The organism is Flavobacterium lacustre, assembly GCF_027474525.2.
Lineage (GTDB): Bacteria > Bacteroidota > Bacteroidia > Flavobacteriales > Flavobacteriaceae > Flavobacterium > Flavobacterium lacustre.
Map to the genome: position 1 here is coordinate 748,836 of NZ_CP114882.2, position 57,671 is coordinate 806,506.

Annotated in this window: 43 protein-coding genes and 1 tRNA gene (2 of these 44 cut by a window edge); 13 read left to right on the top strand and 31 right to left on the bottom strand. The window is 33.8% G+C overall.

The window, feature by feature from the left end; translation table 11 throughout:
- The 6 genes from O6P34_RS03420 to O6P34_RS03445 all read right to left on the bottom strand — a co-directional run.
- Nucleotides 1-824: the 5' portion of a glycoside hydrolase family 32 protein gene (locus O6P34_RS03420; protein ID WP_269685927.1), read on the bottom strand. 775 nt of this gene lie to the left of the window's left edge; 824 of the gene's 1,599 nt are visible here — the first part of the coding sequence; its start codon is at nucleotides 822-824; its stop codon lies off the left edge, out of view.
- Between the two features lie 5 nt (nucleotides 825-829).
- Complete coding sequence (locus tag O6P34_RS03425; RefSeq protein WP_269685928.1) at nucleotides 830-2,149, bottom strand: sugar porter family MFS transporter; 1,320 nt, start codon at nucleotides 2,147-2,149, stop codon at nucleotides 830-832.
- A 665-nt stretch (nucleotides 2,150-2,814) separates the two neighbouring features.
- Entirely contained in the window at nucleotides 2,815-5,352 is a 2,538-nt protein-coding gene (locus tag O6P34_RS03430) for a GH32 C-terminal domain-containing protein (protein WP_269685929.1), read from the bottom strand.
- 197 nt (nucleotides 5,353-5,549) lie between these two features.
- Nucleotides 5,550-8,270, bottom strand: a complete 2,721-nt coding sequence (locus O6P34_RS03435; protein WP_269685930.1) for a hybrid sensor histidine kinase/response regulator transcription factor — start codon at nucleotides 8,268-8,270, stop codon at nucleotides 5,550-5,552.
- Between the two features lie 948 nt (nucleotides 8,271-9,218).
- On the bottom strand, nucleotides 9,219-9,959 hold the full coding sequence (gene mtgA, locus O6P34_RS03440; protein WP_269685931.1) for a monofunctional biosynthetic peptidoglycan transglycosylase: 741 nt from the start codon (nucleotides 9,957-9,959) through the stop codon (nucleotides 9,219-9,221).
- On the bottom strand, nucleotides 9,959-11,071 hold the full coding sequence (locus tag O6P34_RS03445) for an NAD(P)/FAD-dependent oxidoreductase (protein ID WP_269685932.1): 1,113 nt from the start codon (nucleotides 11,069-11,071) through the stop codon (nucleotides 9,959-9,961). Before O6P34_RS03445 ends, mtgA begins: the two co-directional genes overlap by 1 nt.
- A gap of 157 nt (nucleotides 11,072-11,228) precedes the next feature.
- Between O6P34_RS03445 and O6P34_RS03450 the strand changes: the two genes are divergently transcribed.
- A complete protein-coding gene (locus tag O6P34_RS03450; protein WP_269685933.1) occupies nucleotides 11,229-13,130 on the top strand; it encodes a S9 family peptidase in 1,902 nt (633 codons plus the stop codon).
- Between the two features lie 164 nt (nucleotides 13,131-13,294).
- On the opposite strand, the gene accC is transcribed toward O6P34_RS03450, so the two are convergent.
- From accC to pdxA, 6 genes are all read right to left on the bottom strand, one after another.
- Nucleotides 13,295-14,644, bottom strand: coding sequence for an acetyl-CoA carboxylase biotin carboxylase subunit (gene accC, locus O6P34_RS03455; protein ID WP_269685934.1), 1,350 nt, complete (start codon nucleotides 14,642-14,644; stop codon nucleotides 13,295-13,297).
- Between the two features lie 91 nt (nucleotides 14,645-14,735).
- Nucleotides 14,736-15,212: an acetyl-CoA carboxylase biotin carboxyl carrier protein gene (accB, locus tag O6P34_RS03460; RefSeq protein WP_269685935.1), complete on the bottom strand. Its 477-nt coding sequence runs from the start codon at nucleotides 15,210-15,212 to the stop codon at nucleotides 14,736-14,738.
- A 23-nt stretch (nucleotides 15,213-15,235) separates the two neighbouring features.
- Nucleotides 15,236-16,234 carry a beta-ketoacyl-ACP synthase III gene (locus tag O6P34_RS03465; protein ID WP_269685936.1) on the bottom strand — a complete coding sequence of 333 codons (999 nt, stop codon included), beginning with the start codon at nucleotides 16,232-16,234 and terminating at the stop codon, nucleotides 15,236-15,238.
- 173 nt (nucleotides 16,235-16,407) lie between these two features.
- Nucleotides 16,408-16,602, bottom strand: a complete 195-nt coding sequence (gene rpmF, locus O6P34_RS03470) for a 50S ribosomal protein L32 (protein WP_007137315.1) — start codon at nucleotides 16,600-16,602, stop codon at nucleotides 16,408-16,410.
- Between the two features lie 9 nt (nucleotides 16,603-16,611).
- Nucleotides 16,612-17,154, bottom strand: a complete 543-nt coding sequence (locus O6P34_RS03475) for a YceD family protein (RefSeq protein WP_269685937.1) — start codon at nucleotides 17,152-17,154, stop codon at nucleotides 16,612-16,614.
- Between the two features lie 94 nt (nucleotides 17,155-17,248).
- The gene (gene pdxA / locus O6P34_RS03480; protein ID WP_269685938.1) at nucleotides 17,249-18,298 is read right to left on the bottom strand and encodes a 4-hydroxythreonine-4-phosphate dehydrogenase PdxA; all 1,050 of its coding nucleotides are present in this window, start codon (nucleotides 18,296-18,298) and stop codon (nucleotides 17,249-17,251) included.
- Between the two features lie 57 nt (nucleotides 18,299-18,355).
- Between pdxA and O6P34_RS03485 the strand changes: the two genes are divergently transcribed.
- Complete coding sequence (locus O6P34_RS03485; protein WP_269685939.1) at nucleotides 18,356-18,943, top strand: riboflavin synthase; 588 nt, start codon at nucleotides 18,356-18,358, stop codon at nucleotides 18,941-18,943.
- 30 nt (nucleotides 18,944-18,973) lie between these two features.
- Here O6P34_RS03485 and O6P34_RS03490 read toward each other — a convergent pair whose 3' ends face one another.
- The 3 genes from O6P34_RS03490 to mce form a co-directional block, all read right to left on the bottom strand.
- Nucleotides 18,974-19,234, bottom strand: coding sequence for a hypothetical protein (locus O6P34_RS03490; RefSeq protein ID WP_269685940.1), 261 nt, complete (start codon nucleotides 19,232-19,234; stop codon nucleotides 18,974-18,976).
- Between the two features lie 224 nt (nucleotides 19,235-19,458).
- Nucleotides 19,459-19,532, bottom strand: a tRNA-Ile gene (locus O6P34_RS03495).
- Nucleotides 19,533-19,679: 147 nt separating this feature from the next.
- Nucleotides 19,680-20,081, bottom strand: coding sequence for a methylmalonyl-CoA epimerase (gene mce, locus O6P34_RS03500; RefSeq protein ID WP_269685941.1), 402 nt, complete (start codon nucleotides 20,079-20,081; stop codon nucleotides 19,680-19,682).
- Between the two features lie 189 nt (nucleotides 20,082-20,270).
- Here mce and O6P34_RS03505 point away from each other — a divergent pair, with 189 nt between their 5' ends.
- Nucleotides 20,271-21,929, top strand: a complete 1,659-nt coding sequence (locus tag O6P34_RS03505) for an Ig-like domain-containing domain (protein ID WP_269685942.1) — start codon at nucleotides 20,271-20,273, stop codon at nucleotides 21,927-21,929.
- Between the two features lies 1 nt (nucleotide 21,930).
- Here O6P34_RS03505 and O6P34_RS03510 read toward each other — a convergent pair whose 3' ends face one another.
- From O6P34_RS03510 to O6P34_RS03525, 4 genes are all read right to left on the bottom strand, one after another.
- Nucleotides 21,931-22,698, bottom strand: a complete 768-nt coding sequence (locus O6P34_RS03510) for a nitrilase family protein (protein ID WP_269685943.1) — start codon at nucleotides 22,696-22,698, stop codon at nucleotides 21,931-21,933.
- Nucleotides 22,699-22,802: 104 nt separating this feature from the next.
- Nucleotides 22,803-23,549, bottom strand: coding sequence for a succinate dehydrogenase/fumarate reductase iron-sulfur subunit (locus O6P34_RS03515; RefSeq protein WP_269685944.1), 747 nt, complete (start codon nucleotides 23,547-23,549; stop codon nucleotides 22,803-22,805).
- A gap of 76 nt (nucleotides 23,550-23,625) precedes the next feature.
- Nucleotides 23,626-25,626: a fumarate reductase/succinate dehydrogenase flavoprotein subunit gene (locus O6P34_RS03520; RefSeq protein WP_269685945.1), complete on the bottom strand. Its 2,001-nt coding sequence runs from the start codon at nucleotides 25,624-25,626 to the stop codon at nucleotides 23,626-23,628.
- A gap of 12 nt (nucleotides 25,627-25,638) precedes the next feature.
- Entirely contained in the window at nucleotides 25,639-26,307 is a 669-nt protein-coding gene (locus tag O6P34_RS03525; protein WP_269685946.1) for a succinate dehydrogenase cytochrome b subunit, read from the bottom strand.
- A gap of 370 nt (nucleotides 26,308-26,677) precedes the next feature.
- Here O6P34_RS03525 and O6P34_RS03530 point away from each other — a divergent pair, with 370 nt between their 5' ends.
- A complete protein-coding gene (locus O6P34_RS03530; protein ID WP_269685947.1) occupies nucleotides 26,678-28,039 on the top strand; it encodes a hydroxymethylglutaryl-CoA synthase family protein in 1,362 nt (453 codons plus the stop codon).
- A 78-nt stretch (nucleotides 28,040-28,117) separates the two neighbouring features.
- Here the strand turns inward: O6P34_RS03530 and O6P34_RS03535 are convergent, their stop codons facing one another.
- Nucleotides 28,118-29,599 (bottom strand): helix-turn-helix domain-containing protein, encoded by a 1,482-nt coding sequence (locus O6P34_RS03535; RefSeq protein ID WP_269685948.1) that lies wholly within the window; start codon nucleotides 29,597-29,599, stop codon nucleotides 28,118-28,120.
- Nucleotides 29,600-29,762: 163 nt separating this feature from the next.
- Between O6P34_RS03535 and aceB the strand changes: the two genes are divergently transcribed.
- From aceB to O6P34_RS03555, 4 genes are all read left to right on the top strand, one after another.
- Nucleotides 29,763-31,364, top strand: a complete 1,602-nt coding sequence (gene aceB, locus O6P34_RS03540; RefSeq protein WP_269685949.1) for a malate synthase A — start codon at nucleotides 29,763-29,765, stop codon at nucleotides 31,362-31,364.
- 24 nt (nucleotides 31,365-31,388) lie between these two features.
- A complete protein-coding gene (gene aceA, locus O6P34_RS03545; RefSeq protein WP_269685950.1) occupies nucleotides 31,389-32,669 on the top strand; it encodes an isocitrate lyase in 1,281 nt (426 codons plus the stop codon).
- Between the two features lie 198 nt (nucleotides 32,670-32,867).
- Nucleotides 32,868-34,160 carry an aminopeptidase P family protein gene (locus tag O6P34_RS03550; RefSeq protein ID WP_269685951.1) on the top strand — a complete coding sequence of 431 codons (1,293 nt, stop codon included), beginning with the start codon at nucleotides 32,868-32,870 and terminating at the stop codon, nucleotides 34,158-34,160.
- Between the two features lie 131 nt (nucleotides 34,161-34,291).
- Nucleotides 34,292-35,074, top strand: coding sequence for an alpha/beta fold hydrolase (locus O6P34_RS03555; protein ID WP_269685952.1), 783 nt, complete (start codon nucleotides 34,292-34,294; stop codon nucleotides 35,072-35,074).
- 1 nt (nucleotide 35,075) lies between these two features.
- Here the strand turns inward: O6P34_RS03555 and O6P34_RS03560 are convergent, their stop codons facing one another.
- From O6P34_RS03560 to O6P34_RS03575, 4 genes are all read right to left on the bottom strand, one after another.
- On the bottom strand, nucleotides 35,076-37,838 hold the full coding sequence (locus O6P34_RS03560) for a PD-(D/E)XK nuclease family protein (protein WP_269685953.1): 2,763 nt from the start codon (nucleotides 37,836-37,838) through the stop codon (nucleotides 35,076-35,078).
- Between the two features lie 63 nt (nucleotides 37,839-37,901).
- Nucleotides 37,902-39,338 (bottom strand): OmpA family protein, encoded by a 1,437-nt coding sequence (locus O6P34_RS03565; RefSeq protein WP_269685954.1) that lies wholly within the window; start codon nucleotides 39,336-39,338, stop codon nucleotides 37,902-37,904.
- Between the two features lie 112 nt (nucleotides 39,339-39,450).
- Nucleotides 39,451-40,641 (bottom strand): glycine C-acetyltransferase, encoded by a 1,191-nt coding sequence (gene kbl, locus O6P34_RS03570; RefSeq protein ID WP_269685955.1) that lies wholly within the window; start codon nucleotides 40,639-40,641, stop codon nucleotides 39,451-39,453.
- A 54-nt stretch (nucleotides 40,642-40,695) separates the two neighbouring features.
- Nucleotides 40,696-43,890, bottom strand: a complete 3,195-nt coding sequence (locus O6P34_RS03575; protein ID WP_269686723.1) for a UvrD-helicase domain-containing protein — start codon at nucleotides 43,888-43,890, stop codon at nucleotides 40,696-40,698.
- Nucleotides 43,891-44,125: 235 nt separating this feature from the next.
- On the opposite strand from O6P34_RS03575, the gene rbfA reads away from it, so the two are divergent.
- Nucleotides 44,126-44,518, top strand: coding sequence for a 30S ribosome-binding factor RbfA (gene rbfA / locus O6P34_RS03580; protein WP_269685956.1), 393 nt, complete (start codon nucleotides 44,126-44,128; stop codon nucleotides 44,516-44,518).
- A 3-nt stretch (nucleotides 44,519-44,521) separates the two neighbouring features.
- The gene (locus tag O6P34_RS03585) at nucleotides 44,522-45,721 is read left to right on the top strand and encodes an ABC transporter permease (RefSeq protein WP_269685957.1); all 1,200 of its coding nucleotides are present in this window, start codon (nucleotides 44,522-44,524) and stop codon (nucleotides 45,719-45,721) included.
- Nucleotides 45,722-45,758: 37 nt separating this feature from the next.
- Here O6P34_RS03585 and dusB read toward each other — a convergent pair whose 3' ends face one another.
- On the bottom strand, nucleotides 45,759-46,751 hold the full coding sequence (gene dusB, locus O6P34_RS03590) for a tRNA dihydrouridine synthase DusB (RefSeq protein WP_269685958.1): 993 nt from the start codon (nucleotides 46,749-46,751) through the stop codon (nucleotides 45,759-45,761).
- Between the two features lie 298 nt (nucleotides 46,752-47,049).
- On the opposite strand from dusB, the gene lepA reads away from it, so the two are divergent.
- Nucleotides 47,050-48,846 carry a translation elongation factor 4 gene (gene lepA / locus O6P34_RS03595; protein ID WP_269685959.1) on the top strand — a complete coding sequence of 599 codons (1,797 nt, stop codon included), beginning with the start codon at nucleotides 47,050-47,052 and terminating at the stop codon, nucleotides 48,844-48,846.
- A gap of 66 nt (nucleotides 48,847-48,912) precedes the next feature.
- Here lepA and O6P34_RS03600 read toward each other — a convergent pair whose 3' ends face one another.
- Nucleotides 48,913-49,845 carry a 1-phosphofructokinase family hexose kinase gene (locus O6P34_RS03600; protein ID WP_269685960.1) on the bottom strand — a complete coding sequence of 311 codons (933 nt, stop codon included), beginning with the start codon at nucleotides 49,843-49,845 and terminating at the stop codon, nucleotides 48,913-48,915.
- A 141-nt stretch (nucleotides 49,846-49,986) separates the two neighbouring features.
- Here O6P34_RS03600 and thiL point away from each other — a divergent pair, with 141 nt between their 5' ends.
- Nucleotides 49,987-51,033 (top strand): thiamine-phosphate kinase, encoded by a 1,047-nt coding sequence (gene thiL / locus O6P34_RS03605; RefSeq protein WP_269685961.1) that lies wholly within the window; start codon nucleotides 49,987-49,989, stop codon nucleotides 51,031-51,033.
- Between the two features lie 67 nt (nucleotides 51,034-51,100).
- Here the strand turns inward: thiL and O6P34_RS03610 are convergent, their stop codons facing one another.
- The 5 genes from O6P34_RS03610 to O6P34_RS03630 form a co-directional block, all read right to left on the bottom strand.
- Nucleotides 51,101-51,799, bottom strand: a complete 699-nt coding sequence (locus O6P34_RS03610; protein ID WP_269685962.1) for a response regulator — start codon at nucleotides 51,797-51,799, stop codon at nucleotides 51,101-51,103.
- 11 nt (nucleotides 51,800-51,810) lie between these two features.
- Nucleotides 51,811-53,850, bottom strand: a complete 2,040-nt coding sequence (locus O6P34_RS03615; RefSeq protein ID WP_269685963.1) for a tetratricopeptide repeat-containing sensor histidine kinase — start codon at nucleotides 53,848-53,850, stop codon at nucleotides 51,811-51,813.
- A gap of 109 nt (nucleotides 53,851-53,959) precedes the next feature.
- A complete protein-coding gene (locus O6P34_RS03620; protein ID WP_269685964.1) occupies nucleotides 53,960-54,244 on the bottom strand; it encodes a 3-oxoacyl-ACP reductase in 285 nt (94 codons plus the stop codon).
- A gap of 176 nt (nucleotides 54,245-54,420) precedes the next feature.
- Complete coding sequence (locus tag O6P34_RS03625; protein WP_269685965.1) at nucleotides 54,421-55,248, bottom strand: LytR/AlgR family response regulator transcription factor; 828 nt, start codon at nucleotides 55,246-55,248, stop codon at nucleotides 54,421-54,423.
- Between the two features lie 569 nt (nucleotides 55,249-55,817).
- Nucleotides 55,818-57,359: a glycine--tRNA ligase gene (locus O6P34_RS03630; RefSeq protein ID WP_269685966.1), complete on the bottom strand. Its 1,542-nt coding sequence runs from the start codon at nucleotides 57,357-57,359 to the stop codon at nucleotides 55,818-55,820.
- Nucleotides 57,360-57,456: 97 nt separating this feature from the next.
- Here O6P34_RS03630 and O6P34_RS03635 point away from each other — a divergent pair, with 97 nt between their 5' ends.
- On the top strand, nucleotides 57,457-57,671 hold the 5' portion of the coding sequence (locus tag O6P34_RS03635) for a ComF family protein (RefSeq protein ID WP_269685967.1). 469 nt of this gene lie beyond the right edge of the window; only the first 215 of its 684 coding nucleotides appear in the window; the start codon lies at nucleotides 57,457-57,459; its stop codon lies beyond the right edge, outside the window.

The following is a 57,671-nucleotide window of genomic DNA, read 5'->3' on the forward strand; positions in this document are numbered from 1 at the left end:
TATTGAGTAGCCGATCCTCCATTTGGACCTCCTGGATTAATACTTTGTAAAAGCACCCATTTCATTTCGGCCGAACCTTCAACTTTAACCGGAAAAAAATCTGGACATTCCCATGGGGCACCGTGAGCACCAAGATTTTTACCAAATCCAGAAGCTAATTCCCAATCAATTAAATTGGAGGAACGAAATATTTGTATTTCCACATCGGCAGCCAGAACCATTATCCATTGGTTATGAATCGCATCCCATGTCATTTTTGGATCTCTAAAATCTTTGAGATTTGGATTTTTAATTACCGGATTATTCTTGTATTTGATCCAAGTCATTCCTTCATCTAAAGAATAAGCAATAGCTTGCGATTGAAAATCTATTGCTCCAGTTTTTGCTTTTACTTCATCATGATACGTAAACATTGCGACTATTGGAGGATTCTTTAAACTCCCAAATCCAGAAGTATTATTGATGTCAACCACTGCGCTTCCTGAAAATATATATCCCTTCTCATCTGGATAAAGTGCAATTTTTTCTTCTTTCCAAGACATCATATCTTTACTTGTTGCGTGTCCCCAATGCATTGGTCCCCATACATTATCATCTGGATAATGCTGAAAATATAAATGATACAACCCTTTGTGAAAAAACATTCCATTGGGGTCATTCATCCAACCCTTTTTAGGTGTGAAATGAAAATTAGGTCTATATAATTCTTCATTGGTTACTACTTTTTCAATACTTGTTTTGGTAGAACTGCAACTATTCATTACAACCAACATTAACATAAAAGATATTCTTTTAAAAAATCCTATTTCTGATATATTCATCATAATTTTTATTTATTAATCAATCCCTTACTTACGTCTTCCAGAGAGATTCCTTTGGTTTCCGGCATCATAAAAAGGACAAACAACAATTGGAAAACCATCATAAAAGCAAAAAAGGCAAATACATTTCCAACACCAAAACTGGTAAAAAGAATAGGAACCATAGATGGGATAATAGCGGCTAATACCCAATGGACGGAACTACCAAAGGATTGTCCAGAAGCTCTCAAATGATTAGGGAATATTTCAGAAATAAATACCCAGATAACAGCTCCTTGTCCAATAGCGTGAGAAGCAATAAACAGAAATAAAAACCCAGGTACTGCCAACCCTGTCCAGTTTAAGTAAAAAGAGGTGGCTACCATCGAAAGGGAGAAAATATAACCAATAGATCCAAAAATCATTAATTTACGTCTTCCCAATCTATCTATAAGATACACTCCAATCAGTGTGAAAATTAAATTGATAAAACCAATACCAATACTACTCAACAAAGCCGTTTTTGCGCCTAAACCAGCTTCTTCAAATATTCTGGGTGCATAATATAAAAAAGCGTTAATTCCGGATAATTGATTAAAAGCAGCAATCAAGAAAACCAATAGCAGTTGAAAACGGTATTTCTTTATAAAAATATTTTCGTTCAAAGGAGTAGTACTACTATTACTACTGAGTTCATCCATAATACTTTGAACGTCTTCTTTGGAACCAATTTTATCAAAAATAAGTTTTGCTTCATCTGTTCTTAGCATAGAGTACAACCATCTTGGGCTTTCGGGAATACTAAATGCCATCAGCGTATAAATTATGGACGGAAAAACCTGAACACCCAGCATCCATCTCCAAGCGTTTACACCTACATCACTTAGAACATAATTGGATAAAAAAGCGCAAAGAATACCAAAAACAATATTAAATTGATACAATCCCACTAAACGACCCCTATCCTTGGCTGGCGCAATTTCTGATATATAAGCTGGTGCAGCAATCGTTGAAGCTCCAATTCCTAAACCTCCCAAAAACCTAAAAAAAGCAAAAACAAACGGATCATTTGAAAGGGCTGAACCTGCTGCTGAAATAGAAAACAAAATACCTATAATTAATAGTGTCTTTTTTCTGCCTAATGTATTAGTTGGAATTCCTCCAAAAATAGCACCTATAACGGTTCCCCAAAGTGCCATTGCCATTACTACAGAACCATGGAAAACATCACTTGAATTCCATAACAACTGAAGCGTTTTATCTGCTCCTGAAATCACTACTGTATCAAAGCCAAATAGAAATCCTGCAAAAGAAGCAATGAGTGACCATCTCAAAATTTTATTATTCATAAATCGTGTTTTTAATTATTACCAAACATATTATTAAACAGTAAGATAACGTTTTCGTAATGTATCCATTTACTTCAAATTTGTTACATAACGATTAAAAACCTGACTAACAAGTAATTAACAATAAATTATTCATGAGGTAGTATAGTATTGTAACATAAAATTATAATTTTGAAACAAAAAATAAATCCCAAAACAAACTTTGAATAATTTAACTGGTTTTAAATTATTGATACTGTTTTTTTATTGCAAAATATTTATACTTATAGCAATACTTCATTTTAAAAACAACACTATAGAGCTATAAAAAATAAAGAACGTTAATGCTATACTTTGCTAAAAAGTGTATTAAATGTTCATAAATACAAGCTCTTTAAAAATTAAAATAGTTAACGCTTTTTGTTCCTTTTTAAGGAGTAAGCTGAATCAATTATAACGTTCAAGAATACTCTTAAAAAAAAATAGACTACACAACAATATTAAAAATATCATCATGTAATCTATTCAAAATGGGAGATGGTATTCTCCATCCAGAAAACAACATCGTATTATTCCTTTTTTCTAATTTTTTCTAATAAGAATACAGAAATACAATCAATTACTATTCGTAGTATAGGGTTAATTTAAAACTAAGAAAAGCATCTGATATTCTTAATTTCTTAGTACTACTCAACAATTATTTTAGCATCAAACAATTCATTTTTCAAAAATCCTTTTATGATATAAACGCCTCTAATGGCATTATTTCCATTATCCATAATACCATCCCAATGAATTATTGTATTATCAGCATCTAGAATAGTCTCCATTTTTTTTACTGGAAATCCTGTTATGTCAAAAACATAAGCATAAACTGGAGTCGCCTTAGTTATATTACTAAACTTAATATTGAAATTTTCGCTTGACGGATTCGGAAAGACAACAGGATGAATTATTTCATTTTTTTTTTCAATTTGCTTTGAAGCAGATGCCGTGCCGCCTCCTTGTATATTGTATATTTTTAAGTCGGTTGCAGTTGCTGAACCGCCCTGAGCATATAAATCGATTAAATTATTGCTAGTTGAAGGAAAAGATCGTGTTGCAAAAGCTAATTCTTCATTAACAAATACTTCAATTACTGACGCATCGACAAAAATCCTCCATCTAATATTTCCCGCTGGTAATACATAATTGGTCGATTGATTAGACAGCGGAACTCCCGTTAAAACAGAAGATTTACTTCTGTCTACAACAAAACTACTTGTGGTATAATCATAATAAATTAAGGTTTGTTCTCCAGTTGACGTATTTTTATTTAGAGAAAAACCAACTTTTGTAGCAGTTCCTGGATTAATAGTAGCCACGATTTCGTATTGAGATCCAGTTGAATTATTTAATGAATTGGAACTGTTTTGATCAAAAACTACATTGGTAAAATTTTTTGAAGTTCCTCTTAGACTCAATACATTTGGATGTGGGACTTGTTTAATTTTACCATCAACTAATGTCCAAACTCTGGGTAAACTAAACAAGTGTGCCCAACCTTGCTCCTTATGTTTTGCAGAAGTAACACCGTCCGGAATAATTCCTATTGCCGTTAAATTCCCATTGGCATCGGGATGAATAGAAGGCGACAATAATTGATTGATTACATCTAATCGTTCCGGAACGGGATTATCCTTAACAAATTGCGACCCATTAAAATTCCCAGTCCAATACAACGCATTCGCGTTAGGAAGTTTGTTAATCAGCACAATTGATTTGGCACCAAAATTATAATAAATAGGCATTTCCCAAAATTCTCCTGTTCCATCAACTGAAGGATTTCCCTCTAACATTGTACCTTGAGGAGACCATTGTTTAAAATCGGATGAAGTTGATTTATACAAATACAACCCTCCTCTCGATGTTCCGCTTCTCAAACCCGAACCAATCATCATATACCAATCTGAATTGTGTTGAAATACAAAAGGGTCTCTAAAATCAGCATTGGCTGAAGTAGTTGGTGCATTTTGTATAACAGCAGAAGTATTTTTTGTCCAAGTATCGTAAGGCGCAGTTGAAGTGGCAAGTCCTATTGCGGCTCTGGCTTTATTTACACCAGTATAAAAAATATAAGGTTGACCATTACTAATTATAGCATGTCCAGACCAAATTCCCACTTCGTCAAATCCGGGTTGTGGCCATAAAATTTGTGGTTTTTCTTCCCAGCTTACTAAATCACTACTCACATAATGTCCCCAATTGATATGTTCTAAATAAGGTCCATTCAAATTTCTTTGACTAAAAATATGGTATTTATTGTCGATATATAGCAAACCATGCGATTCGTTAGTCCAACCGGCAGAGGGCATTAAATGGTATTTTGGTCGATGAATATCATTGGCAAATCGAGTTGCTGTCGGGATTTTAAGATCTGGATCTGATGGGGTATATTTATTGTACTGCGTTACTATCTCGGCTGCTGTCAAATCTTTGTTCCAAAGGGCTACTTGATCGATTGCTCCCGTTAAACCATTAGTATCAAATCCAGCGATTGTTTTAGATTTTGATTCTTTTCCAATATAAATGGTGGCGTTATTATCCCATAAAAGAGTACCAACATCAAACGTGGTGCTTTTGATTTGAACTCCATTCAAATACAACGAAGCCGTTCCAGTTGAAGCATTAATATTCAATGCAAGATAACTCCACTTTTTAAGTGCTACTTCTTGATCAGATAAAATTTGAATGACATTTGTACCAACTTTAAATTGGCCGATTATTCGTCCGTGGTGATTGATTCCCAAAGCGATTCCTGCACTAGTGGAGGTATTTACATTTGAAAAAATAGCGGCATTTGTATTTTCGGTAATTGGATCTAAATCTTTTCTCTGAACAGGGAACGCTGATGGCGCTATCCAGCCAGAGACGCATACTTTTGAAGTAGGATAAGCCACACTTGCACTTCCGGTAGCCCATCCATAAAAACCATTAACCCTTAGCGAATTACCCTCAACACCTGCTATTCTTTCTGCAGAACCAGAAGGACCACTGATATTAAAACTTGCTTTAGTATTAGTTTCAGAGAGGGTTTGCCCAGAAGTCTCATTAAAACTAAATGATAAAAGCGCTGTAGACCCAGTTGGGTTAGGATTTGGTTTTGGTGTCGGACTTGGGTCCTTTTGAGATTTACATCCAACAAGTAGAATGCTTAAAAGTAGAATTGCAGTAAACGTTTTCATTTTAGAATAATTTTATTTAAAACTACTTTAAAACTCCACGAAACTAATTAAGTATTGTTACAACAATTCTAACAGGTACAAAAAAAAAGTAACTCCAATAAAACAAGGAGTTACGAAATAAATTTATCTAAAAATCGATATTAAAATGTACTTAAAATTATAATATCTATAAAAATGTTACATAGTTTATGAGCAAATTAATTACTTCTGAAGTCTTTTGGAGTCAGTCCATATTTCGATTTAAAGGTAGTCGAGAAATAATTTGGAGAAGCAAAACCACAAGAATAGGCAATCTCTGATATATTCATTGAAGTTGAAATTAGTAATTCTTTTGCTTTCTCTAATCTAAAATTATTAATATAGTCACCAACACCTATACCTAAAACTGCTTTTACTTTTCTATAAAGTTGTACTCTGGATATGTTTAATTTACTGGCAAGTTCTTCCACAGAAAAAGAAGATTCGTCAAGATTATTCTCTAATATTAAATTGATTTTATTTAAAAACTCTCTTTCAATTAAACTAAGACCGTCGTTTTCAATTTTATTTGTGTTATTAGTATAATAATAGCGTAACTTTTCTCTGTTAAATAATAAGCCTTTTATAGATTGTTTTAAAACTTTAAGATTAAATGGTTTGGTCAAAAATAAATCAGCTCCAACCTCTAATGATTTTATATAGGTATTATTATCATCCATTGCGGTTAAAATGATTACTGGTATATGGGAAGTAATCATGTTCGTTTTCAAGGCTTCACAAATTTGAAAACCATCTTTTTCTGGCAAATTCAAATCACAAACAACAATGTCTGGAATCAATTCTAAGGCCTTTTCAATCGCTTTAATTCCATTAGATCTGATAACCGTGTAATCATCTTTTAGTTTTACAGCAATAAAATCTAATAAATCAGGATTATCTTCAATAATTAAAATCGAATGTTTATTTTCTGTAATTAGAGACGTCGCGCTAGGTGTTAATTCTGTATCCAAATACTCATATCCATTTTCACTATCTAATATATAATTACTTTCATCAATAATTTTAGATTCATCTAGATGGCTCTTACCAATTTTCAAATAAACCGAAAATTCAGCACCATTGATTGACTTAACTTCGATAAAACCTTGGTGTAAGTCAACAAAATTTTTAGATAAGTTTAATCCAATTCCGGAACCATTTTTAGAGTTGTTAGAACCTTGAAAAAAGGGATTAAAAATTTGATTTATTTCTTGTTCAGGAATACCAATCCCCGAATCTTTAAAATTAATTTTAACACTCTCTTTATCGTTCTCTGTACTTATTTTAATTTCAATTTTCCCTCCATCAGGTGTAAACTTGAAGCAATTAGACAATAAATTATAATACACCTTGTCCATTAGATTTGGATCAAAATAAACGTCTAATGCTTCATTATCTGTTACAATGGTATAATTAATGTTTCTTTTGTTAGCCTCTCCTTTGAACTCTTTAAACATATTTACTGAAAATTTCCAAAGATTATTCTTTGATAATTTTATAGTGAAATTTTTATCTTCAACTTTTCTAAAATCTAATAATTGGTTAATCAGTCGAAGTAGTCGCAAAGAATTATTATACATAATATCTAAATCCTTTTTGACAGAAATACTTTTATTATGAAATTCATCGTGCAAAGATTCTACCGAACTCAATATCAAGGTTAAAGGGGTTTTAAATTCGTGTGATATTCCAGTAAAAAAATTAATTTTGGATTCATTACTTTCTTTCAGTCTCTCCACAAATTTTTCAATTTCATTCCTTTGACTGGTAATTTTAACATTATTTACCTCTAACTCCTGTTTCTTCTTTTTAATGGAATAAATAGAATAAATACTAAAAATAGCCAAACAGAATATTACAACCAAAAGAAAAATTAATATCTTAATAAGATTATATAAGGTGAAATAATCTTTTTCCTGTTTTTCAATTACATTTTGTTGCGTTTCTATATTAGATTGCTGAACCGTAATTCTATCAAATTGATTACTCATTATATCAGCATTTAAGGAATCAATCAAAATAGTATTTAGTATATTATTCTTAGGTACTATTTCTTTGTTGGCAAGTTTAATGGCAAGTTTAATGGCTTCGCTACCTCCTGTTGGATATAATATGGTAGCCGTTAACCTTCCGTCTTTAACAGCTTGAATACCTCCATTTGGGTCATTCAATCCATCTATCCCAATAAATTTTATTTTATTTTCTCTGCCTTTTTGTTTGGCTACCTCCCATGCTTGAAGCGCAATATTATCATTAAAAGCAAAAACATAATCTATTTTTGGCATTCTATCCAGCAGCTTACTAAAATCGTTATTAAGGGATCCTAGATCCTTTGCGGTTATATTTACCGCATTAATATTGGGGTATTGATCTATAATTTGTTTGAAACCTAAACTTCTCTCTAAGCCTGGAGAAATATCTGTAGTCGCCTTAATTTCAACAATATTTGCATGAGCCTTAGACATCGAAACGATATATTTCCCAGCGATATGACCAACCTCTACGTTATCTGCTCCTAAAAATGAAGCATAATTGGTTGTATTAACCTTTCTGTCGACAATAATTACAGGAATACCTTTTTTATTTGCTTTTTCAATTACTGGTACAATTGAATCTGATCCATAGGGCGCTACAATGATAACATCCAATTGGTCATCAATCATTTTTTCAATATCTTCAATCTGCTTTTTAGTACTACTATTAGCATTATAAATAGTCAAGTCGATTTCTGGATGAAGAGAAGCTTCGACTTTGACGGTATTATCCATCGATTTCCTCCAGCTATCATCCTCAGATATACTTTGAGAAAATCCAATCGAAATAGTTTGTTGATCTTTAGTATTTGAATTACAGGAAAACAATGTAATTAGTACTAATATTAGATATATTCTTCTTGACATAAAATTTGAGGTATTCATAAAATTTATATTGAGTACGCTAAGAATTTAATTTCACTAAGTAAGTCTTACTTTTCATAAAATTTTTTAAAAATAATGCACTCTATAAAAGAGGTTAGTACTATTGAGCAATTATTTTTAATTAGGTGATTTAATAAGCTAAATCAAAAGTTAAACAAAAGTAATTATATTTATAATAAATTAAGAATTTTATATAAATTTCTTTAATTATCGTTAAGAATCCTAATTTAAAAATTATTTCTCTTATTCTTTATGATTTAATATATATAAAAAACCTAAAATTATTTTTGAAAAAACAACATTTATTTGCCAATAGTAACTATATAGCAACAGTATACTAAAGCTATGGATAGTGTATTAAAACGCATAAAATGAAACAAAACAAGTAAGAGCATGTGTGTATCCAAAAGATGTACAAAACATCACAGAAAAGACATATCGACAAGGAAGATTGTATTTTAACAAAATCAAAAAGGATCTTAACAAAGAACCCCATCAATTGATTTCAATTGAGGAGTTCTGCAAGTATTCAGGTCTTCAAATGGAGCATATTTTGAGATGCATTGTAGGATAGCAAGATTCATCAGCGATTAGTCTAATCAAGTATAACTATAAGTAACCAGTTCAATAAATAGTACGATTATCTTGAATTAAGTCTTTCAAATCAAAGTGAAATTTTGTATCTTAAATATATAAAAAGGGTATAAAACGAATTAAACTGACAGGGGTACAATTCAAGGCACTTTGAAGAAAATTACTAAAAAACTAGTGAAATCAAGCTATAAGGAGATTTTAGAGACGCCCATCTTCTCCACATTTGTAAACCACAATTACTTATTACAAAGTAATTTGCGGTTTTTTTATTTTAACCAAAAACACGTTTCAATCCGAAATCGTATAATTTCAAAGAATCTTTTCTACAAAAAATTATCAATACTTGATTTTACCAATATGTCGCATTACGCGAACAATTCTGGCTTTTCGATTATTGATGTAGGAAGAGGAACCTGTAGCTTTATATTTCCTTGGATTAGGCAAAATAGCCGCAATTCCGGCAGCTTGCATCGGCGTAAGACTGGAAGCATCTTTTCTGTACCAATATTGAGTTGCTGCTTGCGCTCCGTATATTCCGTCTCCCATTTCGATACTATTCAAATACACCTCCATGATACGCTCTTTACCCCAAATTAATTCTATTAAAACGGTAAAATAAGCTTCTAATCCTTTTCTGAAATAACTTCGGCCTTGCCAAAGAAATACATTTTTGGCGGTTTGCTGTGAAATAGTACTTCCTCCTTTTATTCTTCTCCCTCTTTCGTTGTTCTTGTAGGCTTTTTGAAGTGCATTAAAATCAAACCCGTTATGCGTAAGAAAAGTTCCGTCCTCACTGGCTATAACGGCTTTTTGCAAATTCATAGAAAGATTTTCAATAGGTTCCCAATCATGACTGTAATACACTTCTTTACCGGCTGCTTTATTTTCGATGGCACGAATTACCATTAAAGGAGTAAATGGCACTGGGACGAATTTAAAAAGCAGGACGAAAAAAAGTGATAATCCGAAGAACCATAAAAGTGCCTTAAACAAAAACCGCTTCACTTTATCCATAAGGCCTAGCGTTTCTTTTTTTTGAGGTTGTCTTGTTTTTTTTGGTGTTATTTTTGTTGCCATTATACTAATTCTGCTAATTCTGTTCCTATTAAACTTCCTATTGCCACTCCCATTCCTCCTAATCGTACCCCACAATATACGTTTTCTGATAATTGTGAAACGATTGGATTTTTACTGGTCCCAACTCCCATAATACCGCTCCAACGATGGGCGATTTCAACTTTTCGATTAGGCAAAATTACTTCTTTTAATAATTGTTCCAATTTATTTTGAATAATTTCTGTTTGTCCAAACGCTGTAGTTGTTTCCGTTTCAAAATCAAGATTTCGTCCTCCTCCCAGCAAAATTCTATCATCAATGTTCCTAAAATAATAATAACCTTTATCTAAATGAAAGGTTCCTTTTATATCTAAATTTGTTATTGGCTCTGTAATCAAGACTTGCGCTCTGGCAGGTTTCACAGCACCATTGGTCAAGGAATTTGCAAAACCATTAGTAGCAAATAACAGTTTTTTGGAAGTGAAACTAAAATTTCCCAGCGCCACTTCAACTCCTTTTTCTGATTCAAAATAAGAAGTTACTGTTTGTTGATTCAATATTAATATATTTTCGGAAACGGCTTGTTTTAGCAAAGCCTGCATCATATTTCCGGTATCTATTTGTGCTTCAAATGGGTTAAAAACTGAATATTCATGAATTCCTTTAAATTCAAAACGATCAACTTCTTTGGTAAAAACATCCGTTTTAAACAGTGGTCTCAGAATTTCATTTATTAATGGTAATCTAGCCAAACATTCGTGGTAGGTGCTTTCGTCTTCTTTTAAAAATAACTCATAACCGCCAAATGGTTTAAAATCAATTACAGTATCACTTAGTCTTTTTCGCAACAATTGCAGTCCCTGCCAACGTTTTTGAACGAGACGAAAAACATCCTCTTCCGAATGGTTTTTTAAATCATCTATAATTTCCGAAAGGCTTCCAAAACAGGCAAATCCAGCATTTTTTGTACTGGCTCCTTGTGGCAACATTCCTTTTTCTAACACTAAAATTTTACTGTCCGGAAATTTTTCGCGCAAGCGCAATGCAGCATGTAAACCCACGATTCCGCTTCCAACAATCGTATAATCTACCTGGGTAAACCAATTTTTTAATTCCCAATAGCTGAGTTGCATCTGACTAATTTTTTATAAAAATAATATTTTTAGTCCACTAATAGGCTTCCCTTTATATTTTTTCAATAATAATGTTAAAAACAGAAGTTGTCTTAAATTGCCATGCAGATTTTAGAATATAATGAGTAATTTTAAACTCGTAAAAATAATTCTAATTATGAAAAAAATACTGATTGTAACCTTAACACTGATGAGCTTGAATGCAATGGCGCAAAATGTAATGACTCCCGAACTGCTTTGGAAATTGGGAAGAGTAACTCCATTAGGAATTTCTAAAGACGGAAAAAATATTGTTTATCAAGTAGCAACTCCTTCGGTAGAAGAAAATAAATCGAATACAAAGTTCTACATTTTACCTGTGAATGGCGGAAACCCAACGGAAGTTGCCTCTACGAAAGAGCTTTTGAAGGATAAAAATACGTCTCCTGACGGAAAATATACCGTTTATAATGAAGCCGTAAAAATCGACAAAGTACATGGAAAAGATTTTTATCCTGAACTAGAAAAATCGAATGTTCAAATTTATAATGGTCTAGACTATCGCCATTGGGACACTTGGAATGAAGGGACATTCAATCATGTTTTTTATAAAGAAAATAAAGAAGGTGCTACTGGAATTGACATTTTGAAAGGAGAAAATTTTGATAGTCCACAAAAACCTTTTGGAGGAGATGAAGATTACATTTGGTCTCCGGACAGCAAAAGCATTCTTTATGTATGCAAGAAAAAAGCAGGAACACAATATGCCATTTCTACTAATACTAATATTTATGAATACAATTTAGAAACAGGAAAAACCAGCAATAGAACCGAAGAAAACCTAGGTTACGACATTGCTCCACAGTTTTCACCAAGCGGGAATTTAACTTGGTTACAAATGAAACGTGACGGTTATGAAGCCGATAAAAATGATTTGATTGTTAGCTTCAAAGGGATGAAAATCAACTTAACAGCTAATTGGGATGGTAGTGTTGATAATTATATGTGGAGTGCTGATGGTAAAAAAATCTATTTTGTAGCTCCAATCGACGGAACAAAACAGTTATTTGAAGTTAATTTTCCGGGCTTGACCAAAATAGCCATAAATGTACACCAGATTACCAATGGTGATTTTGACGTGAATGATTTAGTAGGTTTTTCAGGTGATAACCTAATTGTTACTCGAACAGATATGAATCATGCAGCGGAAATTTTTTCTTATAATTTAAAGAAAAACAGTTGGAAACAATTGTCAAATGTAAATACGGCAACATATAATTCATTGACATTAAGCAAAACCAAAAAACGTTATGTTACCACTACTGATGGTAAAAAAATGTTGGTTTGGGTGATTCTTCCGCCAAATTTTGATGCCACAAAAAAATATCCTACGCTTTTATTCTGTCAAGGCGGCCCACAGTCCCCTCTGACACAAAGCTATTCATTTCGTTGGAATTTCTCTTTAATGGCAGCAAATGGTTATGTTATTATTGCACCAAACCGTCGTGGAATGCAAGGACACGGCGTAGCCTGGAACGAGCAAATAAGCACAGATTGGGGCGGACAAGTAATGGATGATTATTTATCGGCTATTGATGATGTGTCCAAAGAAAATTATGTAGACAAAGCAAGATTAGGCTGTGTAGGCGCAAGCTACGGAGGCTATTCTGTGTTTTATTTAGCCGGAATTCACAACAACAGATTCAAAACGTTTATTGCTCATGATGGCGTTTTTAATACTCAAAGTATGTTTGGGACAACCGAAGAAGTTTTCTTTAATAACTGGGATTTTGGCGGAGCTTATTGGGAAAAAGAAAATGCAGTGGCTCAAAAAAGCTACACTATATTCAACCCAATTACTTTGGTTGATAAATGGAATACTCCTATTTTGATTATTCAGGGAGGAAATGATTTTCGGGTTCCTATCGGACAATCGCAAGAGGCGTTTCAAGCAGCACAATTGCGAGGAATAAAAAGTAGATTTTTGTACTTTCCTGAGGAAAACCATTGGGTTTTGAAACCTCAAAATGCACAAGTTTGGCAAAAGGAATTTTACAAATGGCTAAAAGAGACCTTATAAAATACCTCCTTATACTAAATAAAAAACCTCCCCAATTTGGCGAGGTTTTTTTTATTCTACGCAAAAACATTCTGAAAAACTTAACTTTAAACGCTTTTGTAATCTTTATAAATAACAAAAAACCTTACATCGCTGTAAGGTTTTTTAATAATTCATGGTATTTTCTATAGCTCCGGATCATTCATTTTGAACGTATCCATAAATGCTGTAGTATATTCTCCTGCTATATAACGAGGATCATCCATTAATTGTCTGTGAAAAGGAATAGTAGTTTTTACACCTTCAATCACAAATTCATCTAAAGCTCTTCTCATCTTACTGATTGCTTCTTCACGAGTTTGTGCAGTAGTAATCAACTTCGCAATCATTGAATCATAATTAGGTGGAATCGTGTAACCTGAATACACGTGTGTATCTAAACGTACTCCATGACCTCCCGGCATATGCAATGTCGTGATTTTTCCTGGTGATGGACGGAAATCATTATAAGGATCTTCTGCATTGATACGACATTCGATAGCATGCATTTGAGGCAAATAGTTTTTACCTGAAATTGGCACACCTGCTGCAACCAAAATTTGTTCGCGAATTAAATCGTAATCAATAACTTGTTCTGTAATTGGATGCTCTACTTGGATACGAGTATTCATTTCCATGAAATAGAAATTACGGTGTTTATCTACCAAAAATTCTACTGTTCCTGCACCTTCATATTTAATGTATTCAGCTGCTTTTACTGCTGCTTCACCCATTTTTTGACGTAATTCGTCAGTCATAAAAGGAGAAGGAGTTTCTTCTGTCAGCTTTTGATGACGGCGTTGTACCGAACAATCTCTTTCTGATAGATGACATGCTTTTCCATAAGAATCCCCTACAATTTGAATTTCAATATGGCGTGGCTCCTCGATTAATTTCTCCAAATACATTCCGTCATTTCCAAAGGCTGCTGCCGATTCTTGACGGGCACTTTCCCAAGCTTTCAACAATTCATCTTCTTTCCAAACGGCACGCATTCCTTTTCCTCCACCTCCAGCAGTCGCTTTTAGCATTACAGGATAACCGAATTGTTTGGCTAATGATTCTGCTTGTTCGAAAGATTCTAAAATCCCTACAGAACCCGGAACACAAGGAACACCTGCTTCAATCATAGTAGATTTAGCAGAAGCTTTATCTCCCATTCTATCAATCATTTCCGGAGAAGCTCCGATGAATTTGATACCGTGTTCTTGACATATTTTAGAAAATTTAGCATTTTCAGAAAGAAATCCATAACCCGGGTGTATTGCATCTGCATTAGTAATCTCGGCAGCGGCAATAATATTTGACATCTTTAAATAAGACAGATTACTTGGCGGTGGACCAATACAAACTGCTTCATCAGCAAACTTTACGTGAAGACTTTCCGCATCGGCAGTAGAATAAACAGCAACTGTTTTGATTCCCATTTCCTTGCAGGTTCTAATTACACGAAGTGCAATTTCTCCTCTATTTGCAATTAATATTTTTTTAAACATCTTTTTGAAATTATAAATTATAAATTATAAATTTTAAATTAGGTGAATGACAATACTAATTAATCATCCAAAATTCATCATTCAAAATTTCTTATGATGGATCTACTAAGAATAAAGGTTGGTCAAATTCAACTGGCGACATATCGTCTACCAATATTTTTACAATTTTACCTGATACTTCAGATTCAATCTCATTAAATAATTTCATTGCTTCAATAACACAAAGTACATCTCCTTTAGCAATAGTTTTACCTACTTCTACAAACATTGGTTTGTCTGGTGATGGTTTTCTGTAAAATGTTCCAATAATTGGAGATTTTATAGTAATTAGGTTAGAAACTTCGGCAACTGGTGCTTCTGGAGTTGGAGCAACTGGAGCGATTTGTTGAGGGGCTGCTTGCTGCAAAGTGTTTTGAGCTGGCATTTGCTGAACATACGTGGTTTCTGTTACATTCCCTTCTAAAGTTGTTCTAATGGTGATTTTAACATCATCCATCTCTAATTTAACTTCTGCAACTCCCGAATTTGCTACAAACTTGATTAGATTTTGAATTTCTTTTAAATCCATAATTATTTGTTTTTAGTTTAAATTTATTTTTTATCGTATGCCCATTTAAGGTAAATAGATCCCCAAGTGAATCCTCCACCAAAAGCAGCCAAAATAATGGTATCCCCTTTTTTGAATAAATGTTCAAAATCGTAAAGTACTAATGGTAAGGTTGCTGATGTTGTATTTCCGTATCTTTCTATATTCATTAAGACTTTTGAATCTTCTAGATTCATTCTACCGGCAGTTGCATCAATGATACGTTTGTTCGCTTGATGTGGAACTAACCAATTTACATCATCATTCGTTAAATTATTTCTTTTCAGAATTAATTCACTTGCATCAGCCATGTTGGTTACAGCATATTTAAAAACTGTTTTACCATCTTGAATAATATTGTGTCTATTGTCTTTAACTGTTTCTAAACTTGTTGGAATCAAGGAACCTCCTGCAGGAATTTTAAGAAAATCACGACCTACACCGTCACTTCTTAAATATTCATCTTGCAATCCTAAACCTTCATAATTAGGTTCAAACAAAGCTGCTCCGGCTCCGTCACCAAAAATAATACAAGTAGAACGGTCTGTATAATCTACAATAGAGGACATTTTATCGGCCCCTATCAGTAACACTTTTTTATATCTACCGGATTGTATGTAAGCTGCTGCAGTTGACATTCCGTATAAAAAACTGGAACAAGCAGCTTGTAAATCGTATGCAAATGCATTTAAGGCACCTATTTCTGTGGCGACATAAACTCCTGTTGATGCTACTGGCATATCAGGTGTTGCGGTTGCCATTATTAATAAATCTATTTCTAAAGGATCAATATTTGCTTTAGCTAATAAATCTTGTGCGGCTTTTATAGCAAGATAAGACGTGCCTTTGTCTTCATCTTTTAGAATTCTTCTTTCTTTAATTCCAGTACGAGAGGTAATCCACTCGTCATTGGTATCTACCATAGTTTCAAGAACTTTGTTTGAAAGTACAAAGTCTGGAACGTATCCTCCAACAGCGGTAATTGCGGCTGTAATTGTATTCATTTTATCCGATTATTTCTTATCAAATGCCAGCATTTGAAAAATTTTTAAAAGACTTGAAAATTACAAAAAAAATTCTAAATCTATTGTTTTAGAACTTCTTATTTGACGGAAATTATAAACAACAAAAAAAACTCTCACATGGTGAGAGTTCTAATATCATTTACAAAAATGCATTAAGCAACAGCTACAGATTTATCTATAACAACTTGCCCTCTGTAATACATTTTACCTTCATGCCAGTAAGCTCTGTGGTATAAATGCGCTTCTCCTGTAATAGGACAAGTAGCGATTTGTGCTACAGTTGCTTTGTAATGTGTTCTTCTCTTATCTCTTCTTGTTTTCGAGATTTTTCTCTTAGGATGTGCCATTTTACTATATTATTTATCCGTTAATAGTTGCTTTAATTTGTCCCAACGCGGGTCAATATTCTCTTCTTTTTTAATCTCTTTTTTTTGTTCTTTTATGGTTAGCTCATTCAACTTTGCCAAAGCTTCTGTTTTTAAACTTCCGTCTTTGATTCCTGGATGAACTCTTCTCAGAGGGACAGAAAGCACAATCATTTCATAGATATATTGTGCAATATCTACTTCAAATTCGCCATGAGGCAAAATAAGCAATTCTTCATTATCATTATTATAAGTCTCTCCAAATCTAACAATTAATTTCATTTTGCTTTTTATTGGCAAATCAAAATCTTCACTTGTAAGATCACAAGGCACATTTACAGTTCCTTTGTGTTTGAAACTCAATTCTAACATCGTGCTTTTTTTCTCTAAAACCACATTTACTTTGATGTCAGAATTTTGAAATTCGTGATAATCAAAGATTTCAAAGAACGCGTTACTTACTTGATATTCAAAATGATGTTTTCCTAGCTTTAATCCTACGAATGGAATTAAATATTCTTTTGTCTTATTCATTTCAACAACATTTTTCCCTATTTCGAATTATCGTAACGGGGTGCAAAGATATAAAATTATTATAAATCTAATAATGTTATTATCCTTTTTTTGTTCATAACTGTTTTTCTTTTGTTTTCAAGGGTTTTTGACTGATTTCTGCGTACTGATTTCTGGAATGATAGATATCTATTGCCAAATAAACTGCTTCTTTGAACGAATTATAATCTGCAATACCTTTTCCCGCTATATCATAAGCCGTTCCGTGATCAGGCGAAGTTCTGATTTTGCTCAAACCTGCTGTATAATTCACTCCTTTTCCAAAGGACAATGTTTTAAACGGAATCAATCCTTGGTCGTGATATGTGGCAATAATTGCATCGTATTTCTCATATTGATTGCTTCCAAAAAAACCATCTGCCGCAAAAGGACCAAAAACCAACGTTCCTTTTTCAAATATTTTTTTTAATGCCGGTTTTAATATCACATCATCTTCAGTTCCTATTACTCCTCCGTCTCCACAATGTGGATTTAATCCTAAAACAGCAATTTTTGGCTTATTAATGCTAAAATCCTGAATTAAACACTGTTTAACCGTTTCAATTTTTTGCTTAATCAAATCTTCTGTAAGATGAGACGCAACTTCATTTAAGGGTATATGATCTGTCAACAATCCTACTCTTAAATTGTCCTGAACCATTAACATCAGCGCATTACCTTCTAATTCTTGATCTAAATAATCCGTATGACCAGGAAATTTAAAAGAATCCGACTGAATATTATATTTATTTATAGGCGCTGTTACAAGTACATCTACAATACCTTCTTTAAGCGCCTTGGTAGCTGCAACAAAAGATTTCACCGCATACTCCCCTACTTTATCATTATTCTCTCCCGGATTTAAATCAACTCCTTCTTTCCAAAGATTGAAAACATTTATTTTTCCCGGCAAAATCTGATCTAATTTATCAATACCATGCAAAACCGAAGTCGACTCAAAACTTTTTTTTATGAAAGACATTATTTTCACATTTGCAAAAATAACTGGAGTACATAATTCTAACATACGAGAATCCTCGAATGTTTTTAGTACTACTTCGCTTCCAATACCGTTTAAATCTCCTATCGAAATTCCAACTATTATATTTTCTGCCTTTTTCATCATGTCCTCACGTTATTTATTGCTAATTTTGAATGCAAATTTAGTAAAATAAAATAAGAAATGTTTACAGGAATCATAGAAACACTTGGTACAGTCCAAGAAATAAAGAAAGACAAAGATAATATTCATCTTACGATTGATTCATCAATTACAGACGAGCTTCAAATTGACCAAAGCGTAGCCCATAACGGTATTTGCTTAACCGTTGTAGCCATAAATGATTCTTCATATACTGTAACCGCAATTGGTGAAACGATAAAAAAAACAAATATTTCCTACTGGAAAACCGGCGATCAAATCAACCTTGAAAGAGCAATGAAATTAGGTGACCGTCTTGATGGTCATATTGTACAGGGACATGTAGATCAAATTGGGACTTGTATCGCGACTGATGAAGCAAACGGAAGTTGGCATTATACTTTTGAATACGACGAATCACTCCATAATATAACTATCGAAAAAGGCTCTATAACCGTAAATGGAGTTAGCTTAACAGTAGTAAACTCTAAGAAAAATGAATTTAGCGTAGCTATCATTCCTTATACTTTTGAGCACACTAATTTTAAAAATTTCGAAGTAGGAACAAAAGTAAATCTGGAATTTGATGTAATCGGCAAATACGTTTCTCGCTTATACAACAACAAATAGCATTTTATTGATTAAAACAAAAAACTCCAATTAAATTGGAGTTTTTTGTTTTAATTTATTTTTACATATAATATATATACCAAATGACACTGATATTACTATAGCCAACAATAAAGAATCATCTATTGGAACAGCAGGAATTGTATTACCGGGCGGAGGCGGAGGTGGTTCTTCTTGAGCTTTTGCAGAATACACAAAGCCAAAAAGAAAAAGAATCAAAATGAAAATTTTTACTTTTTTCAGAACCAATAAATAAAATTCTTTTTTCAAACTATGCATAGCTGTTTTCAAAATAACGGTATAAAATTAATATTTATATCTAATAAAAACAACAAACATTGTTGCAAAACATACATTTCGGACGAAATACACTTTTTATACGACGTAAAACTTATTCTTATCTTTTTTTTAGAATACTAAATCTAACTTATTAAGCAAAAAAAACTAATATTTAGTCTACAAAATAAAAAAGCCTTACAAACGCATTGTTTATAAGGCTTTTTAAACTTAAAATGTGGTCCCACCTGGGCTCGAACCAGGGACCACCTGATTATGAGTCAGGTGCTCTAACCAGCTGAGCTATAGGACCGGTTAAGAGTTTGCAATATTACTACTATTTTTTATTTACTACAACTATTTTTGAAACAGATTTTATCATAATAGCACTTATCTGGTTTCTAAAAAAAGAAACAGCCTGATTATTAAGATGCTATTTAAACCAAGTGATCAAAAAAAATTATTTTATTTCCTGACACAATTCAATTAAAACTCCATTCGTGCTTTTTGGATGCAAAAAAGCCACCAACTTATTATCTGCTCCTATTTTAGGCTCTTCATTTAAAACAATAAACCCTTCATTTTTTAATCGTTTTATTTCCGATACTATATCCTCTACTGCAAAAGCAATATGATGAATTCCTTCTCCTTTTTTCTCTATAAATTTGGCAATTGGACTTTCGGGATTTGTAGCTGCCAAAAGCTCTATTTTATTTGGTCCGTTATGAAAAAAAGAAGTAATGACCCCTTCACTTTGAACTTCTTCAAATTTATATGCCGGTGCTCCAAAAAGCTTTTCAAACAACTCATTTGAAACATCCAAGTCTTTTACGGCTATTCCTATATGTTCTATTTTTTTCATTTTTTATACATTTACATTATCCGACACTATTCTTTATCTATTTATTTCCGAAATCAAATACCAAACTTATTTATCAAAGGTAAAATATTTAGAAATCCAAGCCCCTAAATAGCTCACAATATTTCGATAAAAAGTTTCGATTACAGTAAATATAATTGTTATTTTGTGAAAACTAATTTCTGATTTGTTATGTTGAAAAACAATTTTAAATATATTACTTTAATGCTGCTTTTAGTTGTGATTGGTTGTGCCAAAAGAGGAAGCATCACAGGGGGTTTAAAAGACACTATTGCTCCGGTTTTGAAAACGAGTTTCCCTAAAAATTTCAACACTAACTTTAAAGGAAGTGAAATCAAATTAACTTTTGACGAATACATTAAGTTGAAAGACCTGAAAAAACAGCTTATCATTTCACCTCCAATGAAAAATGAGCCTTTGATTACCCCAACAACATCAAGTAAGTACATCGATATAAAAATCAACGACACGTTACAACCTAACACAACGTATAGTTTTAATTTTGGACAAAGTATAACGGATAATAATGAAGGAAATCCGTATAACCAATTCAAATATATTTTCTCAACTGGTGATTATATCGATTCACTTGCCATTGGGGGCAGAGTAAAAGACGCTTACAACAAAGAAGTCGAATCTTTTGTTTCGGTTATGCTTTATGAAGTAAACAACGCTTTTAAAGATTCTGTAGTGTACACCGATATGCCTCGGTATGTAACCAACACCTTAGACAGTTTAAAAACCTTTCGATTAGAGAATCTAAAAGCTGGAAAATATCTGCTTGTAGCGATGAAAGACCGCAACAATAATAATAAATTTAATCCTAAAACAGATAAAATTGGGTTTAATAAACAGTTCATAAACGTACCAAATGATACCGTTTTTGAATTAGAATTATTCCAAGAAGTACTTCCGTTTAAAACATACAAACCAAGTCAAGTCTCTGGAAATCGATTACTAATGGGATACGACGGTAATTTAAAACATCCAAACGCAAAACCAAAGATCACTTTAAAAAACAATGGCGAAATCTTGTCGACAATTGTTACTCAATTACAGAAAAAAGATTCTTTACAAATATGGTATAAGCCACTAAAAGTTGATTCTTTAGCCATTGCTGTAGATGCTGATAAATACCACCAAGACTTCAATTTAAAGATTAAAGATCAGAAAAAAGACAGTTTAAAAATAACCGCTGTTCAAAGTGGAACTTTAAATTTCAGAGAGCGTTTTACTTTAGAAACCGCCACACCATTAGTTCGTTTTGATAATTCTAAAATTAAGCTGACTAATACTGTCGAAGCCATCGTACCTTTTACAACAGAATACGATGAATTTAATCAATTGTTGTATTTTGATTTCAAAAAAGAACCTTCTCAAAAGTACACGTTTACAATTTTACCCGAAGCACTGACTGATTTCTATGAAAAATCTAACGACACCTTGGTTTTTAAAACAAATACGAAAAGCGAATCTGATTATGGGAATCTCGTTGTCAATTTAGAGAAAGTAAAACATTTTCCGGTTATTATTGAGCTCACAAACGCCAAAGGAGAGGTTTTAGCTTCAGAATACTCCGAAAGTAACTCTAAAGTTGATTTTAAATACCTAACACCCGCCTTATTTACTTTACGCGCTATATATGACGAAAATAAAAACAAAGTCTACGATTCCGGTAATTATTTAGAGAAAAAATATTCAGAAGAAGTCATTTATTTTTCTAAAGAAATTGATGTCAGAGCAAATTGGGAAGTCGAACAACCTTTTGATTTGAGCATTCCTTATACTCCGGAACCAAAAAAGAAAGTGACTGAAAAAAAGAAAAAGTAAATTAAATTTTTATTTCAAAAGAATCTCTGTCATTAAGAAAACCAAGTTTATTTCTGGCGTTATTCATCTTTTCTTTGTCGAATTCTACAATAAAAACACCATCGATTTCCTGAGGCTCAAGGATATAATTACCCAAAAAATCAACTGCTTGCGAATGACCAACATATTCTAGGTTAGCATTATCAACACCATTTCTATTGACACCAATGGTGTAACACATGTTTTCTACCGACCTTGCTTTTATCAAAATATCCCAAGCATTAATTCTCGGCTTTGGCCAATTGGCAACGTAAAGCAGTAAGTCGTAATTTTCGATATTTCGGGCAAAAACAGGAAAGCGCAAATCGTAACACACTAAAGGACAGATTTTCCAGCCCAAATAATCAACAATCAGTTTTTGAGTTCCGCTCGTGTAAACTTTATCTTCTCCGGCCAAAGTAAATAGGTGTCTTTTATCGTAAAACTGAATCTCTCCCGATGGAAAAACGAAAACTAATCTGTTGTAAAAATTATTATTTTCAGCTATAATTAAACTCCCAATAATTGCTGTTTTTTTGGCTTTAGCCAAAGATTGAAGCCAACCCATAGTTTTACCATCCATTGCCTCAGCAACAGTTTCAGGATTCATCGTAAAACCTGTAGTAAACATTTCCGGAAGCACAATTAAATCTATGCTTTCTGAAATAGCATTTATTTTCTGTTCAAAATAATTTCTATTTGCCTCCGGATTTTCCCAGATTATTTCGGATTGGATTAATGCTGTTTTCATAAACTAAAATTACAAATTTATTGGTACTTAACCTTGTTTTGAAAAACAAAAAACGCATTCAAATAAATGAATGCGTTTTATTATAATGGATTCTATTTTTGAATCTATCCTTTCAAACTTGCCGATAAATATTCTCTGTTCATACGAGCAATGTTTTCAAGAGAAATTCCTTTAGGACATTCTACTTCGCAAGCACCAGTATTGGTACAGTTTCCGAAACCTTCAGCATCCATTTGGTTTACCATATTCAAAACGCGGTCAGTAGCTTCAATTTTACCTTGAGGCAATAACGCGAATTGAGACACTTTGGCTGCTACGAATAACATAGCCGAAGAGTTTTTACATGTAGCAACACATGCACCACAACCAATACAAGTAGCCGCATCAAAAGCTCTGTCAGCATCATGTTTTGGAATTGGAATTGTATTAGCATCAACTGGATTTCCAGATGTATTTACAGATATAAATCCTCCTGCATGTTGTATTCTGTCAAAAGAACTTCTGTCAACCACTAAATCTTTGATTACAGGGAAAGCTTTAGCTCTAAATGGCTCGATAAAGATAACATCTCCGTCTTTGAACATACGCATGTGCAATTGACAAGTTGGTATCCCTCTATCCGGTCCGTGTGCTTCTCCGTTGATAAATAAAGAACAAGTTCCGCAAATTCCTTCACGACAATCGTGATCAAAAGATACCGGCTCTTCTCCTTTGTTGATTAATCCTTCGTTAAGAACATCAAGCATCTCTAAGAAAGACATATCTCCTTCAATTCCATCTAATGGGTATTCAACAATTTTCCCCTCTGCTTTGGCATTTTTTTGACGCCATATTTTTAATGTAAGTTTCATATTTTTTAGTTTGAAAGTCTTAAAGTCGAAAGTCGAAAGTCATTTGACTTTAAGACATTTGACCTTTGACTAATTTCTATTTATAACTACGAGTTACTAATTTAATGTTTTCAAATACCAATGGTTCTTTATGTAAAACCGCATCGCTAGGTTTTCCTTTATACTCCCATGCAGCAACATAAGCGAAATTCTCATCGTCACGTTGTGCCTCTCCTTCTTCTGATTGGTATTCTTCACGGAAGTGTCCTCCACAAGATTCATTACGGTGTAAAGCATCTTTGGCAAACAATTCTCCTAATTCAAGGAAATCAGCAACACGTCCTGCTTTCTCTAATTCCTGATTGAAACTATCAGCAGTTCCAGGAACTTTTACATCTTTATAAAACTCTTCACGTAAGGCAGCAATTTCTTCGATAGCCTCAGTTAATCCTTTAGCATTACGAGCCATCCCTACTTTATTCCACATGATTTTTCCTAATTTTTTATGGAAATAATCAACAGAATGTGTACCGTTGTTGTTGATGAATTTATCAATTTGGTCTTTTACTTTTTTCTCTGCTTCAACAAATTCAGGTAAATCCGTAGAAATTGTTCCTGTTTTAATATCTGGAGCTAAATAATCACCAATAGTGTATGGCAATACAAAATATCCATCGGCTAAACCTTGCATCAATGCAGATGCACCTAATCTGTTGGCACCGTGATCCGAGAAGTTTGATTCTCCAATTGAGAAACAACCCGGAATTGTAGTTTGTAAGTTATAATCAACCCAAGTTCCTCCCATTGTGTAGTGAACCGCTGGATAAATCATCATTGGAGTTGTATATGGATCTTCATCAACGATTTTCTCATACATTTGGAACAAGTTACCATATTTATTCGCTACTACAGCAGCTCCTAATTTGATGATCAATTCCGCATCATTTGCATCTAATCCTTTGATATAAGCTTGTTCTTTACCGTAACGTTGTATCGCTGCAGCAAAATCCAAATAAACTGCTTCACCTGTTTTGTTTACTCCAAAACCGGCATCACATCTTTCTTTAGCAGCACGAGATGCTACATCACGAGGCACTAAATTTCCAAAAGATGGATATCTTCTTTCCAAGTAATAATCTCTTTCTGCTTCAGATAAATCAGCAGGTTTTTTCTTTCCTTCACGAATTGCTTTCGCATCTTCTAATTTTGCAGGAACCCAAATACGACCATCATTTCGCAAAGATTCCGACATCAACGTTAATTTTGATTGGTGATCTCCCGAAACAGGAATACAAGTTGGGTGAATTTGTGTATAACAAGGATTGGCGAAAAAAGCACCTTTTTTATGAATTTTCCAAGCTGCAGTAGCATTACTTCCCATGGCGTAAGTAGAAAGGAAAAATACATTTCCGTAACCTCCAGAAGCGATAACTACAGCATGAGCAGAATGTCTTTCGATTTCACCAGTAACTAAGTTACGAGCAATAATACCTCTTGCTTTTCCGTCTACTAATACTAAATCCAGCATTTCGTGACGCGTATGTGATTTTATTTTTCCACGACCAATTTGACGGTTCATCGCAGAATAAGCACCTAATAATAATTGTTGTCCTGTTTGACCTTTTGCGTAGAATGTTCTCGCCACCAAAGTTCCTCCAAAAGAACGATTATCTAATAATCCACCATATTCACGTGCCAAAGGAACACCTTGCATCACGCATTGGTCAATGATATTAGTAGAAACTTCAGCCAAACGGTGAACGTTAGCTTCACGGGAACGATAATCTCCCCCTTTTATAGTATCATAAAACAAACGGAAAGTAGAATCCCCGTCGCCTTGATAATTTTTTGCCGCATTAATTCCCCCTTGAGCTGCAATAGAGTGTGCACGACGTGGAGAATCTTGAAAACAAAATGTTTTTACGTTATATCCTAATTCTGCTAAAGTTGCCGCAGCAGAACCTCCAGCAAGTCCAGTCCCAACAACGATAATATCAATATTACGTTTGTTAGCAGGATTTACTAAATTAATATGATCTTTATAATTTGTCCATTTGTCCGAAATTGGACCACTAGGAATTTTTGAATCTAATGCCATTATAATTGAATATTAAATTTGATTAAAATGATGAAATAATGCAATAAAAATAAAACCAAAAGGAACTACTATTGCAAAAGTATATCCTAATTTATGCAATGCTTTCGCATATTTGTTATCAAATCCTATTGATTGAAAAGAGGAATTGAAACCATGCCACAAGTGAACTGCCAACAACAAAAAGGCAACACAGTATAATCCTGTACGAACCGGACTTTCAAATTTGTGATTCAATTCATGGAAATATCTTGTTTCTTCAACGGCATTTACATTCACATATTTATACATCATTTCAGCAAGCCAAAAATCATAAAAATGAAGCACCAAAAATGCCAAAACAACTAATCCTGAAACAATCATGTTTCTAGATGCCCAAGAAGCATTTGCAGCTCCATTATACTTTGCATAGCCAATTGGCCTTGCGCTTCTGTTTTTTAACTCTAAAACAAAACCCATAATAAAGTGAAAAATAACACCCGCGACCAAAATTGGCTGCATTATGAATTGAACCAGAAGATTGTACCCCATAAAATGGGACATCACATTGAAAGTGTCAGCGCTGAACACCGAAGTCATGTTAATAAAAAAATGTAATGATAGAAACATAATCAAAAAAAGTCCCGAAAGTGCCATCGCAACTTTTCTTGCAATGGATGACTTTAATAACGTAGATTTTGCCATAATAATTTGAATAAAATTTATAAAAGTTACGCAAAAATAATTGAATTACAGACAAACTACAACCTTTTCGGAGCTATTTATAATCATTTTAAAGTGTTTCAAAAAACAGATAAATAATCACTTTAAAATCAATAACTAACATATTAATTGCCTGCTAATCAGTTAAACAAAATTAAAAAAAACCTTATTTTATACATTACGAATTCAGACAATTAGACAGCAATTTTTAACTTAAAATTATTGAATCTATAATTTTAAGTTAAAAATCAATTATAATCCATAAAAATAAAAAAAATACAGTTTTTCCACATCGAAAAAAATTGTAATTAGGAAGCGGTATTTTAACTTTACAAGTTAAAAAAATTAAAAAATGAAAACTGGAATTGACGCCATAACTTTTGATGTTGCCAAAATACATTTACCTATAAAAACTTTAGCAATTGCTAGAAATATTGAACCCGAAAAATTAGAAAAAGGACTAGGGTTAATCAAAATGACTTTACCGGATACACATCAAGACACTGTTGTTTTTGGTGCAAATGCCTTAACCAAATTAATTCAGGACAACAACATCAATTTAAATGAAATTGCAAGAATTTATGTTGGAACCGAAAGTGCCATTGACAATTCAAAACCAATCAGTTCGTTCTTAGTAGCATTGATGGAACAAAAATTTGGTGAAAATATTTTATCAGAATGCGACGTAGTTGATTTCACATTTGCCTGTATCGGAGGCGTTGACGCCTTGCAGAACTGCATTGATTTTATCACACTCAATCCAACAAAAAAAGCAATTGTTGTCACTACGGATTTTGCTAAATACGATTTAAATTCAACCGGAGAATACACTCAAGGAGCCGGAGCAGTTGCCATGCTGATAACTTCAAATCCTCAAATTATAGCTTTCGAAAACCATTGGGCCACAAGTACCAAAGGCGTTTTTGACTTCTTTAAACCCTACAGAACCATTTTAAAACAACAAATTACAGGAAGTACTACCAACGAATCTTGGTTTGAAAATTTAGAAAGCGAAGTTGAAATCCATAAAGACCAACCTGTTTTTGACGGTCAATACTCCAACCAATGTTACATGGACAGAACCAGAGATGCTTATTTTTCATTCAAAAAAATAAAAAATACAGCCGAAACCGTTTATGAGACTTGGGAAAGTATTGTGATGCATCTACCATATGCATTTCAAGGACGCCGAATGTTATCCGAAATTTATGCTTTAGACGCTTCCAATAAAATTATATCCGGAGATGAAAACGCAACAGAATATCAGAATAAATTAAAAGAAGTTAGCAAATCTGAGATCTATAGAGATTTTGTCACTCAAAAATTACAACCCGCCGAAATCGCTTCTTCCTTAATTGGAAACCTATACACAGGTTCAATTTTCATGGGATTACTTTCGACCTTAGCTCATTTTTATGAAAATAAAATTGAAGTTTTCGATAAGAAATTTGGATTCCTAGCCTACGGAAGCGGTTCTAAATCTAAAGTCTTTGAAGGAACAATTCAATCCGATTGGAAATCAGCCATTGCGAACGTAAATCTATTTGAGACTTTGGAAAAAAGTAACGAAATTGATTTTGAAACTTACGAAAAACTACACAAAAAAGAACAAAAAGAATCCATTAAGGAACCGAAAAACGAATGGATTTTAGACCGAATTGAAACCGAAATTCCAAACTTATTGGGTGCGCGATATTATAAATGGATTGATTAAATCTATTTTTTGTTTAACGTTAAATTATTTTCTAGCCCTGAATTACAAAATCAAAATGATGTAAGTCAGGGCTAAAATTCAACTAAATTTCGCCATGTATTGTTGAACGATTAAATCCGTATTCTCATTTCTGGCTTTTTGTTCTAATTGAGTTGGCGCAGAAGCTCTTTCTTGACAATTTTTTACCGCACACGTTTCACAAGTCACACCTACAACTTGTTTTTGCAACGCAGGTGTGTCAATAAACTTAAATTTCTTCTTCATACTTGGCGTAATCAAAATACCAACAGACATACTCCTTAGATGATCCTTTTTGAACGGATCCGGAGTTGCCGATGAAAAAACTAAATACTCGTTACTGCTATTTTCATAACGAGATATTTGCGCGTCAAAAAAATGAGGTTTCTTTTGCGCTATCGATTCTACAATTGTTTTTACAGAAACCCATCTTCGACAATAATGCTCATTCATTTCATTGGCGTGCGGCTCTTGCTGATTAGTGATGTGCAATTCTTTTTTTATTTGATAGGTATCCGCACCAATTTTATGGGACAAGCGAAGAAAAAAGAGGTTTTTCAATTGAAAATCTTTCGGCAAAATATTAGTTAATCGCTGGTAAAATGATTCCGGTGAAACATTAAATTTACCCATTAATTGAATCATTTCTTGTGGCTTTGGATCTGTTTTCAATAAAAATAAATTCAGCTCATCAATCAATTGCTGCCTAGGAATAAGTAACGCTCCCGCAAAATATGATGCGTAAAAATTATTGAGGACTTGATCAAAATTATCGAATTTTATCCAACTAAAAGTATACAAACGTTCCGTTATTTCGAGATAATTATACGCAATTTCTTTGGCCAAGATAAATGCTTTTTGAGGCGCATCAATTTCCGTTGACAGCAATAATGTTTTACTCTTCGGCACAAATATCGATCTCAAGTCACCTAATTGTTCTTGCTCCGAAAAAACAATTTCTTTGATCGTATATCCGTACTCTTCTATTAAAATCGCACTCAACTCCTCTAAAGAAATTTTAGATTCGATATCTACATGAAAAGCTTTCGAAAACTGCAATACTTTTTCTTCTAAATCTTCAAAATAATTATTATGCGCTTCTTGATACGAACGCAATGCCGCTAAGAAAAAACTTTCCCGGGTCAAATTATAATGCTGAGCAATTTCGATTATGGTACTAATAAACGCATTGACTTTGGCAGGTGCGTTTGCAATAATATCAATCAAGTCATTTTCTTGAATCCCGAAAATATCCAAAGGAATCTCTTTTAAAATACCTGATTTCAAAATTTCACCTATTGGAGCCAGATTATTATCTAGTTTCAAAGAGACCATGTGATCGTAAGAAACCTCTAATTTTTCGGCCAAAAGAATAATTTTATCTGTTTTTGGATATTTTTTTCCTTTTTCAATTTCGTTTAAATACGATTTTGATAGATCCGTTATTTTGGCTAAGCCAAATAGAGACAAATTCTTGTTTGTCCTGGCCTGCTTGAGTTTGAGGCCGAAAATTAACTTGATATAATCCTTTTCTATGTTCATGTCATCAAATATAAGAATAAAAAATAAAATCCACAAAAAATATTTTTTTAACTTTTAGCGTACGTTCGCTTGTTTTGTAAAAAACTTTTTGTACTATTGCAGTGTTAAACAATCACATATCGTTAACAAAAATCATTTATTGTTAAATTAAATACGTTGTAAAATGGATTTTAAAGAATTATACTCGACAAAATTGTTAAATTTTTTAGAAGAAACTACTGAACAGTATCCTGAAATCTTAACTGATGAAGCCATGACTTTTTTGTCTTTACTTCATGAAAATTTCAACGAAAAAAGGCTTGCCCTTTTAGAAGAGCGAAAAAAACAACAAGCCTTATTTGACGATGGTGCATTACCTTCATTTCCAACTGAAACTAAAAGTATCAGAGAAAGCAATTGGATGGCATCATCAACTCCAAAAGACCTACAAGACCGAAGAGTTGAAATAACAGGACCCGTCGACAGAAAAATGGTAATCAACGCCTTAAATTCTGGTGCCAAAACATTTATGGCTGATTTTGAAGACAGCACATCGCCAACATGGAGCAATCTAATGGAAGGCCAACAAAATCTAAAAGACGCAGTCAACAAAACCATCACCTTAGATGATCCATTAAAAAATAACAAATACGCACTCAATAAAGACACAGCAGTTTTAATTGTCAGACCCCGAGGATTGCATCTTAATGAAAAACATCTGTTGATGGACAATCAGGAAGCATCAGGATCGCTAGTTGATTTCGGGCTGTACGCTTTTCATAATTACAAAAAACTGATTCATGACGGCACGGCTCCCTATTTCTATATTCCAAAATTAGAACACTATTTAGAAGCCCGATGGTGGAACGAAGTGTTTGAATTTTCACAGGAATATTTAGGGATAACCAATGGCACTTTTAAAGCAACCGTTTTAATAGAAACGATAACTGCCAGTTTTCAATTGGATGAAATCATCTTTGAGTTAAAAGAACATATTGTTGGTTTGAACTGCGGAAGATGGGACTATATTTTCTCGTACATCAAAAAATTACGAAAAAACCCAGATTTTATAGTCCCAAATAGAGATCAGGTAACAATGACTTCTCCATTTATGAGCGCTTATTCACAACTGGTTATTCAACGGTGTCACAAACGAAATATTCATGCGATTGGAGGAATGGCAGCACAAATTCCGATAAAAAACAATGATGAGGCCAACACAATAGCATTCAACAAAGTAATAGCTGACAAAGAAAGAGAGGCAAAAAACGGACATGACGGAACCTGGGTTGCACATCCGGATTTAGTCCCAATTGCAATGAAAGTATTTGACAAATACATGCCTTCTAAAAATCAGATTTATCTAAAAAGAGAAGATGTACAAGTAACCGAAGCCGATTTACTTGAAGTTCCTGAAGGCACAATTACCGTAGAAGGCATTAGAAAAAATATAAACGTTTCTATACTGTATCTCGCTTCATGGTTAAACGGACAGGGCGCAGCAGCAATTCATCATTTGATGGAAGACGCAGCAACAGCCGAAATCTCAAGATCACAATTGTGGCAATGGTTACAAAACAAAGTAACATTAGACAACGGAAAAGTGCTAACCGAAAAATACTATCATCGCTTAACTATTGAAGAATTCGAGAAAATAAGAAATTTAGTTGGCGACAAAAACCATGAGAAAGGAAAATACAAATTGGCCGAACAACTACTGGATATTTTAGTCGTAAATCAAAATTTCATAGAATTTCTAACCATACCGGGATACAAATACATTTAAAAAAACCACAAAAAAAAATAGATTATGAAAACTACAGAAACAAGAATTCAAGAATTAGTTACCGACTGGATTACAAACCCAAGATGGAAAGGCATCGAACGTCCTTATACAGCGGAAGAAGTGGTAAAACTTCAAGGTTCTTATCAAATAGAACATAGCATAGCAAAAATTGGCGCTAATAAATTGTGGAACAAACTGAATGCACAGGATTTTGTAGCCGGACTTGGCGCACTTACCGGAAACCAAGCTATTCAGGAAGTAGAAGCAGGTTTAGAAGCCATTTATTTAAGTGGATGGCAAGTTGCTGCAGACGCCAATGTTGCCGGAGAAATGTATCCTGACCAATCATTATATCCTGCAAACAGCGTTCCATTGGTTGTAAAACGAATTAATAATGCGCTTTTGAGAGCAGATCAAATTCAAATTGTAAACGGAACAGCTGACAAAAAAGATTATTTAGTTCCAATTGTAGCAGATGCCGAAGCTGGTTTTGGCGGTAATCTGAATGCATTTGAATTAATGAAATCAATGATTGAAGCCGGTGCGGCAGGAGTACACTTTGAAGACCAATTAAGTTCTGCAAAAAAATGTGGACACTTGGGAGGAAAAGTATTAGTTCCTACGCAAGAAGCCATCAACAAACTAATTGCTGCAAGATTAGCTGCTGATGTTATGGGAACTCCAACACTTGTTGTTGCTCGTACAGATGCAGATGCAGCCAACCTATTAACTAGTGATATTGATCCAAGAGATGCTAAATTCATCACAGGAGAAAAAACAGGAGAAGGATTCTTCTATGTAAATTGCGGAGTAGAGCAAGGAATTGACCGAGGATTGAGTTACGCTCCTTATGCCGATTTGATTTGGATGGAAACCAGTAATCCGGATTTAGAATATGCAAAACGTTTTGCCGAAGGAATACACGCCAAATTTCCAGGAAAAATGTTAGCTTATAACTGTTCTCCTTCTTTCAACTGGGCTGCAAAATTATCAGTTGCGCAAATGGAAACATTCAGAGAAGATCTTGCCGCTATGGGATATAAATTTCAATTCATCACCTTGGCTGGATTCCATGCCTTAAACACAAGCATGTTTGAGCTATCTATGGCTTACAAAGAAAGAGGAATGGCAGGCTACTCTGAATTACAAGAAAGAGAATTCGCTTTGCAAAAACACGGATTCAAAGCAGTAAAACATCAAGGTTTTGTAGGAACATCCTATTTTGATGCTGTACAAAATACAGTTACAACAGGAAAAAATTCTACAACAGCCATGAAAGATTCAACAGAAACAGCACAGTTTTAAGAAACCTGTTGCTTCATAAAAGCATCCTTTACAGAAATTCAATTGCCATTAATTTGAATTTCTGTAAAGGGTACTTTTTTATTAAAATAAAGTCAGTCTTTTCTTTTAATGACGAAATTGCAGATATAAGTTAAATTCATAACAAAAACGATTTAAACTTCTTATTTTTGAATATTCAAAGTATAAAAACGAATTGTTATGAAATATCATCAAATAGACAGCGCCCTTTTTATAAAAAATCGCGCAAAATTTACGGCTCAGATGAAGCCAAAAAGTGTTGCCATTTTTAATTCAAATGATATTTATCCCGTTTCTGCCGACAGTACGTTACCGTTTGCACAACACCGGGATATTTTTTATTTATCAGGAGTAGATCAGGAAGAAAGTATTTTATTGCTTTTTCCAGATGCTCCTTACGAAAACCAAAGGGAAATTTTATTTTTGAAAGAAACCAGCGAACATATTGCGATTTGGGAAGGCGAAAAACTAACCAAAAATCGCGCATTTGAAGTATCAGGAATCAAAACAGTGTGTTGGTTACAGGATTTTGAGAAAATACTAAATGAAATGATGACTTATTCTGACATCATGTACATTAACACCAATGAACATTATCGCGCAACTGTTGAAACGGAAACTCGTGAAGCCCGTTTTGTAAAATGGTGGAAAGAGAAATATCCAGCGCACCAAGTGGCAAAAAGCAATCCAATTTTACAACGTATTCGATCTGTAAAAGAAAGCGAAGAATTGGATTTAATCCAAAAGGCCTGCGACATTACCGAAAAAGGATTTCGAAGATTATTGTCATTTGTAAAACCAAATGTAACCGAATACGAAATTGAAGCCGAATTAATTCATGAGTTTATCCGAAACCGCTCCAAAGGTTTTGCTTACACGCCTATTATCGCTTCGGGAAACAATGCAAATGTGTTGCACTACATCGAAAACAACAAACAATGCAAAGCTGGTGACTTAATTTTACTTGACGTTGCAGCCGAATACGCTAATTATTCTAGCGATTTAACTCGAACAATTCCAGTTTCAGGACGTTATTCGGATAGACAAAAAGCAGTTTACAATGCTGTTTTACGAGTAAAAAATGAAGCTACCAAAATGCTGACTCCAGGAACACTTTGGAAACAATATCATCTAGAAGTTGGCAAATTAATGACTTCGGAACTACTTGGACTTGGATTAATTGACAAAGCCGATGTGCAAAACGAAAACCCGGATTGGCCCGCTTACAAAAAATATTTTATGCACGGAACGTCACATCACATGGGATTAGACACACACGATTACGGATTGTTACACGAACCGATGCAAGCCAATATGGTTTTCACGGTAGAGCCGGGAATCTATATTCCTGCCGAAAGTTTCGGAATTCGATTAGAAGATAATGTGGTGGTTCAGGAAACGGGTGAACCATTCAACTTGATGCGAAATATTCCAATTGAAATTGAGGAAATTGAACATTTAATGAACCTCTAAAAAAATAATTGTCCTATTTCTAAACGGCTTTCAGTAATGAGAGCCGTTTTTTGTTTTTCGCATCAAGGAATATTCATTTGTCATATGTTTCAAAATTTAAAATACTATTTTTGTTCAAATAAAAATCCATTTTGAAAGACATCCTATACAAGAACACCAAAATCTCTTATTCCGATACCGGAAAAGGAACTGCAATTGTATTGCTTCACGGTTTTCTGGAAAACAAAACCATGTGGCAGGATTTTATTCCTGAATTAAGTCTTAAAAACCGAATTATCACAATCGATTTATTAGGACATGGCGAAACGGAATGTTTGGGTTATGTGCATTCTATGGAAGATAATGCCGATGTAGTTCATGAAGTTTTATCTAGTTTACGCATCCGAAAAGCCATTTTAGTAGGGCATTCGATGGGCGGTTATGTGGCTTTGGCTTTCGCCGAATTATTTCCCGAAAGCATTAAAGGATTAGTGCTGCTAAACTCCACTTCAAGAGCAGACAGCGATGAACGAAAAGCAAATCGCGACAGAGCTATTGTAGCGGTAAAACAAAATTACGCCAGTTTCATCCGCATGTCTATTGCCAATTTATTCAGCGAAGACAATCGCGAAAAACTAATCGACGAAATTGAAAAAGTAAAAACAGAGGCGCTTAAAACACCTTTACAAGGCATAGTTGCTTCGCTTGAAGGAATGAAAATAAGAAAAGACCGCGAAGTGCTCTTGCATCTTACACCATATCCTAAACTATTGATTCTTGGCGAAAAAGATCCTGTTTTAAATCTCGTTGAAACAAAAGAACAAATAGAGAACACAACCGTTCAATTGGTAACATTTCCAGACGGCCACATGAGTACAATAGAAAACAAAAAAGAATTATTAAAGGTGCTTTCCCGTTTTTTTAAAAATATTTAAATTATACTTTTTCTTTAAACGGAATAGTTTCATCTAAAATTTCATTCAGCAGCAAGATCATTTGCACCAGATAATTATCTAAAATTTCTGTGTTGATAACTGTATTTTCGTTTTTCTCTTCTTTAAAATTAAAAGGCAAAAAACCACCTCTTAAGTTTTTGAAAGAGATAATTCCAGCTTCAATTGGCTTATTATTTGCTTCTTTTTCGAACATATAGGCATACGCCAAAACCTGAATAATTTTATCGTTTTTTATATCTTCCGTCAAGCCTTTCCATGATTTTAACGTAACACCTGCCTTTTCTACCTTACCCGTTTTATAATCAATAATTCGAATAATTCCGTTGCGCTCTTCAATTCTGTCCACATTTCCTTTTATCAATACCGGAAATGGCAGACTGGGATGATTTAAAATACGCTCAAATGTTTGTTCCAAAGCCAGAATTTTAATAGCATCCCCATTTTTGATACTTTCCAATTCTACTTTTAGAAAATTAGAAACATTGCGTTTGGCCACTTCAAACGCTAATAAATTTCGACCTTTTTTGATTTCGCCTTCTTTGTAAACCAATTTAAATTGCTTCAGAACCTCGTCATCAATTTTTTTGAAACCGTTTAAGATATCATTTTCCGAAATAAATTTTCCAATGAATGGTTCATACAAAACTTTCAATGTTTCGTGAATAATGGTCCCTAAAGTATTCAACGCAATATTTTCCTCCACTTCTTCTACTTCTCGGATGCGTAGAATCTTTTGGAAATAAAACTGAATCGGATTCCGAATATAACTGGTCAAGGCTGATGGAGAAAAACCGTTTTCGGCAATTTCTTTTAAACGCAACAGCACCGCTTCCGATTTTGGAATTACCATCGGCTGATATGCCGTTTCAGGTAAAACTGCATTATAAATCTCATGTGTCAAGGTATGGTTTGGTTGCTTTTCGACTTCCAATTGCGTTATGAAACGACTTTTTTCACCTGCATCCAATCCTTCACTTTCGGTATTATACAACAAATAAATGTTTTTGGCGCGTTGCAATAAATGATAAAAATGATAGGTATAAATGGCATCTTTTTCTTTGAATGTTGGCAAACCCAATTCTTTTTTTACATCATAAGGAATAAAGGAATTCTGCGATTTACCCGCTGGAAATTTCCCTTCATTCATCGATGTCACAATCACAGTTTCGAAATCTAAAACACGACTTTCAAGAACTCCCATAATTTGCAGACCATTCAAAGGTTCTCCTTCAAAAGACACTTCGGCTAAATCTATTACTTGCTTATAAATAGCATAAAGCGTTTCAATTTTGTCGATATGTTCATGCTTCGAATAGTAATTTATAAGTTTATTAATGACTTTGAAAATAGCAAAAACAAATGCTTTGGTAATTTTTTCTTCTTCGTTATCGTTACTTAAATTTGACTTAATGGTTTGCAACAATTCAGAAATAGTTTGTAATACCGGAATTGACCCCTTTTCCCATTTTTGGAAGAGTAACAGAAATAATTTACTGGAGTTTTCACTCAACTCTAACAATTTATTATGTGCGATAAAAGTATAATTGTTTTGATTAATGATTTTTACTAAATTATTTGTCAATGCATATGGCTCAACTAATGGATGAGTCAATACATCTAGAACATCTTTATAATAAAAAACGTAACTGCTGTTTTTTCTTGACAATGCATTGGTGTGCATTTTAAATAATTTGGCTATCAAAATCTGTGCTGGATTGTTCTTTCCTGAATATCCCATGGTAATATTCAACGCACCTACAGTTGCCGGAAGTGCATACAAAAGCGGAACCAGTAAATTCTCTTCTCCAAGCACTACAGCTACTTTATCTAATGTTGCAGTTGGGTCGTCAAGAATAATTTTTTCAATAATACTACCCGTAATTTTGGCTTGACCAATAGTTTTTGGTGTTCCAATAACTTGAATATTTTTAGTTTTTGAAAAATCATCCACAATCCATTCAAAAGGATTGGATTTATAATGTTTCCAACTGGATTTAAAACGTCTTACAAACAATCCTGCGTCATGATAAGGATCGTTCAAAAATGTTTGATCAACATCCCAATAAATCTTAGCTTGGTCTGATGCGATTAATTGCTGAACTATTTTTTCTTCGGCAGCATTTAATGCATTAAAACCCGCGAATATAAATTGTTGTTTTTGAAGAGCACTCGAAAAATGATTCAAATTGTTTACAGCTTCGCGATATATTAAACCTTGATAACCGATTCCTTTTTTTAATAGATGAGCATAAAGTGACTGGTAATAATTAGGTAATAATTTCCAAAAATCAATGTAGTTTTCGAGTAATTGGGTTTTATTTTCGACTTCTATTCCCCATTTTTTTATGTCTTCAATATCTTTTAAATAAGAAAGAACATAAGACGGATCTAACAAATACCTATCAATTTCATTAAAATCTTGCAAAAGCGTTTTGGCCCAATTAGCAAAAAGTTCAAATGTTTGTTGCTTTGATTTTTCGGTTACTGATAAATAAACCTCATAGAATTCAAATAATAATTCAATTGGATCAACTGTACGAACAGCGGCTATATCCTGAATAAAATCTTGTATGCTAATAATCTTTGGAGAAAGAATATTGTTTGAGACTTGTTTTTTAAGTGCTTCTATCAAGAACACTTTAGCTCGTTTATTAGGCAGCACTACTATCGTTTCGGATAGTTTGTCTGAATAATTTTGGATTAAAACTGTTGCTATTTTGTCTAAAAAAGAAGTATTTGTCATTTTATAAAAATAAAAAAAACGCCTCGATAAATCGAGGCGTTTTCAATAAATATTTAAAGGAAATTATTTTTGTAATTTCACTTCAGTTCTTCTATTTTGAGCTTTTCCTTTAGCCGTTTTGTTAGTTGCTACTGGAGCAGACTCACCAAAACCTACAGCGTTTAAGTTACTCTCTTTAATACCTCTTTCGATTAAAGCGTTTTTCACAACACTTGCTCTAGCCTCAGAAAGTTTTTGATTGAAAGCATCTGAACCATCGCTATCAGTGTGTCCTTCAATACTGAATTTAGCATTTGGATAATTTTTAAGGATATCAGACATTGCATCTAATCTTGCAGGAATATCTCCAGTTTTGAAAGTAGATTTTCCTGAGTTGAAATAAACCGCTCTTGCTTGAATTTTAAGATTGTCTAAAGCTTCAGTAGTTACTTCTGGACATCCTTTGTTGCTAGCAGGACCAGCTACAGTAGGACATTCGTCATCTTTATCAACTACTCCATCTCCGTCAGTGTCTGGCCAAGGACATCCAGCGTTTTCTTTAGGACCAGCTACAGTAGGACATTTATCATCTTTATCAGCAACTCCATCTCCATCAGTATCAGGACAACCGTTTAATGATTTAGGACCTGCAACTTCTGGACAAGCATCATCTTTATCAGCAATACCATCTCCGTCAGTATCAGGACATCCATTCAAAGCAGCTAAACCAGCAACTTCTGGACAAGCATCACTTGCATCAACGATTCCGTCTCCATCAGTATCAGGACATCCGTTGAATTGTTTCAATCCAGCAACTTCTGGACAAGCATCTTCTTTGTCATAAATTCCATCACCATCTGTATCTTTTCCTCCAAATTTGAAGATAAGACCAGCTGTGTGTTGAAAATGAGATGGTGCATCTGGAGTAGTGTTATTTCCAACAGTTCTATCACCAAATGATTTTTTGTATCTAGTAGCAAATTCTAATCCGATACCTTCAGTTAACCACAAAGTCAAACCTGCTCCTGGATTAACTGTTCCGTAACTACTATCTCCAAAGAAAGTATAACCTCCACCAACAGATAAAGATGGATCAATCACTTTAGATTTAATCAAGCTCATGAAACTGTATTTAACAGTAGCATCAATACCATAATACATCAAATCACCAGGATTTGTTACGATATATCCACGAGAATCATGACCAGTTGCAGTTGGATCAAAAGTTACAAATTTTGTAATTTTATTTACAGATCCAGAAATTCCAAAAGAGAAATTATCACCAACATATTTAGATACGCTAAGATAAGATACAGAAGGAAGAATATTCCAGTTGTCTTTTACAGCAAATGGTTGAGAAAAATGACGATCTAGCCAATTATTTCCTCCACCGGCACTAGTTTTAGTGTCAACGGCATTAACTCCAAATGAGATAGCCCATGGATTGTTACTGTCTTGTGCATGAGAAGTTAAACCCATCACCATCATCACAGCAACTAAAAGTTTGTTAAGATGTTTCATACTTAATTTTTTTAATTACGATTTAGTTAATTGTAGACAAAAGTAGTGCGTAATTTTTTAAATACAAAATCAAACGTTGAAAAAAACCTACAAAACACAGTAAAAGTGGGAATTACACAACTTTTAATGCCTGTCCAACTTCAGCGAAGGCTTTAATTGCCTTGTCTAAGTGCTCTTTTGTGTGTGCCGCTGACAATTGTACTCTAATTCTTGCTTTACCCTTTGGAACTACCGGAAAAAAGAAACCAATCACATAAATTCCTTTTTTCAAAAGCTCATCTGCCATAGTTTGAGACAATTTTGCATCATATAACATAACTGGAACAATTGCCGAATCTCCATCAATGATATCAAAACCGGCTTTTTTCATCCCTGCTTTGAAATAATCAGTATTCCACTCCAATTTATCTCTTAAAACCGTATCTCTTTCTAATATTTCAAAAACTTTTATGGATGCTCCAACTATTGCAGGCGCTAAAGAATTAGAAAATAAATAAGGTCTGGAACGTTGACGCAATATTTCAATAATTTCTTTTTTAGCTGTTGTATAACCGCCCATGGCTCCGCCAAGTGCTTTCCCTAGTGTACCGGTAATAATGTCAACTCTTCCCATTACCCCTTTTGCTTCAAGCGTCCCTTTTCCGGTTGCACCAATAAATCCGGCAGCATGACATTCATCTACCATAACCATCGCATCATATTTATCGGCCAAATCACAAATTTTATCCAAAGGAGCCACAACACCATCCATAGAGAAAACACCATCTGTGACAATTAATTTGAAACGAGTTCCAGCTTCAGTAGCTTTGATTAATTGTTGTTCCAAATCTTCCATATTGCTATTTTCATAACGATAACGAGCCGCCTTACACAAACGAACACCATCTATAATAGAAGCATGATTCAAACTATCTGAAATTATTGCATCGTTTTCTCCTAATAAAGGTTCGAAAACTCCACCATTAGCATCAAAAGCTGCAGCGTAAAGAATGGTATCTTCGGTACCATAAAATTCAGAAATTTTTCTTTCCAATGTTTTGTGAATATCCTGAGTTCCGCATATAAAACGCACCGATGACATTCCGAAACCATGTGTATCCAATGCATCTTTAGCAGCCTGAATCACTTCCGGATGCGATGATAATCCCAAATAATTATTGGCACAAAAATTCAAAACCGTTTCTCCATTAACTGTAATTTCTGCACCCTGCGGCGAAGTAATAATTCTTTCTTTTTTGAAAATTCCATTATCAGTAATGGTCTGCAATTCGGACTGTAAGTATTCTTTAATTTTTCCGTACATAACTTAATTTCTTAGATTTAAAATTTCACAACAAACACCTGAAAGCGAATTTTTTTACAAATTTACTACAACGATTTCTTTCCCTACATACACCAATGCCTTTTTAACTACTTTGTAGCCCATTTTCTCAATAGCATCCCGATAATCCTCCAATTGCTGCTGATATTTAACATTATGTGTTCCTGTTTTATAATCCAATAACAATACTTCTTTGTTTTTCGTTAAAACCATTCGGTCTGGTTTTACTGTTTTTCCCTCTTTTTGAATGATTGTTTGCTCATTCAACACTTCATTTCCTTCGGCAAAACAAATTTCTAATTCACTGTGATTGACAATTTCCCGAATCGTATTGAAAACTGTTTCTTTTTGGCCAAAAGTTATCAATCCGTTTTCAATAGACTTTGTAATTGCAATATCAACATCGTTTTTAGTTTTTACAAAAGATAAAATTTCGTGAATGAGATTTCCGTACTCAATCGCTTCCTGCTGTAATGTTCCCCACATTAATGCTTCTCGTTGCGCAATTTTTATATTCTTTGGATTCAGAATTTCCGTTACCAAAGGAATCGTTTTTGAAGTATCGACGTGTTCTTTACCAGCAGACAATTTCATCGAATTACCAAATTCATATTCCAATTTATTTTCATCGAATTCGCTTTTGTTATCCAAATAATTAATGAAAAACGAACACATATTATTCTTTGGCAATTCCCCTTTACTGGATAAATTCATGTTTGAAATAACATATAACTGTTCTTCTGCTCTTGTCAAAGCCACATACAAAACATTGATGTTATCCAATAATTCTTCCTGCTTTTTTTGATTGTAAACCTCAGCAGCTTCTTCTCCAAATCCTTCAACCGCACTGCTGTTGTCAATCAATACTTTTGGCAAACCAAAATCCTGTTCTTCCGCATTCAACCATAATTTATCTTTTGGTTTTCTGGTATAATCTTCCTCCGCAAAAGGAAAAATAACAACCGGGAATTCTAATCCTTTCGATTTATGAATCGTCATAATCCGAACCGCATTTGTCCCTTCCGGAGATGGAATACTAAATTTCTCCGCATTTTTATCCCAGAAATTCAAGAAATCTGAAATTCCTGCTTGGTTGCGAATATCTCGTTCCAGAACAATGTCCAGAAAATATTGAACGTAAGCATTACTAACTTTTGGGTTCAGGAACTTTGTTATTATAGTCTCCACAGCTTCATACAATGATTTTTTTCGAATGTTTTGAAACGAAAGCGAAACATCGAAACTCATTAACCACTCTTCAAAATCAGTTTCCTGAAATAAGGCCATTCCTTGAGCGATAAAATCATGAATCGGTAATTTATCCTGACTGTTTTGCGCTAAATATTGAAGAAAATTTGCTTTGGATTCCAAATCAGAATTGTTTTTCAAATATTTCAATAAATGAATAATCAATCGAACTTCGGTTGCATTTTGAATCATCAAAGTTTCCGATGACAAAAGCGGAATTCCTTGTTCTGTCAAATAATTCGCAATCGCAATTCCTTGACTTCGTTTTCGAGTCAGAATCACAATGTCTTTGTATTCAAACCCTTCTTTTAAAGTTTTTTGAATCGTATTTAAGGTTGCCAAAACATACAAATCGGTTTTATCCAACGTTTCTTCGTCATCCTCCGAAGTTTCTACTTTTGGAATGAAAGAAATATTTACATAGCCACCTGTTTTATCATTCGTTTTTTGATGACTGTGATTTTCATACAAATCTTTATAATCCAAATGTTCAAATTCATTCGAAATCAATTTAAAAAAATCATTATTAAATTCGATTATCTGCGAATAAGAGCGGTAATTTTTATCTAAATGTTCAAGTCTTTTATCCGGACTGTTGAACGGATTTTGGTCCTTACTTAATTCAATAAATTGTTCCGCTTTTCCGCCACGCCATCTGTAAATGGATTGTTTTGGATCGCCCACAATCATCAAAGTTCCTTTTACACCAAAATCATCCTGACCCGAAAGTGCATTGTCAATCAGCGGAATCAGGTTCTGCCATTGCATTTCGGAAGTATCCTGAAATTCATCAATAAAAAAATGACGGTAGCGCTCACCTAATCGTTCGTATATAAAAGGAGCGGGCTGATTTTGAATTTCCCGATGAATAATAGCATTGAATTCCGATATGGAAAGTACATTTTGTTCTTCCTGAATCTTGGCTAATTCATTACTAACCGTATTCAGCAATGACAAAGGCGTAATATTTTTCAGGAACGCTTTATAGAAATTTATCTTTTCGAAAGCAGTGTAAACTTTAGTCAGAATTTGCAAAAATTCAGGAATAAGGTTTTCAATAATCGCTCGATCTTTTGCTGTTTTATTGATTGCAATATCATCAAACTCATGAAACATTTTATTCTTAGGATTGAATTTCCCTTGCTGAATACTATTAATATGATTTGGAAAAGTGCCTCTGGAAAAGGATTTTACATCAATTCCGTTTTTATCAATTAATGATAACGCTTCTTCAGCAAAAACAATAGTTTGCTTTTCTAAGTCTTTACAGGCTTCGGAAAGTTTGGTTTTGATTTCGACAAACTCAGCGATAGATTTATCTTGAAAATGCGTGATTTCATTTCTATTATTTTCATTTAAAACCAAACGTCCAGTTTCAAGAATTTCACGAGAAATATCCCAAGATTTGTCATCATCGGTTTTTTCCATCGTGAAATCGATGAGCAACTTTGTCAATGTTTCATCTTCTCCGGCTTGGGCAATGATAGCATCAACCGCTTCTATCAATAAATTTTCAGTATCCAAAGTGACTTCAAAAGTCATGGGTAAATTCAAATCATGCGCAAAAGCCCGAATCACTTTATGTGTAAATTTATCAATGGTCGAAATATCAAAAGCGGCATAATTATGAATAATGTGCTTGATGATTTGCTGTGATTTAGTTTTGATTTGAATGATGGATAATTCCGTATCAATGGATAAATCCTGCATTAAATCCTGTGCTTTTGCACTTGGTTCGTCTTTGGCAAATTCGGATAAACTGCCTACGATTCGGGATTTCATTTCGTGTACCGCTTTGTTGGTAAACGTAATAGCGAGTATGTTGCGATAGGCATCATTTTTTGGCGCGACAAGAATAATTTTGAGGTATTCTTTGACAAGCGCATAGGTTTTTCCGGAGCCGGCCGATGCGTCATATATGGAGAATGAAGGTCTCCCCTCCCCAACCCTCCCCGAAGGAGAGGGAGCCGAAACTGGATTTATTTTATGTTCCAAATTGATGTTGTTTATACATTACGATTTCTGATTTAGAATTAGCGTTCTAATTTCCCAAATCCCCTAGCCCTGATGGTAGCGACATCCTTTCCTGCCGGTGTTCGGCAGGAAAGATATAGTGTACAGCAGGAAATAGCTCCTAAAAATACAAGTATTAATAGGTTACTTTTTAAAATTTGTTCCGAAACTTCGGGATAAAACTTAAAAGTAGTATTTTTGCAGCATGGAAACAAATAGACAGAAAAAAATAGGTGGGGTTATCCAAAAAGATTTGGTTGACATTCTGCAAGGTGAAGTGAGAAAAAACGGAGTGGCAAACTTAGTCATTTCGGTATCCAAGGTTACTGTGACTACAGATTTATCGGTTGCTACGGTGCATTTAAGCGTTTTCCCTCAGGATAAAGCCAAAGAAATTTTAGAGGCGGTGAAGTCCAACGCTAAAAACATAAAACATGATTTATCGCAACGTGTTCGTTTGCAATTGAGAAAAGTTCCCAATTTGGTTTTCTTTATAGACGACTCTTTAGATTACATTGAAAAAATTGACAATGCTTTAGCAAATAGAGATAATCCTATAGAAAACAGAGAGCTTTTGGACAAACGCAGATTTCAATAAAATTTGAATTTCCCCCTTTACATAGCCAAACGCTATATTATTAGCAACAGTAAAAATAATGCTATTAATATCATCAATCGCATTGCCAGCTTGGGAATTATTGTTGGTGCATTGGCTTTGTTTGTCGTTTTGTCCGTTTTTAGCGGATTGAAAGATTTTAGTCTTTCGTTTACCAATGATATCGATCCGGATTTGAAAGCGAGTTCGATTCTTGGGAAATCTTTTTTTATTTCTCCCACACAAGAAAGTCAAATTAAGAAAATTGACGGTATCGTTTCCTATTCTAAAATTATTGAGGAACGTGTTTTATTTACTTTTAATGACAAACAGGAAGTTACTTATTTGAAAGGTGTTGATACCAATTTTGTTCAAGTAAATGCTATCGAAAAAAAGCTTTTTAATGGACAATGGTTCAAAAGCGATACCTACCAAGTGGTGGTTGGTTATGGAATTGCCCAGAAATTCTCGATGGGATTATTTGATTTTAATAATCAGTTGGAAGTTTTGGTTCCAAAACCAGGAAAAGGCGCTATTGAAAATCCTGAACAGGCTTTTAATAAAACGGATGTAATTCCTGTTGGGATTTATGCTATTAGCGAAGATTTGGATTCGAAATATGTTTTTGCCGATTTAGGTTTAGCGCAAGAATTATTGGAATACAAAACCAATCAGGTTTCCGGAATTGAAATCAAAGTAAAAACTGGTGCCGATGAAAAAGCTATTATCAATCAACTTCAAACTATTTTCGACCATAAAATCACTGTAAAAAACAGGGCGCAACTCAATGAATCGCTCTATAAAATGTTGAATACCGAAAATATTGCCGTGTATTTAATCTTTACTTTGGTCATTGTTGTGGCGCTATTCAACTTGATTGGCGCGCTGATTATGATGATTTTGGACAAAAAAGGTAATCTAAAAACCCTTTTTAATCTTGGAACAGAAATCAAAGATTTGCGAAAAATATTCCTGCTTCAAGGCACTTTATTAAGTGTTTTTGGCGGAATTATAGGATTGGCTTTGGGAATTGTAATTGTATTATTGCAACAGCAATTTGAATTGATTATGATTACGCCAACACTCGCTTATCCTGTTGTTTTTTCTCTTGAAAATGTACTCCTAGTTATGGGAACAATTGTTACGCTAGGATTTGTTGCTTCCTTAATTGCAAGTAGTCGCGTAAGCAAGAAGTTGTTGGATTAATTTTTTTATTTCAGATTTAAAAAAAACTCAAATTCTACTACATAACCTCATATCCTACATATGCTTCTTCAATCTCATTCAAAGCGGCGAACAACTCTTCCGGACGATCCAGCGTTACTAATTTTTGTTTGTGGGTTTTAAAAGAATGGATTCCTTTGAAATAATTGGTGTAATGAGGACGTGTTTCAACAATTCCTAATCGTTCCCCTTTCCATTCCATTGCCCATGTGAGGTGATTTCTAACGGCTTCTACTCTGTCTACAACAGTAGGTTTCGGCAGATGCTCACCAGTTTTGAAGTAATGTTTAATTTCGTCAAAAATCCAAGGATAACCAATCGCGGCACGACCAATCATGATTCCGTCGATGCCATATTCGTTTTTGTATTGCAATGCTTTTTCTGGAGAATCAATATCTCCATTCCCGAAAATAGGCATCGTGATTCTAGGATTGTTTTTGACACGAGCAATATGCGACCAATCAGAATGACCTTTGTACATTTGGGCACGAGTTCTGGCGTGTATGCTCAAAGCAGCAACACCAATGTCTTGCAAACGCTCCGCAACCTCATCAATATTGATAGAATTATCATCCCAACCCAAACGGGTTTTTACCGTAACTGGCAAATGCGTGCTATCGATAACGGCTTGTGTTAAGCGAATCATTAAATCAACGTCTTTCAGTACCCCTGCTCCGGCGCCTTTGCAAACGACTTTCTTTACGGGGCAACCAAAGTTAATATCTATTAAATCAGGATTTACTGTAGAAACAATTTTTGAAGACATAGCCATAGCTTCTTCATCACCACCAAAAATCTGGATTCCTACGGGACGTTCGTAATCAAAAATATCTAATTTCATTCGGCTTTTAATGGCGTCACGAATTAATCCTTCGGAAGAAATAAATTCCGAGTACATCAAATCAGCACCATGTGATTTACACAACCTGCGAAAAGGCGGATCGCTTACATCTTCCATAGGTGCGAGAAGTAAAGGAAAATCAGGTAATTCTATGTTGCCAATCTTGACCATCTGCTTAATTTTTTGCAAAATTACACTTTTTAGACGAATGGAAGAAAGGCTAAAGAAGAAAGACTTCACATTAAAGCGATTAGTTTGCTAATTCTAGACTTTGAAACTGTTTATTTTAGCTTATATTTGCAGATTAAATCTCAATTATTGGGATTTGCGTTAGGGATGGAAGCGGCATCCTTTTGTGAAGCGAAGCGGAACAAAAGATATAGCGGACAGCCCGACCCGAAGGGAAACGCCCAAACATCGACATCCTGAAGTTTCGGGACAGTACGACATAAAATGATAGAAAACGAGAATGAAAAATATTAGAAATTTTTGCATTATTGCACACATTGACCACGGAAAAAGTACGCTTGCCGACCGACTTCTTGGTGCTACACAAACGGTAACCGCTCGTGAGGAGAAAGCGCAATTGCTTGACAACATGGACTTGGAACGCGAACGTGGGATTACAATTAAGAGTCACGCGATTCAAATGGAATACAAATATAAAGGGGAAGATTATATCTTGAACTTGATTGACACTCCGGGTCACGTGGATTTTTCTTATGAGGTTTCTCGCTCAATTGCTGCTTGCGAAGGTGCTCTTTTGATTGTAGATGCAGCACAAAGTATTCAGGCGCAGACTATTTCTAATTTATATTTGGCTCTTGAAAACGACTTGGAAATCATCCCTGTTTTGAATAAAGTAGATTTACCAAGTGCCAATCCTGAGGAAGTAAGTGACGATATTATTGATTTATTAGGTTGCAAACTAGAAGATATTATTCATGCGTCAGGTAAAACTGGTTTTGGTGTGGAGAATATTTTAGCAGCCATTATCGAAAAAATCCCTGCTCCAAAAGGAGTTAAAGACGAACCATTACAAGCCTTGATTTTTGATTCTCACTACAATCCGTTTCGTGGAATTGAAGTTATTTTCCGTGTAAAAAATGGAGAAATTAAAAAAGGCCAAAAAATAAAATTCATGGCTACCGGCAATGAATATTTTGCGGATGAAGTAGGAACTTTGAAATTGAATCAGGTCCCAAAGAATGTGATTTCGACTGGTGATGTTGGGTATTTGATTTCAGGAATTAAGGAAGCAAAAGAAGTAAAAGTAGGTGATACTATTACGGATGCGAAAACGCCTACCACCAATATGATTACTGGATTTGAAGATGTAAAACCAATGGTTTTTGCTGGAATTTATCCTGTAGACACAGAAGATTATGAAGATTTACGTTCTTCTATGGAAAAATTGCAATTAAATGACGCTTCATTAGTATTTGTTCCAGAAAGTTCAGCTGCTTTAGGTTTTGGTTTCCGTTGCGGATTCTTAGGAATGTTGCATATGGAAATTATCCAAGAACGATTAGAGCGTGAGTTTGATATGACTGTAATTACTACAGTTCCTAACGTTTCGTATTTGGCATACACCAAAAAAAATCCTGATACTTCTTTTGTAGTTAACAACCCATCTGATTTGCCTGAACCTTCCCGTTTAGACAGAGTTGAAGAACCTTATATAAAAGCAACAATTATTACCAAATCGGATTTTGTTGGGAATGTAATGAGTTTGTGTATTGAAAAACGTGGATTAATCACGAATCAAACGTATTTGACAACGGAACGTGTTGAGTTGAATTTTGATATGCCTTTGGCTGAAATTGTATTCGATTTTTACGATCGATTGAAAACGGTTTCTAAAGGATATGCTTCATTTGATTATTCTCCAATTGGAATGCGAACGTCAAAATTAGTGCGTTTGGATGTTTTGCTAAATGGACAAACCGTTGATGCCCTTTCTGCCTTGATTCACGAAGATAATGCGTATAATATTGGTAAGAAAATGACCGAAAAACTACGCGAATTGATTCCAAGACAACAATTTGATATTCCTATTCAAGCTGCAATTGGTGCTAAGATTATTGCTCGTGAAACTATAAAAGCCTTGCGTAAAGACGTTACTGCCAAATGTTATGGTGGAGATATTTCTCGTAAACGTAAATTATTGGAAAAACAGAAAAAAGGTAAAAAACGTATGCGTCAAGTAGGAAACGTAGAAATTCCTCAAGAAGCATTTATGGCGGTGTTGAAATTGAACGATTAATTTTTCTAAAGAATAGAATAAAGACAAAAACCTGACAATATTAAATTTGTCAGGTTTTTTTATTTTTTATTTATCCATTAACCAACTGAATAATCGTTTCGCATCTTCTCCCTTAAATAACTGCGTTCCCTCATTCATAGTAGCTGCTGAACCACAAGCTACTCCCCAACGGATAACTTCTTTCAAGCTTTTATTTTGCGAAAGCGCCCAAACCATTCCGCCAACCATACTGTCTCCTGCTCCAACAGTACTTCGTTTAACAACATTGGGAGCGGGAACAAACTCATATGCATCCTTTGTAACTAAAACAGCGCCTTGAGGACCAAGAGAAACGACTACAATTTCAGCTCCGCCTTGAGCAATGATTTTCTTGGCAGCTTCGTTTACTTCTCCTATTTCAAGAGTTTCTACACCTACTAATTTGGCTAATTCCCCAACATTTGGTTTTATCAAATAAACGCCTTCTTGGAGCACATTAGTCAGCGCATCACCGTACGCATCAATTACTACTTTTATACCAGAAGCTTTCGCTATTTTGGCTATTTGTTTGTAAAAATCTGTTGGCAAACCTTCATTCAAACTACCACTAATTACCAGATATTTGCATTTTAATTTTTGAATTACCTCAATAATCGCTGCTTTTTCGTATTCATTTATTGCCGCTCCCGTAAAACCAAAACGATATTGCAAATTCGTATTATCATCTACGGCAACAAAACTTTCTCTTGTCCAACTGTGAATGGCGATAGCTTCAAATGGGATTTTTTCGGCTTCGATAAGTTCTTTTAACTTTTCGCCCGTTGCTCCTCCTGAAGTGAAAATCGCTTTGGAAACCCCTTCTAAACGGGCAATAGCTTTAGAAACATTGATTCCGCCACCACCAGCATCAAAACGTGGTGTTTCGCAACGGATTTTTTGCTCAGGAACTAAACCTTTAAAATGAGAACTTTTATCTAATGCAGGATTTACCGTGAGTGTAACAATATCAAATGATTCCATTTTGAGTGAATTTTTATTTCCTATAAAGGTCTGAAAAATTAGCAAATTTCAATGTGAATCGCACTATAAAAACACCAAAACTTTCCCGTCAAAAAATGGTGCAAGTTTGTACCTTTGCAAATCTAAACTTTAGAACAAAAAATGATTGAAGATAAAACCCCACAACGTACGAGTATTTCACAATTAGGAGAATTCGGATTGATTGACCATTTGACAAAAAACTTTGAAATCACACAACCTTCAACTATAAAGGGAATTGGAGATGACGCTGCAGTTTTGGATTTCAAAAATAAAAAAGTAGTCATTTCAACCGATTTATTAATTGAAGGCGTACATTTTGACTTGGCTTATATGCCATTGAAACATTTAGGATACAAAGCGGTAGTTGTCAATGTTTCTGACATTTGTGCCATGAATGCGAAACCGACTCAAATCACAGTTTCTATTGCGGTATCCAATCGTTTTCCTTTAGAAGCATTAGAAGAATTATTTGAAGGCATTACTCATGCGGCAAATGAATATAAAGTAGATGTTATCGGCGGAGACACCACTTCGTCACAAAAAGGATTAATCATTAGTATCACTGCGATTGGTGAAGCAGATGAAGATGAAATTGCATATAGAAATGGAGCTAAACAAACCGATTTACTGGTAGTAACAGGTGATATCGGAGCTGCTTATATGGGATTACAGGTTTTAGAGCGCGAGAAACAGGTGTTTCAGGTAAACCCAAATTCGCAACCGGACTTAGATGCTTACACTTACTTAATAGAACGCCAACTCAAACCGGAAGCACGTAAAGATGTTCGTACTTTATTGCACGCTTTAGAAATAAAACCAACTTCTATGATTGATATTTCGGATGGATTATCATCTGAGATTATGCATTTGTGCAAACAATCAAAAGTAGGATGTAATTTGTACGAAGACAAATTGCCTATTGACCCTCAATTTATCAATGTTTGTGAGGAATTCAATATCGACAGCACAACAGTTGCCATTAATGGTGGAGAAGATTACGAATTGCTTTTTACCATTGCCATGGAAGATTTTGAAAAAATAAAAGGAAATCCAAATTTCACTATTATTGGACACATGACACAAGAAAGTGAAGGCATTCATTTAGTAACCAGAGCAAATACCAAAATCGCTTTAAAAGCGAGAGGCTGGAATGCTTTATCAGAATAAAATCTTGAGTAAACAAAAAAACGACACTAATTTAAGTGTCGTTTTTTTTTGTTTACTATTTAAAAAATTAGAATAACAATCCTTTATTTTTAGCCTCACGAACCAAGTCAATATCACTTCCATCTTGCAATTTCAATAATTCTTTCAGGTTTAATTTCCTTCTTTCGATGGCACTTAAAGAGATTGGAATATACTGTGTCATTTCAGTGGTTTTTGTTCCTTTTGATATATGAAATAGAATCTGCTCATCAAATTGATCAATTTCTATAGCGTCGTGTTCCGACTGGTTTAACATTTTTTGAACCGATTGACTGTAATATGTTTCGTTTTTTATGACTTTATCAAAAGCAAAAAGCAACTCGTCGAACGTTAAATCATTTTTTATTACAAGTCCATTAGGATTAATGGTTTTGATAATTGTTTTTATTTTTAACAATTCGGTATACATAGTTAGCAAAATGATTCTGCAATTTGGCATGTATTCTAAAATTAATTTTGCCAAATCCTCCCCGGAGTAGATATTTTTCTCTTCATAAGCAGGCATACTTATATCTAAAAAAGCAATGTCAAAAGCCTGAATATTTGGGTCTGTAATTATGTGATATGCGGATTCGCAATCTTTAGCTTGCGTTATAGAAAAGTCATATTCACTTGGATTATACCTAGTTATAGCATTTTTATAACCTTCAATAATAAAAGGATGATCATCAACAATTAATATTTTATTTTCAATTACCTTTTTGACAGATGATGAATCAATTATCATTTTTTCTAAATTTATTTTTTTATTGGGACTTTGAGTGTTATAATTGTTCCTTCTCCTTTATTTGATTGCATATCGACAGTACCTTCACATTCATTGGCTCTAAAAAGTATATTCTGAAGACCAATTCCTTTTTTGGCAGTCTTTACATTAAATCCAATTCCATCATCACTAATTATTAAAATCAAATCATCATTTTCTTTTTTGATATCAATTTTAACACTATTTGCGTTAGCATACTTATTAATATTCTGTAATGCTTCCTGAATAATTCGGTATAAATTAATTTTTATAGTATTACTTATCAATTCCCATTTAATGGCTGAATCAACTGTTGGAACAAATACTAATTTATAAGTCTTTTTTTGTTCTTCAAATAAATCATTAACTATGGCGACGAAGTTATTAATTAATTCCGACTTTTCTCTATTCAAATCATGGGAAATTTCACGAATATCCTGTTCAATATTTTTCAATTCGGTCAAGTAACTATTTCTTTGAACAATAGCCATATCATCAGTAATGGTATTCAAACTGTCTAAATTAATTCGCACACCAAACATTCTGCCCAAAACCCCGTCATGCAGTTCCCGAGCTACTCTTTTTTTCTCCTTGACTCTATTCGTTTCTATAGTATTTTGTTGGGAAATCATTAAATTGTAGATTTCCTCATTTGCTTTTTGTTGCTGTTGCTTAAACATGAGTTCTCTATGCTTTGCTTTTTGTGTTCTGATAATAAACGTGAACAATCCAAGAATAGTAATAATACTAAAAAAATAAACTATGTTTCTATTTTGAACAACTAAATCAGAATTTTCATTTTTAATTTCATCCGTTTCATATTCTATACGGGTGAATTTATCCTCTGTTTTTCGATCTGCTTTTTGGAGACTGTCGTTTATATGAATATACTCTTTTGTATATTCAACTGCTTTTTTAGGCTCAATAATAGCTAACCTTTTGAGCGGAGCTAAAGCATTTCTAAAATTTTTTGATTTTCTGGCTGTCTCAAGAGCTTCTTTTGAATATCTTATCGCTTTAATTGTATCTTTCTTAGAAGCAAAATATTCCGACAAATGAATTTTATTAAGAATAATTCCAGATGTCAATTGAAGGCTATCCCTTATTTTCAGTGATTTAAAAAACAATTCTGGCAGTCCTCTGGATTCACCAATCTTATATCTTGAATATGCCAAATTATCAAGTAGCATGGCATATAACGATGGCTTATCATTAATTAAATTTGCTTGATCTAATCCTTGTTGAAAATAAGGTATAGCCTGCTTGTGCTTGACAAGATTCTGATATATATATCCAAGATTATTTAAGGAAGTGGCTTTTGATTGAAATACAGATGGTATCACCTTATCATCAATACTTGCAAGAGCTCTATTTTGATAAACTAAAGCTCTATCGTATTCTCCAGTCTCATTATATATGACCCCTAAAAGATTATAAGATTCATATTTAATGTCATTAGCTTTTTCCCCTTTTACTACTCCCAAAGCTTTAAAAACTGATATTTCACTTCCTGAAAAATCACTTTCATTAAATTGCAATAATGCCTTATTTAATCGAGTTTTAGATAAATTATAATTATCACTAAGCTTAATAAACATTTTTTCTGCTTTGAAATAATACATAAAAGCAGTATCGGAAACAGCTTTTGCGCCATAATAATCCCCTAAATATGTAAAAGCTTTAGCTATATTTATTGTATCATTACTCAACTTTGATTTTTCTAAAACTATATTTACAGTTTCTTCAAAATAATACCAATTATCCATATTATAATAACGATTGGCAACTTTAAATAAATTCACCTTATTCAATGAATCATTAGGCTGCTCAATTATAATAGCGAATGCTTTTTGATTATTTTCTAACCTTTTTTTAACTGGTAAACTAAAATCATTTGCTAATGATAGATACTTGGACAAACTATCCTGAGAAGTATTAATATCAGTATTTACTTCATTTATTTTATTACAACTAAAGAAAATAGAAATAAATAGAAATAATAAAACAATATATATGTAATGAGTACTTTTCAAGAGATGCTTTTGAGTTTTACCAAAAATAGTGAAAAAACCATTAACATAAAAAAAGGCTATCAATTTTGATAGCCTTTTAATTAATTCTTAAATTTTGTTCTAATATTTTTTAGTCTACTTTCTTATTTCCTCCTGCTGAAGCGCCTCCTACTAAGTCCACTTTTTTATTTCCTCCTGCTGAAGCTCCTCCTACTAAATCTACTTTCTTATTTCCTCCTGCTGAAGCTCCTCCTACTAGGTCTACTTTTTTGTTTCCTCCTGCAGAAGCTCCTCCTACTAAATCAACAGAAATTTTATTTTCTACTTTAGATGTATTGGACATTTCAGGTGAAGTAAATGAAGTTAATACCATCATTAAAGAGAATAAACCGAATGTTAAGATTGCTTTTTTCATAATTTGGGGTTTTTATGTTTTTATATTTTTTACTTGATTTAAATGAGTTGTTTCGAACAAATCACATGGTAAAACTACATAGTGTTCCCTGAATTACATTGGAAAATAAGGCGTTTATGGTAGAATACAGCCGTTTGATAGTGAATGAATATCAAATCCGGGTGAATGACTGTTTTTTAAATTTCTAAATAATTCCCATTAGCAAATTCGCTAATTATCATGTCAATATTTGACTTATATGATTTAGAAAAAGGAAGTTTCGTAACGGTGTTTTTAATGTAACATACTGCATTTCCGGTGTGAATCCTAGAAATATAGCGCTGATTTACAATATAACTGTTGTGGATTCTGACAAACGGATAAGATAAAATTCCTTCAAAATGCTTTAATGTTTTGAAAGCCGTAATCATTTCACCATTATTTAAATGAATATCTGTAGAATTATTATCAGCCTGGAAATAACAAATGTCTTTTGCATTAATATAGCGATAATCTCCATAAGACTTAATACATAAAATAAGCGGATTCCCTTTTACAACAGATTCATTTTGTAATTCGGGAGTTGCAAATACAGGAGTTGTTATCTCAGACTCAACAGCAACGGGAACAATTGCAGGCTTTTCGTTTACATTAGATTTTTCTAATTTTAGTACTGCTTTTACAACGTCAATACGAGATACTGGTTTCAATAGATAATCAAAAACCTCATATCGAATGGCATCAAAAGCGAGTTCTTTATTAGAAGTAGTAATAATGATTTTTGGAATTACTTTTAAATAGCGATACAATTCATTAATTAAAGACAGGGACAAATTGCTGCTTTTATCAGCAGGATCAATTTCGAGAAAAATTAAATTTGGGGTATGCTCTAATATCAGATTCAAGCCTTCTTCATAATTTGAAGCTACAGCCACAAAAGAGAGCTCTGAAAAACCATCAGCAATCGCTTTTGTTTTCAAAACACTTTCTTGATCGTCGTCAATAATAATGTACGAATAATTCATCAGTAGCTTTTCCTGAATTTGTTAGGCACTTTGTTGGATGTTCTGAATCATCTATCCTTTTAAAATCATTTAGTAATTAGGGCAGCTTTGGGAAACTAATTAAACAAAAGACTTCTTTTTAACAAAAAGACCTCTTTAACCAGCTAAAAATAAACATTTAGCCTTTTTTTTATATAAGTTGTTAACACATTTCAAACTAATGTTAACATGTTAAGATGAAGCGCAAATAAATCCGATGAAATGCATGATTTCATTGATAGAAAATTGGTCAAAAACAGCTTAATCCTTTAAAAATCACATTTCATAAAAATTAGTAATTTGATTATTATGACACTCTTTACTTTTGGATTATAACTAATATCATATATATTTTAAAAATAATGCTTAAAAAAAATCAAACTCCGGATTTTTTGCTGAAGGTTTTAGTCTAAGCTAAAAAGGGTTTTATATTCAAAATAAACGGAAGCATTGGTCAAAACTGACACTAGCTTTTAAACTAAAAAAGCTTCTCTAAATTGAGAAGCCTTTTTGATATTAAACGATTAAACAAATAATCGATTACATTTTTATTACATTTTCATCAACCAGTTTTTCATTGAAACTTCATTTTCAATGATTGCTTTCAAGTCGGCAATAGCTACACGATCTTGTTTCATCGTATCTCTGTGACGAATCGTTACGGTTTGATCTTCGATCGTTTGATGATCTACAGTGATACAAAATGGTGTTCCCAGCGCATCTTGTCTTCTGTAACGTCTTCCTACAGCATCTTTTTCATCATATGCTACATTGAAATCCCAACGTAAATCATCAATAATTTTATGCGCGATTTCTGGCAGGCCATCTTTTTTTACCAATGGTAAAATCGCTGCTTTTGTTGGCGCTAAAACTGCAGGTAATTTCAACACTGTTCTCGTAGATCCATCTTCCAATGTTTCTTCTTTTAAAGAAGTCGCAAAAACAGCCAAGAACATTCTGTCTAATCCTACTGAAGTTTCTACCACATAAGGAACATAATTCTGGTTCAATTCAGCATCGAAATATTGTAATTTTCTACCAGAATATTGTTCGTGAGCTTTCAAATCAAAATCAGTTCTGGAGTGAATTCCTTCTAATTCTTTGAATCCAAAAGGAAAATTAAATTCAATATCCGCAGCGGCATTAGCGTAATGAGCTAATTTTTCGTGATCATGAAAACGGTAATTTTCTTTTCCAAGTCCTAATGACAAATGCCAGTTAAGCCTAGCTGTTTTCCAATGTTCGTACCATCTCATTTCATCGCCTGGACGCACAAAAAACTGCATTTCCATTTGTTCAAACTCACGCATACGGAAAATAAATTGTCTCGCAACGATTTCATTTCTAAACGCTTTTCCGGTTTGGGCAATTCCAAAAGGAACTTTCATTCTTCCTGATTTTTGAACATTGAGGAAGTTAACAAAAATACCTTGAGCTGTTTCCGGACGCAAATATAAATCCATAGCCGAATCAGCAGAAGCTCCAAGTTTTGTTCCAAACATCAAGTTGAATTGACGCACTTCGGTCCAATTTCTAGAACCTGATTCCGGACAAGCAATTTCTAATTCTTCGATTAATGCTTTAACATCTTCCAAATCTTCGTTACCAAGAGAACGTGCCATTCTTTCCAGAATTTCTCTTTCTTTAGCTTTGTACTCCATTACACGGGCATTTGTCGTAACAAATTCCTGTTCGTTGAAAGCCTCACCAAAACGAGCGCGTGCTTTTTCGATTTCCTTGATTGCTTTTTGATTTAGCTTTTCGGCATAATCTTCAATCAAAACATCGGCTCTATATCTTCTTTTTGAATCTTTGTTATCAATCAATGGATCATTAAAAGCGTCAACGTGGCCAGATGCTTTCCAAGTAGTTGGATGCATCAAAATTGCCGCGTCAAGACCTACAATGTTATCGTTCATTTGAACCATTGCTTTCCACCAATATTCGCGTATGTTCTTTTTTAATTCTACTCCGTTTTGTGCATAATCATAGACTGCACTTAAACCATCGTATATTTCGCTTGACGGAAAAATAAATCCGTACTCTTTTGCGTGCGAAACTACATTCTTAAATAAATCTTCTTGTTTTGCCATAATGATGCAAAAATATAAAAAGTGAACTTAAAAAAAAGAAAATTGTTAAAGATTGAAGCAATGATTTTCCTATTTTTATAAATAAATCACTGATTACATGTTCAAAAGCATTATCAATCTATTTTTTCCGGTTGTTTGTTCGGGTTGCAAAGCCTTTTTATTATCCAATGAAAATGTAATTTGTACCGTTTGCAGACACGAAATTCCGTTGACCAACCATCATTTGAATACAGAAAATGAAGCTTTAAAAAAGTTTTATGGCAGAATTCCCGTTGAACACGCTTCGGCATTAACCTATTTTCATAAAAAAGG

Excerpts from the sequence above, each read along its gene's own strand:
- O6P34_RS03425 (WP_269685928.1), bottom strand. The coding sequence starts at position 2,149 with ATGAATAATAAAATTTTGAGATGGTCACTCATTGCTTCTTTTGCAGGA.
- O6P34_RS03430 (WP_269685929.1), bottom strand. The coding sequence starts at position 5,352 with ATGAAAACGTTTACTGCAATTCTACTTTTAAGCATTCTACTTGTTGGA.
- O6P34_RS03435 (WP_269685930.1), bottom strand. The coding sequence starts at position 8,270 with ATGTCAAGAAGAATATATCTAATATTAGTACTAATTACATTGTTTTCC.
- mtgA (WP_269685931.1), bottom strand. The coding sequence starts at position 9,959 with ATGGCAACAAAAATAACACCAAAAAAAACAAGACAACCTCAAAAAAAA.
- O6P34_RS03445 (WP_269685932.1), bottom strand. The coding sequence starts at position 11,071 with ATGCAACTCAGCTATTGGGAATTAAAAAATTGGTTTACCCAGGTAGAT.
- O6P34_RS03450 (WP_269685933.1), top strand. The coding sequence starts at position 11,229 with ATGAAAAAAATACTGATTGTAACCTTAACACTGATGAGCTTGAATGCA.
- accC (WP_269685934.1), bottom strand. The coding sequence starts at position 14,644 with ATGTTTAAAAAAATATTAATTGCAAATAGAGGAGAAATTGCACTTCGT.
- accB (WP_269685935.1), bottom strand. The coding sequence starts at position 15,212 with ATGGATTTAAAAGAAATTCAAAATCTAATCAAGTTTGTAGCAAATTCG.
- O6P34_RS03465 (WP_269685936.1), bottom strand. The coding sequence starts at position 16,234 with ATGAATACAATTACAGCCGCAATTACCGCTGTTGGAGGATACGTTCCA.
- rpmF (WP_007137315.1), bottom strand. The coding sequence starts at position 16,602 with ATGGCACATCCTAAGAGAAAAATCTCGAAAACAAGAAGAGATAAGAGA.
- O6P34_RS03475 (WP_269685937.1), bottom strand. The coding sequence starts at position 17,154 with ATGAATAAGACAAAAGAATATTTAATTCCATTCGTAGGATTAAAGCTA.
- pdxA (WP_269685938.1), bottom strand. The coding sequence starts at position 18,298 with ATGATGAAAAAGGCAGAAAATATAATAGTTGGAATTTCGATAGGAGAT.
- O6P34_RS03485 (WP_269685939.1), top strand. The coding sequence starts at position 18,356 with ATGTTTACAGGAATCATAGAAACACTTGGTACAGTCCAAGAAATAAAG.
- mce (WP_269685941.1), bottom strand. The coding sequence starts at position 20,081 with ATGAAAAAAATAGAACATATAGGAATAGCCGTAAAAGACTTGGATGTT.
- O6P34_RS03505 (WP_269685942.1), top strand. The coding sequence starts at position 20,271 with ATGTTGAAAAACAATTTTAAATATATTACTTTAATGCTGCTTTTAGTT.
- O6P34_RS03510 (WP_269685943.1), bottom strand. The coding sequence starts at position 22,698 with ATGAAAACAGCATTAATCCAATCCGAAATAATCTGGGAAAATCCGGAG.
- O6P34_RS03515 (WP_269685944.1), bottom strand. The coding sequence starts at position 23,549 with ATGAAACTTACATTAAAAATATGGCGTCAAAAAAATGCCAAAGCAGAG.
- O6P34_RS03520 (WP_269685945.1), bottom strand. The coding sequence starts at position 25,626 with ATGGCATTAGATTCAAAAATTCCTAGTGGTCCAATTTCGGACAAATGG.
- O6P34_RS03525 (WP_269685946.1), bottom strand. The coding sequence starts at position 26,307 with ATGGCAAAATCTACGTTATTAAAGTCATCCATTGCAAGAAAAGTTGCG.
- O6P34_RS03530 (WP_269685947.1), top strand. The coding sequence starts at position 26,678 with ATGAAAACTGGAATTGACGCCATAACTTTTGATGTTGCCAAAATACAT.
- O6P34_RS03535 (WP_269685948.1), bottom strand. The coding sequence starts at position 29,599 with ATGAACATAGAAAAGGATTATATCAAGTTAATTTTCGGCCTCAAACTC.
- aceB (WP_269685949.1), top strand. The coding sequence starts at position 29,763 with ATGGATTTTAAAGAATTATACTCGACAAAATTGTTAAATTTTTTAGAA.
- aceA (WP_269685950.1), top strand. The coding sequence starts at position 31,389 with ATGAAAACTACAGAAACAAGAATTCAAGAATTAGTTACCGACTGGATT.
- O6P34_RS03550 (WP_269685951.1), top strand. The coding sequence starts at position 32,868 with ATGAAATATCATCAAATAGACAGCGCCCTTTTTATAAAAAATCGCGCA.
- O6P34_RS03560 (WP_269685953.1), bottom strand. The coding sequence starts at position 37,838 with ATGACAAATACTTCTTTTTTAGACAAAATAGCAACAGTTTTAATCCAA.
- O6P34_RS03565 (WP_269685954.1), bottom strand. The coding sequence starts at position 39,338 with ATGAAACATCTTAACAAACTTTTAGTTGCTGTGATGATGGTGATGGGT.
- kbl (WP_269685955.1), bottom strand. The coding sequence starts at position 40,641 with ATGTACGGAAAAATTAAAGAATACTTACAGTCCGAATTGCAGACCATT.
- rbfA (WP_269685956.1), top strand. The coding sequence starts at position 44,126 with ATGGAAACAAATAGACAGAAAAAAATAGGTGGGGTTATCCAAAAAGAT.
- dusB (WP_269685958.1), bottom strand. The coding sequence starts at position 46,751 with ATGGTCAAGATTGGCAACATAGAATTACCTGATTTTCCTTTACTTCTC.
- lepA (WP_269685959.1), top strand. The coding sequence starts at position 47,050 with ATGAAAAATATTAGAAATTTTTGCATTATTGCACACATTGACCACGGA.
- O6P34_RS03600 (WP_269685960.1), bottom strand. The coding sequence starts at position 49,845 with ATGGAATCATTTGATATTGTTACACTCACGGTAAATCCTGCATTAGAT.
- thiL (WP_269685961.1), top strand. The coding sequence starts at position 49,987 with ATGATTGAAGATAAAACCCCACAACGTACGAGTATTTCACAATTAGGA.
- O6P34_RS03610 (WP_269685962.1), bottom strand. The coding sequence starts at position 51,799 with ATGATAATTGATTCATCATCTGTCAAAAAGGTAATTGAAAATAAAATA.
- O6P34_RS03620 (WP_269685964.1), bottom strand. The coding sequence starts at position 54,244 with ATGAAAAAAGCAATCTTAACATTCGGTTTATTCTCTTTAATGATGGTA.
- O6P34_RS03625 (WP_269685965.1), bottom strand. The coding sequence starts at position 55,248 with ATGAATTATTCGTACATTATTATTGACGACGATCAAGAAAGTGTTTTG.
- O6P34_RS03630 (WP_269685966.1), bottom strand. The coding sequence starts at position 57,359 with ATGGCAAAACAAGAAGATTTATTTAAGAATGTAGTTTCGCACGCAAAA.